General features: G+C 33.3%; 39 protein-coding genes. 26 read left to right on the top strand and 13 right to left on the bottom strand.

The genetic code is table 11. The annotated features are described in order from the left end of the window. The 15 genes from ABI657_RS09165 to ABI657_RS09235 all read left to right on the top strand — a co-directional run. A partial coding sequence (locus ABI657_RS09165) for an NADP-dependent malic enzyme (protein ID WP_348096951.1) occupies nucleotides 1–2,256 on the top strand: 2,256 nt, incomplete at its 5' end. 56 nt (nucleotides 2,257–2,312) lie between these two features. Next, nucleotides 2,313–2,894 carry a Holliday junction branch migration protein RuvA gene (gene ruvA, locus ABI657_RS09170; protein WP_348096952.1) on the top strand — a complete coding sequence of 194 codons (582 nt, stop codon included), beginning with the start codon at nucleotides 2,313–2,315 and terminating at the stop codon, nucleotides 2,892–2,894. Between the two features lie 24 nt (nucleotides 2,895–2,918). Beyond that, the gene (gene sprA, locus ABI657_RS09175) at nucleotides 2,919–10,160 is read left to right on the top strand and encodes a cell surface protein SprA (protein WP_348096953.1); all 7,242 of its coding nucleotides are present in this window, start codon (nucleotides 2,919–2,921) and stop codon (nucleotides 10,158–10,160) included. A gap of 85 nt (nucleotides 10,161–10,245) precedes the next feature. Then, on the top strand, nucleotides 10,246–10,626 hold the full coding sequence (gcvH, locus tag ABI657_RS09180) for a glycine cleavage system protein GcvH (protein WP_230703671.1): 381 nt from the start codon (nucleotides 10,246–10,248) through the stop codon (nucleotides 10,624–10,626). Then, nucleotides 10,619–11,002 (top strand): VanZ family protein, encoded by a 384-nt coding sequence (locus ABI657_RS09185; protein WP_348096954.1) that lies wholly within the window; start codon nucleotides 10,619–10,621, stop codon nucleotides 11,000–11,002. Before gcvH ends, ABI657_RS09185 begins: the two co-directional genes overlap by 8 nt. A gap of 111 nt (nucleotides 11,003–11,113) precedes the next feature. Next, on the top strand, nucleotides 11,114–11,857 hold the full coding sequence (gene deoC / locus ABI657_RS09190) for a deoxyribose-phosphate aldolase (protein WP_348096955.1): 744 nt from the start codon (nucleotides 11,114–11,116) through the stop codon (nucleotides 11,855–11,857). After that, nucleotides 11,858–13,999, top strand: coding sequence for a gliding motility protein RemB (locus tag ABI657_RS09195; protein ID WP_348096956.1), 2,142 nt, complete (start codon nucleotides 11,858–11,860; stop codon nucleotides 13,997–13,999). It abuts the gene before it with no gap. 158 nt (nucleotides 14,000–14,157) lie between these two features. Next, nucleotides 14,158–15,060, top strand: coding sequence for a heme o synthase (gene cyoE / locus ABI657_RS09200; RefSeq protein ID WP_348096957.1), 903 nt, complete (start codon nucleotides 14,158–14,160; stop codon nucleotides 15,058–15,060). Nucleotides 15,061–15,062: 2 nt separating this feature from the next. Beyond that, a complete protein-coding gene (locus tag ABI657_RS09205; RefSeq protein ID WP_348096958.1) occupies nucleotides 15,063–15,650 on the top strand; it encodes a cytochrome c oxidase subunit 3 in 588 nt (195 codons plus the stop codon). A gap of 42 nt (nucleotides 15,651–15,692) precedes the next feature. Beyond that, the gene (locus ABI657_RS09210) at nucleotides 15,693–16,673 is read left to right on the top strand and encodes a cytochrome c oxidase subunit 3 (protein ID WP_348096959.1); all 981 of its coding nucleotides are present in this window, start codon (nucleotides 15,693–15,695) and stop codon (nucleotides 16,671–16,673) included. Nucleotides 16,674–16,691: 18 nt separating this feature from the next. Next, a complete protein-coding gene (locus tag ABI657_RS09215) occupies nucleotides 16,692–17,042 on the top strand; it encodes a cytochrome C oxidase subunit IV family protein (protein WP_348096960.1) in 351 nt (116 codons plus the stop codon). A 78-nt stretch (nucleotides 17,043–17,120) separates the two neighbouring features. Beyond that, entirely contained in the window at nucleotides 17,121–17,777 is a 657-nt protein-coding gene (locus ABI657_RS09220; RefSeq protein WP_348096961.1) for a hypothetical protein, read from the top strand. A gap of 11 nt (nucleotides 17,778–17,788) precedes the next feature. Then, nucleotides 17,789–18,478 carry an SCO family protein gene (locus ABI657_RS09225; RefSeq protein ID WP_348096962.1) on the top strand — a complete coding sequence of 230 codons (690 nt, stop codon included), beginning with the start codon at nucleotides 17,789–17,791 and terminating at the stop codon, nucleotides 18,476–18,478. A gap of 1 nt (nucleotide 18,479) precedes the next feature. Then, nucleotides 18,480–19,061: a DUF420 domain-containing protein gene (locus tag ABI657_RS09230; protein WP_348096963.1), complete on the top strand. Its 582-nt coding sequence runs from the start codon at nucleotides 18,480–18,482 to the stop codon at nucleotides 19,059–19,061. Between the two features lies 1 nt (nucleotide 19,062). Further along, entirely contained in the window at nucleotides 19,063–19,347 is a 285-nt protein-coding gene (locus ABI657_RS09235) for a hypothetical protein (protein WP_348096964.1), read from the top strand. 22 nt (nucleotides 19,348–19,369) lie between these two features. Here ABI657_RS09235 and ABI657_RS09240 read toward each other — a convergent pair whose 3' ends face one another. Next, complete coding sequence (locus ABI657_RS09240; protein WP_348096965.1) at nucleotides 19,370–20,776, bottom strand: DUF4403 family protein; 1,407 nt, start codon at nucleotides 20,774–20,776, stop codon at nucleotides 19,370–19,372. 173 nt (nucleotides 20,777–20,949) lie between these two features. Here ABI657_RS09240 and ABI657_RS09245 point away from each other — a divergent pair, with 173 nt between their 5' ends. The 7 genes from ABI657_RS09245 (at nucleotide 20,950) to tsaB (ending at nucleotide 28,788) form a co-directional block, all read left to right on the top strand. After that, on the top strand, nucleotides 20,950–21,651 hold the full coding sequence (locus tag ABI657_RS09245; protein WP_348096966.1) for an ABC transporter ATP-binding protein: 702 nt from the start codon (nucleotides 20,950–20,952) through the stop codon (nucleotides 21,649–21,651). Next, entirely contained in the window at nucleotides 21,644–22,885 is a 1,242-nt protein-coding gene (locus tag ABI657_RS09250; RefSeq protein ID WP_348096967.1) for an ABC transporter permease, read from the top strand. The genes ABI657_RS09245 and ABI657_RS09250 overlap by 8 nt, the downstream gene beginning before the upstream one ends. Nucleotide 22,886: 1 nt before the next feature. Beyond that, nucleotides 22,887–24,152, top strand: a complete 1,266-nt coding sequence (locus ABI657_RS09255; protein WP_348096968.1) for an ABC transporter permease — start codon at nucleotides 22,887–22,889, stop codon at nucleotides 24,150–24,152. Nucleotides 24,153–24,190: 38 nt separating this feature from the next. Then, complete coding sequence (locus ABI657_RS09260; RefSeq protein ID WP_348096969.1) at nucleotides 24,191–25,306, top strand: efflux RND transporter periplasmic adaptor subunit; 1,116 nt, start codon at nucleotides 24,191–24,193, stop codon at nucleotides 25,304–25,306. A gap of 80 nt (nucleotides 25,307–25,386) precedes the next feature. Continuing rightward, entirely contained in the window at nucleotides 25,387–26,775 is a 1,389-nt protein-coding gene (locus ABI657_RS09265; protein ID WP_348096970.1) for a TolC family protein, read from the top strand. A gap of 6 nt (nucleotides 26,776–26,781) precedes the next feature. After that, on the top strand, nucleotides 26,782–28,074 hold the full coding sequence (locus ABI657_RS09270) for an efflux RND transporter periplasmic adaptor subunit (protein ID WP_348096971.1): 1,293 nt from the start codon (nucleotides 26,782–26,784) through the stop codon (nucleotides 28,072–28,074). Nucleotides 28,075–28,116: 42 nt separating this feature from the next. Next, the gene (gene tsaB, locus ABI657_RS09275) at nucleotides 28,117–28,788 is read left to right on the top strand and encodes a tRNA (adenosine(37)-N6)-threonylcarbamoyltransferase complex dimerization subunit type 1 TsaB (protein WP_348096972.1); all 672 of its coding nucleotides are present in this window, start codon (nucleotides 28,117–28,119) and stop codon (nucleotides 28,786–28,788) included. A gap of 5 nt (nucleotides 28,789–28,793) precedes the next feature. Here the strand turns inward: tsaB and ABI657_RS09280 are convergent, their stop codons facing one another. From ABI657_RS09280 to ABI657_RS09290, 3 genes are all read right to left on the bottom strand, one after another. Then, nucleotides 28,794–29,606: a mechanosensitive ion channel domain-containing protein gene (locus ABI657_RS09280; RefSeq protein WP_348096973.1), complete on the bottom strand. Its 813-nt coding sequence runs from the start codon at nucleotides 29,604–29,606 to the stop codon at nucleotides 28,794–28,796. Nucleotides 29,607–29,711: 105 nt separating this feature from the next. Then, on the bottom strand, nucleotides 29,712–30,077 hold the full coding sequence (locus ABI657_RS09285; RefSeq protein ID WP_348096974.1) for a YtxH domain-containing protein: 366 nt from the start codon (nucleotides 30,075–30,077) through the stop codon (nucleotides 29,712–29,714). Between the two features lie 136 nt (nucleotides 30,078–30,213). Next, the gene (locus tag ABI657_RS09290; RefSeq protein ID WP_348096975.1) at nucleotides 30,214–31,113 is read right to left on the bottom strand and encodes a NifU N-terminal domain-containing protein; all 900 of its coding nucleotides are present in this window, start codon (nucleotides 31,111–31,113) and stop codon (nucleotides 30,214–30,216) included. 142 nt (nucleotides 31,114–31,255) lie between these two features. Between ABI657_RS09290 and ABI657_RS09295 the strand changes: the two genes are divergently transcribed. Together ABI657_RS09295 and ABI657_RS09300 are read left to right on the top strand one after the other, a co-directional pair. After that, a complete protein-coding gene (locus tag ABI657_RS09295; protein WP_348096976.1) occupies nucleotides 31,256–32,245 on the top strand; it encodes a type IX secretion system membrane protein PorP/SprF in 990 nt (329 codons plus the stop codon). 10 nt (nucleotides 32,246–32,255) lie between these two features. Then, the gene (locus tag ABI657_RS09300) at nucleotides 32,256–32,774 is read left to right on the top strand and encodes a gamma carbonic anhydrase family protein (RefSeq protein ID WP_348096977.1); all 519 of its coding nucleotides are present in this window, start codon (nucleotides 32,256–32,258) and stop codon (nucleotides 32,772–32,774) included. A 1-nt stretch (nucleotide 32,775) separates the two neighbouring features. On the opposite strand, the gene ABI657_RS09305 is transcribed toward ABI657_RS09300, so the two are convergent. From ABI657_RS09305 to ABI657_RS09320, 4 genes are all read right to left on the bottom strand, one after another. After that, complete coding sequence (locus ABI657_RS09305) at nucleotides 32,776–33,492, bottom strand: LytTR family DNA-binding domain-containing protein (protein ID WP_348096978.1); 717 nt, start codon at nucleotides 33,490–33,492, stop codon at nucleotides 32,776–32,778. A gap of 92 nt (nucleotides 33,493–33,584) precedes the next feature. Next, nucleotides 33,585–34,700 carry a histidine kinase gene (locus tag ABI657_RS09310; RefSeq protein WP_348096979.1) on the bottom strand — a complete coding sequence of 372 codons (1,116 nt, stop codon included), beginning with the start codon at nucleotides 34,698–34,700 and terminating at the stop codon, nucleotides 33,585–33,587. Further along, nucleotides 34,701–35,078, bottom strand: a complete 378-nt coding sequence (locus ABI657_RS09315) for a DUF4907 domain-containing protein (RefSeq protein WP_348096980.1) — start codon at nucleotides 35,076–35,078, stop codon at nucleotides 34,701–34,703. Beyond that, nucleotides 35,026–36,033, bottom strand: coding sequence for a kelch repeat-containing protein (locus ABI657_RS09320; RefSeq protein WP_348096981.1), 1,008 nt, complete (start codon nucleotides 36,031–36,033; stop codon nucleotides 35,026–35,028). Before ABI657_RS09320 ends, ABI657_RS09315 begins: the two co-directional genes overlap by 53 nt. Before the next feature lie 268 nt (nucleotides 36,034–36,301). On the opposite strand from ABI657_RS09320, the gene ABI657_RS09325 reads away from it, so the two are divergent. Beyond that, nucleotides 36,302–37,624 carry a DUF4270 family protein gene (locus ABI657_RS09325; protein ID WP_348096982.1) on the top strand — a complete coding sequence of 441 codons (1,323 nt, stop codon included), beginning with the start codon at nucleotides 36,302–36,304 and terminating at the stop codon, nucleotides 37,622–37,624. After that, a complete protein-coding gene (locus tag ABI657_RS09330; protein ID WP_348096983.1) occupies nucleotides 37,624–38,859 on the top strand; it encodes an aromatic hydrocarbon degradation protein in 1,236 nt (411 codons plus the stop codon). The genes ABI657_RS09325 and ABI657_RS09330 overlap by 1 nt, the downstream gene beginning before the upstream one ends. 1 nt (nucleotide 38,860) lies before the next feature. On the opposite strand, the gene murI is transcribed toward ABI657_RS09330, so the two are convergent. The 5 genes from murI to uppS all read right to left on the bottom strand — a co-directional run. Then, nucleotides 38,861–39,637 carry a glutamate racemase gene (gene murI, locus ABI657_RS09335; protein ID WP_348096984.1) on the bottom strand — a complete coding sequence of 259 codons (777 nt, stop codon included), beginning with the start codon at nucleotides 39,635–39,637 and terminating at the stop codon, nucleotides 38,861–38,863. Between the two features lie 106 nt (nucleotides 39,638–39,743). Beyond that, a complete protein-coding gene (locus ABI657_RS09340) occupies nucleotides 39,744–40,247 on the bottom strand; it encodes an OmpH family outer membrane protein (RefSeq protein ID WP_348096985.1) in 504 nt (167 codons plus the stop codon). A 13-nt stretch (nucleotides 40,248–40,260) separates the two neighbouring features. Then, nucleotides 40,261–41,247 carry an OmpH family outer membrane protein gene (locus tag ABI657_RS09345; protein WP_348096986.1) on the bottom strand — a complete coding sequence of 329 codons (987 nt, stop codon included), beginning with the start codon at nucleotides 41,245–41,247 and terminating at the stop codon, nucleotides 40,261–40,263. Between the two features lie 39 nt (nucleotides 41,248–41,286). Next, nucleotides 41,287–44,013, bottom strand: a complete 2,727-nt coding sequence (locus ABI657_RS09350) for a POTRA domain-containing protein (RefSeq protein WP_348096987.1) — start codon at nucleotides 44,011–44,013, stop codon at nucleotides 41,287–41,289. Further along, on the bottom strand, nucleotides 43,946–44,450 hold a 505-nt coding region (gene uppS, locus ABI657_RS09355), incomplete at its 5' end, for a polyprenyl diphosphate synthase (RefSeq protein ID WP_348096988.1). The genes uppS and ABI657_RS09350, both read right to left, overlap by 68 nt.

A 44,450-nucleotide genomic window follows, 5' to 3' on the forward strand; every position in this document is an offset into this window, starting at 1 on the left:
GCAGAACCAACTCCAGGGAAAATTCAAGTAGTTCCAACTAAAAAATATGCAACCCAAAGAGACTTGTCTTTGGCTTATTCACCAGGCGTAGCCGAGCCTTGTTTAGAAATTGCAGCAAATATAGATGACGTTTACAAATACACAGCAAAAGGAAATTTGGTTGCCGTAATCTCAAATGGGACGGCAGTTTTAGGACTTGGCGACATTGGTCCTGAAGCCTCAAAACCAGTAATGGAAGGAAAAGGGCTTTTGTTTAAAATTTTTTCTGATATTGATGTTTTTGATATTGAAATAGGAACAAAAGACATTGAAGAATTCATTCAGACCGTAAAAAATATTGCCCCAACTTTTGGTGGGATCAATCTGGAAGATATTAAAGCACCTGAGTCTTTCGAAATAGAAAGAAGACTGGTAGCAGAATTAGATATTCCTGTTATGCACGATGACCAGCATGGTACTGCTATCATCTCTTCGGCAGCTTTAATTAATGCACTTGAATTAGCGGGGAAAAAGGCAGAAGATGTAAAAGTTGTAGTTTCCGGTGCAGGTTCAGCAGCAATAGCTTGTACCGATTTATATGTTTTGTTAGGTGTAAAAGTCGAAAATATTTTAATGTTCAATAGTAAAGGACTTTTAACAAAAGATAATCCTGCGCTATCAGAATTACAATTAAAATATGCTGTAGACGGTGCTAAAATAGATTTGGCAGAAGCTATAAACGGTGCAGATGTATTTATCGGCTTATCTTCAGGAAATATTCTGTCACCTGAAATGTTATTAACAATGAAAGATAATCCGATTGTTTTTGCAATGGCAAATCCAAATCCGGAAATCGATTATAATGTAGCTGTAGAGACTCGTAAAGATGTTATTATGGCGACAGGTCGTTCTGATTTTCCTAATCAGGTAAATAATGTTTTAGGATTTCCTTATATTTTTAGAGGAGCATTGGACGTACGAGCAACTAAAATAAACGAAGCGATGAAAATGGCAGCTGTAAAAGCACTGGCTTCGTTAGCAAAAGAGTCAGTTCCTGAGCAGGTAAATGTAGCTTATGGTGCAACTAAATTGGGTTTTGGTCAGGAATATATTATTCCAAAACCATTTGATCCGAGATTGATTACTGTTGTAGCTCCTGCGGTTGCCAGGGCAGCAATGGAATCTGGAGTAGCCAAAAATCCTATTACGGACTGGGTTGCTTATGAAGATGTTCTTCGTGAGCGGATGGGGAATGATAACAAAATGGTTCGTCTAATGACTAATCGCGCAAAAATGGATCCGAAACGAATTGTTTTTGCCGAAGCAGACCAGTTAAATGTATTAAAAGCGGCTCAGATTGTTTATGAGGATGGCATTGGTTTTCCTATTTTATTGGGAAATAAAGAATCTATCTTAGAACTTAAAACAGAATTAGGATTTGATGCTGAACTTGAAATCATTGATCCTAAAACAAATGAAGAAGAAGGAAGAAGAAACAGATTTGCAACTTCGTATTGGACAGCAAGAGAAAGAAGAGGAGTTTCTTTGCTGGATGCTCAGAAATTTATGCGCGAAAGAAATTATTTTGCTGCAATGATGGTAAACGAAGGAGAAGCTGATGCTTTGGTAACAGGATATTCAAGAAGTTATCCAAGTGTGGTAAAACCAATGCTGCAATTAATTGAAAAAGCACAAGGAGCATCATTAGTTGCAACAGCAAATATGATGTTAACCTCTCGCGGACCAATGTTTTTGTCAGATACAGCAATAAACATTGATCCATCTGCAGGAGATTTAATAAATATTGCTATTATGACAGGAAAAACGGCTAAAATGTTTGGAGTTGAGCCGGTTATCGCAATGGTTTCATTTTCAAACTTCGGATCATCAACAAGTAAAAGCGCATCAAAAGTTAGAGAAGCAGTAGCTTATTTACATAAAAATTATCCTGAAATGATTGTTGATGGAGAGATCCAAGCAGATTTTGCCTTGAATCCTGAAATGCTTCAGGAAAAATTCCCTTTCTCTAAATTGGCGGGTAAAAAAGTAAATACCTTAATTTTTCCTAATCTTGAATCGGCAAATATCACTTATAAGCTGCTGAAAGAATTATACAAAGTGAATTCTATTGGTCCAATTATGTTAGGAATGGGCAAGCCAGTACATATTTTTCAATTAGGCGCCAGTGTTGAAGAGATGGTCAATATGGCTGCAATTGCAGTTATTGACGCACAGGAAAAACAAAACAAGAAAAATAAATTGGTGACTAATGAGTAATAATTAGCTGTTAATATTGTCTTAAATTCGTTATATTTGGCACCATAAATTATACTATGATAGCACATTTGCAAGGCAAACTGGTTGAGAAAAATCCAACAGATGTTGTGATTGATTGTGGGGGAGTTGGGTATCAGGTTAATATCTCTTTGCATACTTTCTCATTGATTCCAAATACAGATTTTATAAAATTATATACGCATCTTCTTATCAAAGAAGATGCGCATACATTATATGGTTTTGCCGAAAAATCAGAAAGAGAAATATTTAGGATGCTATTATCTGTTTCCGGAATCGGAGCCAATATTGCAAGAACCATGTTATCTTCTATAGAACCAAGACAGATTATCAATGCAATTGCTTCGGGAGATGTAGGTGTTATTCAGTCAATTAAAGGCATTGGTAATAAAACGGCACAAAGGGTAATACTGGATTTAAAAGAAAAAGTATTAAAATTATATGATTTGGATGAAGTTTCTGTAGTTCAAAACAATACAAATCGAGATGAAGCGTTATCTGCTTTAGAAGTTTTAGGTTTTATTAGAAAAACTTCTGAAAAAGTAGTTGAAAAAATTGTAAAGGAAGATCCTGAAGCAAGTGTTGAAACTATTATTAAAAAAGCATTAAAAACTTTATAAACTACTATAAGATACTGAATTTGTATGCGTAAAATTTTACTTTTTTTACTTGTTTTATTTTGTGGCAACGCATTGCGTGGGCAAGTAAACCAAACAATTCAGGATACAACCAAAACAGGATTTTCTGTTGGTAAAATGGAGATAGAAAATCCGCCAAGCATATTGTCGGCTTATAAATATGATCCGGTTACAGACAGGTACATTTATACAAAATCCGTTGATGGCTTTTCCATCGATTATCCTGTTATTTTAACACCTAAAGAGTATGAGGATTTAGTTTTGAAAGAATCCAGGAGAGATTATTTCAAAGAAAAAATAAATGCGATTGAAGGAAAAAAATTGGGAAGCGAAGAAGCGAAAAAAAACTTACTTCCCAGATACTATATTAATTCGGGTTTTTTTGAATCTATTTTTGGAAGTAATACTATTGATGTAAAACCTACAGGTTCTGTTGAAATGGATTTAGGCCTGCGTTATTCAAAACAGGATAACCCGTCCTTTTCTCCAAGAAACAGATCGAGTCTGACTTTTGATTTCGATCAGAGAATCAGCATGAGTTTAATGGGTAAGGTAGGAACCAGATTAGAAGTAAATGCTAATTATGATACCCAATCTACATTTGCCTTTCAAAATTTATTCAAACTTGCTTATACGCCGACAGAAGATGATATAATTCAAAAAGTAGAGGTTGGTAATGTTAGTATGCCTTTAAATAGTACACTTATTCGGGGCGCACAAAGTTTATTTGGTGTAAAAACTCAATTACAGTTTGGAAAAACAACGGTTACAGGAGTTTTTTCTGAACAAAAATCGCAAACCAAAAGCGTAGTAGCAGAAGGGGGTGGAACTATTCAGAATTTTGATTTATATGCATTAGATTACGATAATGACAGGCACTTCTTTTTATCACAATATTTTCGAAATAAATATGATGCCTCACTAAGAAATTACCCTTTCATTGATAGCCGGGTTCAGATTACAAGGATTGAAGTTTGGGTAACTAATAAACAAAATCGCGTTAGCACTACAGGCAATAATTTAAGAAATATTATTGCTCTTCAGGATTTAGGAGAAGCCAGATTAACAGGACAGACAGATTCAGATATTGTAGTTGTTAATCCTTCCACGGCTTTTTTTAATAAACCTCAGGATTCACCTACCGATAACAGTAATAATCAATACGATCCTGATTTAATAGATAAAACCGGTTTTTTAAATTCTAATATTAGGGAAATTGTAACGGCTAAAGCTGGTTTTAATATTGCAAATGTTCCAAATGTAAATGAAGGAACAGATTATTCCGTACTTGAAAATGCCCGAAAACTAACGGCAAATGAGTTCACGTATAATCCGCAGTTAGGGTATATTTCCCTTCAGCAGCGTTTGGCAAATGATGAGATTTTAGCAGTTTCATATGAATATACTATTGGCGATCAGGTGTATCAGGTTGGTGAATTTGGTAGTGACGGTGTAGATGCAACTGTAGTAACAGGCAATAGTAATAGTAACAATCAGGCTATTATTACTCAAAGTTTGATTTTGAAAATGCTGAAAAGCAGTTTAACAAATATTCAAAATCCGGTTTGGAACCTGATGATGAAAAATATTTATCAGATACCGGGAGCCTACCAGATAAAGCAGGACGATTTCAGATTTAATATTCTTTATACAGACCCTTCGCCAATCAATTATATTACTCCCGTAGTTCCATTTCCTGCTAATCCAACGTTAGACAACAGAGTTGAGGAAACGCCTTTATTGAAGGTTTTTAATTTGGATAAATTAAATTACAACAATGATCCTCAGGCAGGAGGTGATGGCTTCTTTGATTACTTACAAGGCATCACTTTTGATGCCCAAAACGGAAGAATTATCTTTACCACAAAAGAACCTTTTGGAGAACTGTTATTCAACAAGTTAGATTCCGGAGCGGGAGAAAATTATAGCGATCCTGCAACCTATAATCCTAACCAAAGAAAATATGTGTTTAGAAACATGTATCGACTGACGCAGTCAGCAGCTTTACAGGACAGTGATAAAAATAAATTCTTATTAAGAGGAAAGTACAAATCTACAGGAAGCGATGGTATTCCTATTGGTGCTTTTAACGTCCCTCAGGGTTCTGTAGTGGTTACTGCTGCAGGAAGGGTTTTGGTTGAAGGTGTTGATTATAGTGTCGATTATCAATTAGGAAGAGTTCAGATTTTAGATCCTTCTCTTCAGGCTTCCAATACACCCATAGAGGTTTCATTAGAGAATAATTCAGTTTTTGGGCAGCAGACAAGAAGATTTGTAGGATTGAACGTAGAACATAAAATATCTGATAATTTCATTATCGGCGGAACATATTTGAAAATGACAGAAAAGCCATTTACTCAAAAATCAAGTTATGGCCAGGAATCTGTAAATAATACAATTTTTGGCTTTAATGGAAATTTTTCTACTGAAGTTCCTTTTTTTACAAGACTGGTAAATATGCTTCCCAATATGGATACTGATGTGCCCTCCAACCTTTCAATACGCGGGGAAGTTGCTTTTCTAAAGCCGGATGCGCCAAAAGCCAGCGATTTTCAGGGAGAAGCGACTATTTATGTAGATGACTTTGAGGGATCTCAATCTACTATCGATATGCGGTCAGCTTATGCATGGAGTCTGGCTTCAGTACCTTTTATTACTGCCGCTGGAGATCCTACTTTTAATGCGCATTTTGAAGATTTAAAATATGGTTACAAAAGGGCTAAGCTGGCATGGTATTCTATTGACCCGGTTTTTTATACCCAAAAACCCTCTGGAATTTCAAATAATGATTTGTCCTTAAATACTACCAGAAGGATTTACAGCAAGGAATTATATCCAAATACAGATATCGCACAAGGGCAATTACAAATTGTAAACACGTTAGATTTGAGTTATTATCCATCGGAAAGAGGTCCTTACAATGATAATCCTGACTTTAATACTCAGCCGGGAACTACTAATTTTGGTGGAATTATGCGTGCTTTAAATTCGACTAATTTTGAGCAAAGTAATGTAGAATATATTCAGTTTTGGGTACTTGACCCTTATGTAGGAAATGGTGAAGCGCAAGATTCAAATACAGGTAAAATTTATTTTAACTTAGGAGAAATTTCAGAAGATATTTTAAAAGATGGAAGAAAACAATATGAAAATGGCCTTGGTCAGGATCAAATACTAGTAACTCCCCAACCCATATGGGGAGATGTTCCTGCTTCGCAGTCGTTAATTTACGCATTTGACACTAATGCTGCTAACAGAGCCAATCAGGATGTTGGTTTAGATGGTTTGCCAAACTCAAAAGAAGCAACAGTTTATACTAATTATGCTTCAGAAGAAGATCCTGCGGCAGATGACTACACCTATTTTTTAAATACCACCGGAGGTGTTCAGGAACGTTATAAAAAATATAATGGTGTTGAAAGAAATTCAGCCGTGGATATAAACGATCCAAACAGGGCTTCTACAACTTTGCCAGATATAGAAGATATTAATCGTGATAACACGATGAATACTATTAATGCTTATTACGAATATAGTATTGATATTAAACCTGGAATGCAGATTGGACAAAATTATATTACTGACATTCGTGAGCCTGGAGATGTTGGTCCTGTTGAATTACCAAATGGAAGCACTACAACAGCAAGATGGATTCAGTTTAAAATACCGGTTTCGCAGCCACAGAATGTTATTGGAAATATTACTGACTTTAGGTCAATCCGCTTCATGCGAATGTTTATGACGGGATTTAATGAAGAAGTAACGTTACGTTTTGGCGCATTGGATTTAGTACGTGGTGAATGGAGAAGATACGAAAGCAGTCTCGATATAACAGATACGGATCCGAAAGATGACGGGACAGATTTTGATGTCGTAGCAGTTAATCTTCAGGAAAACAACACAAAATGCCCTGTAAACTATGTTGTTCCGCCCGGTGTGCAAAGAGAACAATTATATAACAACAACACAATAATTAATCAAAATGAGCAGTCATTGGCTTTACGTACTTCAGGAGCAGGATTAGAATATTTTGATTCAAGAGCTGTTTTTAAAAATGTAAGCCTTGATATGCGTCAGTATAAAAAACTTAAAATGTTTTTACATGCTGAATCATTAAAGGATGAAACAGAATTAGAAGATAATGAAATGATAGGGTTTATTCGTTTTGGAAATGATTTTACACAGAACTTTTATCAGGTCGAAATTCCGTTGAAGGTAACCCAGTCAGGAGGCGCTTGTAATATTAACCCAGATCTTGTATGGCCTGAGGATAACGAGATGAATCTGGTTCTGGATTTACTGACCAGAATGAAAATCAAGGCGATGCCAATTCCAATTGATTCAGATAAAAGAGATGATAATGGAATTTATTATCCGGATAATGACCCTGATGCTGATGGAGGAGATGGTGATAGTAAACTGACACTTGGTATTAAAGGAAATCCTAATTTTGGTATGGTCCGAAATTTAATGGTCGGTATTAAAAGCAATACCAATACTAAAAAAGTAAAAGGTGAAGTTTGGTTTAATGAACTTCGTTTAGCGGATATGGAAAATAAGGGCGGTATGGCTGCTATATTAAATGTAGATACCAATATGGCTGATTTTGCAACCATTTCTGCAACCGGACGAAAAAGCACTATTGGGTTTGGTGCACTTGAGCAAGGTGCAAACGAAAGGGACAGAGAGGATGTTCAACAATACAATATTGTGACCAATCTGAATTTAGGTAAACTATTACCTCCGAAATGGGGAATCAACTTGCCATTTAATTATGCAATTGGAGAAGAAATAATCACGCCTGAATATGATCCGTTTAATCAGGACATTAAATTGAAGCAGTTATTGGATGAAACTACAGACAAAGATGTAAAGGATAATTACAAAAACAGAGCTGTAGATTATACTAAACGTAAAAGTATTAATTTTATTGGTGTTCGAAAAGACAAGGCTCCGGAACAAAAGTCACATGTGTACGATGTTGAAAACTTTACTTTTTCACAATCGTATAATCAGGTAGAACGTCATGATTATGAAATTGAAGACTATGAAGACGAACAATCCAGTTCTACTGTAAATTATGCTTATACCTTTAAGGCAAAAGAAGTTATTCCGTTTAAGCAAACTAAATTCATGAAAAAAAGCGCGTATTGGAAGCTCTTGAGTGACTTTAACTTTAATTACCTGCCTTCTAATATTTCCTTTAATTCTAATATTTTAAGACAAAGTAATCGTCAGCAATTCAGACAAGTTCAGGATGTTCCGGGGATTGGCCTTGACGCGCTCTACAGAAGGAACTTTGCCTATAATTATCAATATGGTTTTGGATATAATTTGACAAAATCCTTAAAATTAAATTATACAGCGGCATCAAACAATATTGTAAAAAATTACCTGAATGATGACAATTCCCCTAAGGAAGATTTTAATATTTGGGACGATTATTTTGATATCGGAATACCAAATCAGCATACACAACAACTGGTTTTAAACTATGATATTCCGCTTGATAAATTACCTATTTTTAGTTTTGTAAAAGCAAATTACTCTTACACTGCTGATTATAACTGGCAACGTTCGTCATCTGCATTTGATAATATTTCTATTGGAGATGTACAATATGATCTGGGAAATACAATACAAAATGCTAATTCAAATACCTTAAGCACAACGTTTAATATGAATTTGCTATATAAATATTTAGGATTGACACCAGGTTCCAAAACGGCTGCTAAACCTAAACCATCTGGTCCTCCAAAACCCGGAGAAAAAATAGTGAATACCAATAATGCAGCACCAAAAAGCCGTCCGCTTTTTGATTCTATGATTGGTATTTTAACCAGCGTTAAAAATATTCAGATTAATTATACGGAAAATAGCGGAACTGTTTTACCTGGATATACCCCGGGTATTGGTTTCTTAGGCACATCAAGGCCTTCCTTAGGATTTGTTTTCGGTAGTCAGGACGATGTTCGTTATGAATCGGCCAAAAGGGGCTGGTTGACTACCTACGAAAACTTTAATCAAAATTATACTCAGGTAAATAGTAAAACACTGAAAATATCTGCCAATGTCGATTTATTACCTGATTTTAAAATAGATTTAACGATGGACAGGTCGTATTCTGAAAATTCTTCAGAGCAGTATAGTGTTGATCAGGCAACAGGAAAATATCAGCCTTTATCCCCTTATACTTACGGAATGTTTTCTATTTCCACAGTATTGATCAAAACCGCATTTTCGGCAAGTGATGAAAATGTGTCAGCAGCTTTTGATGATTTTAGAGAAAATAGATTGGTTATTGCCAATCGTCTGGCAGAAGAACGTTATGTTGGAGTAATTCCAAGGTACGATGCTTCTGCTCTTCCTGCAGAAAACCCTGCTGCAGATTTAGGGGATATAGCCAATCCAAATAGTGCTGAAAGAAAAAGAATTATTTCGAACGATGGTTACCCTATAGGATACGGAAAAAGCAATCAGGCGGTTTTGCTCCCTTCTTTTTTAGCGGCTTATTCAGGAAGTGATGCATCAGATGCCTCAACGGGTATTTTTAAAAATTTTCCTATTCCCAACTGGAGCGTGAAGTACAATGGACTTATGCGTTACAAGTTCTTTAAAGATAAATTCAAGCGTTTTTCATTGCAGCATAATTATCGTGCTTCCTACACTATAAACCAATTCAGGTCTAATTTTGATTATAATGAAAATCCGGCTGGACAGGATGTAAATAACAATTTTTATAACAAGACGATTATGTCAAATGTCAATCTGGTAGAACAGTTTAGCCCACTTATACGGATGGATTTTGAGTTAAAAGGTTCACTAAGGGTGCTGACAGAAGTTAAAAAAGACCGGGCACTGTCAATGAGTTTTGATAATAATCTATTAACTGAAGTAAAAGGACTAGAATATGTAGTTGGATTAGGTTACCGTTTTAAAGATGTTATTTTTTCATCTCGTCTTGCTGATAATCCAACCGGAATCATAAAAAGTGATATCAATATCAAAACAGATTTCTCTTACAGAAACAACCAGACATTAGTTCGTTACCTGGATTATGATAATAACCAGTTAGCTGCAGGACAAAACATATGGTCTGTAAAACTTACGGCTGATTATGCTTTCAGTAAAAACCTGACGGCTATATTTTATTATGATCATTCATTTTCAAAAGCGGTTATTTCTACATCATTTCCATTAACTAATATTAGATCAGGTTTTACACTCCGTTATAATTTCGGAAATTAATTTTTTAGATTCTAAACCAAATTTTATTAGAAGATTGTTACATTTGTGGCATAAAAATTCATTTTTCAATTTCAAACATAGTATTATGAGCATACCGGCAAATTTAAAGTACACAAAAGATCACGAATGGGTTAGCATCGAAGGAGATGTTGCAACTGTAGGAATTACTCATTTTGCACAAAAAGAGTTAGGAGATATCGTGTATGTTGAAGTAGAAACTTTAGATCAGACACTTGATAAAGATGAGGTTTTTGGAACAGTGGAAGCTGTAAAAACGGTTTCTGATTTGTTTTTGCCTTTAACGGGAGAAATAATTGCTTTTAATGACAGTCTGGAAAGTGCTCCTGAAACAGTAAATTCCGATCCTTACGGAGCCGGATGGATGATTAAAATAAAAATTGCTGATGCATCAGAAATAGATTCATTATTGTCTGACGAAGCGTATAAAGAACTAATCGGTGCCTAAACAGCTATTGCTTCTTTGGGCCATTATATGCTCTGGAATTATTACCTATTTCTGTCTTACAGATTCAAGTAATATACCGGCAATAAATTTCCCTAGTATTGACAAAATAGTACATTTTTGTTTTCATTTTGGATTTACAATTTCCTGGATTTTGTTTTTTAAAAAAGAATTAAAAGGAAAAGCGCCAGATGATTCTAAAGCCTATTTAATTTCGTTTATTTTTTCTGTTTTTTTTGGAATCACAATCGAAATCCTTCAAGGCGTTCTTACTTTAACAAGAGCATCGGATGTAACAGATGTCTTAGCTAACACAATCGGAGCTACAGTAGCAGTTTTTACTGCTATTGCTTTGAAAAAGCAAATAGACAGAATATAATAAATTCCCACTCCGGTGGGTTTTTTATTGCAATAAAATCAACAGTTTTAAGTTTCTTGTTTTTAGATTTTAAAATGTATTTTTGTCAAGATCAGATGTAATTTCATAACCATGAATATCAGACAATATTTAGATGCTACTTATTTAAAAACGGCTTCTCAGGCGGGTCTCTCTGAAGAAGAAAATAATATTATAGTAAAAAATGCTATTGAAGAAGCTATTGAAGAAGGCTTTAAACTGATTATGATTAGGCCTGAAAAAGTTGCTTTAGCAAAAGAAATGGTTTTAAAAGCCAATTCAATTTTGCGTATTGGTACTGTAATTGATTTTCCTGAAGGAAAGTCAGATATTGAAACCAAACTTAAAGAAGCAAATGAAGCAATAGAAAACGGAGCCGATGATTTGGATTTTGTCTGTAACTATGAGGCTTTTAAAAATGGAGAAATTGATTTAGTCAAACAAGAAATCCTAATAGCAACTCAAATAGGACTGGCCAATGATAAAACCGTAAAATGGATTATAGAAGTGGCAGCCTTAAATGATAAGGAAATTATTCAGCTTTCTGCCTTGATAAAAAATAGTGTTATATCCAATTTTAAAGAAGAGAATTATGCTTCCGTTTTTGTAAAATCATCAACCGGATTTTATGAAACACAAAACAATTTGCCAAATGGCGCAACAATTTCTGCTATTATAATGATGTTGGAAAATGCCTCACCTTTGCCCGTAAAAGCTGCAGGCGGAATTAAATCATATGATGAAGCAATTGAAATGATTCGTTTAGGTGTTAAACGAATTGGAACTTCGGCGGCTAAAAATATTGCAAACGAAGAAAATACTACAAATCAATATTAAATGAGAACCCAAATTATTTTTAATAAAAGTTTTTTAACTTTCAGCCTGGTATTATCTTCTTTATTTGTTTTTTCGCAGGAAACAAACAAAATTTCGGTAAAACCAGGATTTACTTCTGAGCAATTTCCTGTTTTTCCTGCCTGTGAAAATCTGGAATCTGAAAATTTGGAGGATTGTTTTTATAAAGAGGTTCAGGATTTTGTATATCATAATTTTGAAATTACTGAAAGTTTAAAACAAACGAACTATAAAGGAGAAATTAAGGTTCTTTTTGAAGTGGATGTAAAGGGAGAATTTAAAATCCTTTATATAAATACGGCTAATGATGAATTGTCTGAAGAAACGAAACGTGTTTTCAGCAAATTTCCTGTAATAAAACCATCAACTTATAATGGGAAACCGACTTATTCAAAATATACCATTTCCATTAATCTTCCCTTAAAAAGTTCAGAGCAAATAGCCTCAGAAGCTTTGGCTGCGGCAGAAATTTTAAAACCGGCAGAAAAGCCAATGACGGAACTGGATAGTATTATATATAAAAAATACAATAATCCTGAATTTGAAAGTCATTTGAATATTCCATTTTCACACAGTTATTATTCACAATTCGATGGCGCCTTAAATCAGGTTGGAAGTAATAATCATACTGCTTCAAAACCTTATACATATGCTGAGGTTTCCAAATATTATAATTTGAAAGCGATTAACGAGTCTCTTCAGAAAAAAACCTCCAGCTGGCTGGGAAGAAAATTTTGGAATGAAAATATGGTTCAGATCCAGGGAGAAGATTATTGGTTGGCATTAAATCCAATTGTTGATTTGCAGCTCGGTAAAGCATCTGATATTGATGCATCCTATACGTATGTGAATACGCGTGCAGTAAATTTTAGGGGAGGACTCGGGAAGCAGATTAACTTTACAACAACCATTTTTGAAAGTCAGGGAAGATTTGCAGGTTATTTTAATGATTATGCAGAATCGATAGCGCCTTCAGGAGGAAATCCGGCTATTATTCCGGGTATGGGAATAGCAAAACAATTTAAAATAGACTCCTATGATTTCCCTTTGGCGGAAGCCAATATTACCTATGCACCCAGTAAGTTTTTTGATCTGCAATTGGGTTATGGAAGAAATTTTATAGGAGATGGTTACCGTTCTCTTTTAGAAAGTGATGGCGCAAGCCCGTATCCTTATTTTAAAATCAATACCACTTTTTGGAAAATAAAATATACCAATACCTATATGTGGCTGAAGGATGTTCGTCCTGATGTTACAGTTGACAGAACATATGCTTCTAAATACATGGCCAATCATTATTTAAGCTGGAACGTTTCAAACAGGTTAAACCTTGGTTTTTTTGAATCTGTAGTTTGGACGGATACCAACAACAGAGGCTTTGATGTTAATTTTGTAAATCCTATCATTTTTTATCGCTCGGTTGAATTTGGATCTTCATCCCGAAGCGGAAATGCTCTTTTGGGAATGTCTTTCAAATATAAATGGGACAATCAGATCAATCTGTACGGACAGCTTTTGATTGATGAATTTTCTTTTGGAGATGTAAAAGGCGGTGATAATAGCTGGAAAAACAAATTTGGTTATCAGTTAGGAGTTAAATATTATAATGCTTTTAAAGTTGATAATTTATTATTGCAGATAGAATACAATCATGTAAGGCCATATGTATATTCACATAGTGCCGTTATTACCAATTACGGTCATAATAATCAAAGCTTAGGTCATCAGTGGGGAGGAAATTTTAAGGAACTTTTAGTAATTGGAAGATATCATAAAGGCAGATATTTTGCTGATGCAAAACTAACAGCCGGGACACGTGGTCTGGATTTTAGTAATTCAGGTGCCAATTCTAATTATGGAGGAAATATCTACAGGGATTATGATGAGGAACGTTTTGCCGATACAGGTGTGAAAGTTGGGCAGGGTAATAAAACCAATATTTTTATTGCCGATATTCAGGCAGGATATTTAGTTAATCCGGCGACTAACCTGAAATTGTACGGAAGTTTTATTTATAGAAATTTTGATCCGGCACAAAATACAGCAACTACTTTTAAACAAAATACAACTTGGTTTAGTCTAGGTTTTCGTGCCGATATTTTTAATTGGTATTTTGATTATTAGTCTGTTTAATAAGATTTTTCCAAATAATACTGGCTGGATTTGAAAAAGCCTTGTTTTATAAGGTATTATTTGAAAAAATCTAAATTTATAGGTTTAAATTCTACAATCTAATTTGTACATTTGCACCACCTAAAAAAAACAGACAAATAATAATCGTATTGAACGCTACACAAAATACATTTTCATTAAAATCTATATTTCTTGACTTTAAAGAGATTACTAAGGCTGGTCTTGCTATTAGTGTTTTGTTTTCTTCAATTGCGGGGTATTTATTGGGCGTTAATGAAGAACATCCTTTTAAGTGGAGTGTTTTGGTTATTTTGTCAATTGGCGGTTATTGTATGGTTGGCGCTTCAAATGCTTTTAATCAGGTAATCGAAAAAGATATTGATTCTTTAATGGATCGTACCAAAAACCGTCCGGTTCCTTCAGGGCGGATGTCGCAAAAAACGGCATTGTTCGTAGCCAGTTTACTGACAATTGTTGGTCTTGTTTTGCTTTATGCAATTAATCCCAAGTCGGCCATGTTTGCTGCCATTTCAATATTTTTATATACTAGTGTTTATACGCCTTTAAAAACAGTAACTTCGTTGTCAGTGTTCGTGGGTGCTTTTCCGGGCGCTATTCCTTTTATGTTAGGATGGGTTGCCGCCACAGGAGATTTTGGTATAGAAGCCGGAACCTTGTTTTTGATTCAGTTTTTCTGGCAGTTTCCACATTTTTGGGCCATTGGGTGGTTTTTGTTTGATGATTACAAAAAGGCAGGTATTTTTATGCTTCCAACAGGAAAAAAAGATAATGGTACGGCATTGCAGATTATTCTGTACACAATTTGGCTTATTGTAGCGTCTTTATTGCCGGCATTAGGATATACAGGACAATTATATATTACGCCAATTGCTGCTGTTTTGGTTTTTTTATTAGGACTATGGATGTTGTTTTATGCGGTAAAACTGTATCGTCTGAGATCGCCTAAAGCTGCAAGAACCTTGATGCTGGTAAGTGTTTCCTATATTTCATTATTGCAATTGGTTTTTATAATAGATAAATTTTTAAGATAGTTATGGAAATGACAATGACAAAAGGGGAGGAACAATTAAGAAAAGCAAAATCCGCAAAGCTGATTTTGTTATTCGCCATGGTAAGTATGACCATGATGTTTGCCGGACTTACAAGTGCATTTGTAGTAAGTAAATCAAGAGCTGACTGGTTGAAGAATTTTGAATTGCCAACAGCTTTTTATTTTAGTACAATAATTATAATTGGCTGTAGTGTTACTTTTTATTTAGCTAAAAAAGCGATTCAAAAAGATAATAGAAGCGCAACAACAGGTTTTCTTTTTGCAACTTTGGCATTAGGCATTTTGTTTATTATTTTGCAGTTTGCGGGATTTGGACAAATTGTCGAAAAAGGGTATTATTTTACCGGAGAAGGGAGTTCTATAACCACTACTTTTCTTTATGTTGTAACGGTTACTCACTTATTGCATCTGGCCGGCGGTGTAATTTCACTTTTAATTGTAATTTATAATCATTTTAAACAAAAATACAATTCGACTCAAACTCTTGGTATAGAACTAGGTGCGATGTATTGGCACTTTTTGGATTTATTATGGGTATATTTATTTTTATTTTTATATTTCTTTAAATAAGAAAAAAACGTAAATTTGGGAACTTTTTAACGAATATCTTTTATGGAAGCGACAGTTACTACTGCAAATAACGAAGAAAAAACTTGGGGAGGCGGCAATGAGCCATTAAAAGCAAGTTATGGTAAAATGATGATGTGGTTTTTTATCGTATCAGATGCCTTAACTTTCTCAGGGTTTTTGGCAGCTTATGGTTTTTCTAGATTTAAATTTATTGAAACATGGCCTTTGGCTGATGAAGTGTTTACCCACTTTCCTTTTATGCATGGTGTTTCGGCACCTATGTATTATGTAGCCTTAATGACTTTTATATTGATCTTTTCATCTGTAACAATGGTTTTGGCTGTTGATGCAGGTCATCATTTGAAAAAAACAAAAGTTGCCATTTACATGTTCTTAACCATTATCGGAGGTTTGATTTTCGTTGGTTCTCAAGCCTGGGAATGGAAAAATTTCATTAAAGGTGAATATGGTGCTGTAGAAACAGTGGGTGGTAGTTTGTTGCAATTTGTAGATAAAGAAGGTCATCGTGTTGCTATTGCAGATTTTGCTGTGAAATTACCCGAACAGAGAGAAGCTTTAACAAGAAGCAGATCAAGATGGTTTCTCGAAGATGCTCAGGCTTTGCCAACTTATACTGTTGCTGAAGTTCAGGCGGGCTTTAAAGCTCATCCAGATTTATTGATTAGAACAGAGGTTCTAACGGCTAAAAAGAAAAAAACAGTATTGTCAAGACAAGATTCTGAAACGCGTCTTGCACAGGCTAAATATGTAGTAGAAGGCGCAAATCTTGTTAGAAATGAATACGGAAGCAAGTTATTTGCTGACTTCTTTTTCTTTATTACAGGATTTCACGGATTCCACGTTTTTTCAGGTGTTATCATCAATATCATTATATTCTTTAATGTGTTGTTAGGAACTTATGAAAAAAGAAAAAGTTACGAAATGGTAGAAAAAGTTGGTTTATACTGGCACTTCGTCGATTTGGTTTGGGTATTTGTATTTACAGTTTTCTACTTAGTTTAATTTTTAGATTTATTTATTATGTCACACGAACACGTATCAAATACAAAAAGAATCTGGTTTGTTTTTGGATTGCTATCAGTTGTAACTACTATAGAAGTTATATTGGGTATTGTTAAACCGGAATTATTAGAATTTAATCATTTTTTAGGTTTAAATTTACTGAACTGGATATTTTATATCCTGACAATATTTAAGGCATATTATATTATATGGGCATTTATGCACATGGAAGGTGAAACAAGCAGTTTGAGATGGGCTGTTGTATCTCCGGTTATCTTCCTGGTTTTGTATTTATTATTTATTCTTCTAACAGAAGGTCATTATATTTATGGGGTTTTTAAAGATTCTACTATCAAATGGAATTTTTAACATGATATTAATTCGAAAAGAGGCTCCGTTTAACGGAGCTTTTTTTATTTTTGTACCTCAATAACCTCCCATATTATAATGAAAAAAAATATAGTTCTCTTTGTACTTTTTGTTCTGCCAATTGTAGCGTATTTGTTTTTTGCATCAGGAGTTAATAGTTTTACCACATTGCCTGTAATTACACCTAAAATTCGGGATTTTGGAAACTGGAAATCACTCAATGGACAAAAAGTCACTCTTAGTAAAAAGATAACTATATTAGGTTTTTCAGGTTCTGAAATTTTAAAGAACCGGGGTAATTATTTTAATTTAAATGAAAAGATTTACAAGCGCTACTACGGATTTGAGGATCTTCAGTTTGTAATTCTTTCTCCAACAGGAACAGAAAAAGAAGCTCAAAAAGTAATTGATGCCTTAGCGCCATTTACGGATGTTTCGGGATGGAATTTTGTTTTTGCTCCGCCTCAGGAAATCGAAACATTTTATAACCAATTAAAGTTAAAAGGAAAGCTTGATGAAAATTTAGGTACATCCTATGTTTATATTGTTGATAAAAATCGCAATCTGCGTGGCCGAAAAGGACAAAACAAAGAGCAAAAAGAAGAATACAAAGAAGGCTATGATACTTTTCATCCATCAGAATTAAGCAACGAAATGTTAGATGATTTTAAAATTATTTTATATGAATATCGAGCAGCTCTTAAAAAAAATCATAATGCTTCAAAACAACTTTAAATTTCATTACAATGTTTAAAAACAAATCATATATCGGAATTTCATTTATTGTTTTAATTTTTGGAATTTATGCTATTCCAAAAATTGTGGACAGAATAAAAAATGATGAGGTTGTTAAAGGAAATCGTCTGGATAATATCGACTTAAAAGGATCAGCTTCAACAGCTAAACTTGAAACTATTGGCCCAGCTCCTAAATTTGAATTGACCAATCAGGACAATATCAAAATTTCTAATCAAAATTATAAAGGGAAAGTATATGTATTAGAGTTTTTCTTCACAACTTGTCCTTCTATTTGCCCAAAGATGAATTTGAGTATGCTGGAAATTGAAAAAACTTTTTTTGGAAATCCTAATTTTGGAATCGTATCCATAACGATAGATCCTGCTCATGATACTCCAGAGGTTTTAAAACAACATGCTAAGGCATTAGGTGTTAAATCAACAAATTGGAATTTTTTGACAGGTGATAAATCGACTATTCTGGACTTATCAAATAAAGGTTTTAACTTATATGCTGGCGAGAATGCAAAAGTAAATGGAGGTTTTGAGCATTCCGGATTATTTGCGTTGATAGATAAAGACGGAAATATTCGTTGTAGAAAAGATGATTTTGGAAACCCGATTTTATATTACGATGGTTTGGATAAAAAAGGTGTAAGAGATATTCAACAAGACATAAAAATATTATTAGACGAATAAGATGGAAGATCATTCATTAGAGAAAAAATACAATAAATATATTATAGCAGTTTCAATTGTAATTCCTACGCTAGTTGGTATTTTGTTTGCAGTCAAATTAAAAGATTTTGGAATCAATGTCGAACCCTTATCGTTTTTGCCGCCTATATACGCTACAATAAACGGTATTACGGCCATTGTTTTAATTTCAGCGGTAGTGGCCATTAAAAACGGAAAGCGTAAAGCACATGAAAGATTAATGACTTTTGCTATTTCTTTGTCACTGGCTTTTTTAGTTATGTATGTAGCCTACCATATGACGGCTGAATCTGTCAAATTGGGTGATTTAAATCATGACGGAATTCTTGATGCAATTGAAAAGGCAAAGATTGGAGCTGTGAGATATTTGTATTACTTTATTTTAGCAACCCATATAATATTATCGATTGTTATTATACCGTTGGTCTTAATTAGTTATGTAAGAGCGATTGGCCAACAATTTGACAGACATAGAAAAATGGCCAGAATAACATTCCCTCTTTGGTTGTACGTTGCTGTAACCGGAGTAGTGGTTTACTTAATGATTTCTCCTTATTATATATAAAATGGAACAAAGAACTAAGAATGGAAAACAAAAAGCAGTTGGAAAAAAGAAAGATTTTATTCAGATAAGACATGTCTTTATTCTTTTCTTTATATTTTCTTCTCTTATCGCTAATGCCCAATGTGCCATGTGCCGTGCTGCGCTTGCAGGAGAATCTAATATTAAGAAAGCTGAAGCAGTAAATGACGGAATTGTTTATTTAATGGTGGTTCCCTATTTGCTTGTAGTTATTATTGGGATTCTTATTTATAAAATGTACCAATCTAAAAAGAAAAGAGCAGCATAATAATGATTCTGCTCTTTTCTTTTTATTTCAATCCGTCAACCGAAACATTTACGGTTCCGTTTATTTTTATAAAAGCAATAATCGCCTGATTCGTCAGTTGAATTTTATCAAACTGTATATCTTCCATTTTCCCGTTTATGAAAACTCCTGGCATTGGTGAATAATTTTTAAGGTAGGAAGCCATAGTTTTTTTTCCTTCTTCTAAATTAGGCTGTATCGAATAACGACAACTTTCCTGCATTTTTTTTAAGATTAATCCTTGAGCTAACCAACTTGCTGTGCGCATCAGTTTGCTTTTGGTGTCTAATACATAATCAAGTTTGTCAAAATATATTTCCTTTGTTTGGGGGTTGTATTGAGGAAATCCGTTTAAATAAATTGTACCGTTTACTGATCCTAATACATCAAGTGCTATAACCATTTTTGCATCTTTATGCCAGATTTCAACATTTTGTACCGTAACTTTTTTACTTCCTGAACCAAATTCCTGTCCTGAGAAATTTTTGGTCATAATTTTTGAAGCATCAATATAACTAGAAATTGCTGCAATATTTGTGGTAATCTGATTCGGAATTTTTGCTACAGGTTTCAAAATAATTTTGCTTGAATTGAATTTAGATTCAGGTTTTTTGCCAATTATAGTTTCCATATTGCATTTCATTCCCATATCTAAAACAAACTGATCGTTTTTGAGTTTTGCAGTAGTAGAGTACACTTCTATCGGAACAATTCTTAGCCAGCTTTCATAAGTATCGCTCATTTGAAATGGCGTGCATATTTTCTCTAAAGCAGACAGGACATTTGGCTTAAAATCCATTGATTTTTCAATAGCTTCATCTATTTTTTTTTCAATTTTAGATTTAAAAATAGAAATGGCAGGATTTATTAAATAGGTGATTGGCATATTTTTTCCAAAAACGGTCATGGTTGGACTTTCACTCCAGTCTAAAGATTTAAATTCTGTTTTGGTATTTAATTTCCAATTTGTGAGAGCAGCCTCACTGGATAATGTTATTATTCCGTTTAAATTAAATTCCCGGGTATCATAAAGTTCAACGCCGAGTTTTTTTATGCCAATTCTATATTTTACAAATGCTTTTAGAGGCAGAATAGTTTTTACTTTGTTCTCAGTAATTGAACCACCATTTTGTATTTTTATGGGTGCCTCTTTCCATATTTTAATTTCAATATCATCATCTTCAATAGTACTATCCTCATAAATTAAGCCGTTTAGAAGAGTATTGGTCTGGTTTTCAATATCTTTAAGTTTTACTGTAATGGGAAGATTGATAAAGGATGGACTGCTTTCATAAATCAAAGGACTGGCATCATCAGGTTCAGGTTTTAAAGTTACCAGCTTTTGAGAAGTTGAACAACTTACCAAGAATATTAATGTTATGAAAAGAAATGTAAAAGAAGAAAATTTCATCTGTAGATTATTAAAGTACGTAAAATTAAGAAAACAATTATATTCTTTTTAAAAACTGTAACAAATAGTTAATAATGTAGTCTTATTCAATGAGTAAAATCAAAACTATTAACTTTTTTTTACACAAAATAAGTAATAAAAATGTTATTATTGTTTTAAAATTTAACAGTATCATGATCGAAATCAAAGATTTACACAAGTCATACAAAATGGGAAGTTCTCAATTGCATGTGTTAAAAGGAATTAATTTTGATATAAAAGAAGGTGAGTTGGTTGCAATAATGGGATCATCCGGTTCAGGAAAATCGACATTACTAAATATTTTAGGAATTTTGGACGAAGCAGATTCAGGAAGTTACATTTTAGATAATACTCCAATAAAAAATCTTAATGAAACAATTGCTTCCCGATATAGAAATAAGTTTTTAGGATTTGTTTTTCAGTCTTTTAATTTGATAAACTACAAAACTGCTCTTGATAATGTGGCAATGCCCTTGTATTATCAAGGAGTTAAAAGAAAAGAGAGATATGAGATTGCGATGAAATATCTGGAGAAGGTTGGTTTAGGTTCACATTCACACCATTTGCCAAATGAACTTTCAGGAGGGCAAAAACAGCGTGTTGCCATTGCAAGAGCTTTGGCTTCAAATCCCAAAGTGCTTTTGGCAGATGAACCAACCGGAGCTTTAGATACCAAAACCTCTTACGAAGTTATGGAGCTAATTCAGGGAATCAATGATGAAGGCAAAACCATTTTAATCGTTACCCATGAACCTGATATTGCTGCAATGTGCAAAAGAAATGTAGTCCTAAAGGACGGATTAATTATAGATGATAAAATGGTAGAACAGGTTAGAGCATCTTCTTATGTTTAATATTGAACGCTGGCAGGAAATATTTGAGGCCATTGCCAAAAATAAGCTTAGAACTTTTCTAACAGGAATTTCTGTGGCTTCAGGGATTTTTATCTTAGTGATTCTTTTAGGTGCCGGAAAAGGACTTCAGAACGGAATTGAGAAACAATTCGAGAATGATGCAGAAGGAATAATTGAAGTCTGGGCAAATACTACCACCAAAGAATATAAAGGCCTTAACGCGGGACGTCAAATTCAGCTAAGGAACAGTGATTATGAACTTTCGGTAAAAAAATACAGTGAGGAGATTGATAAAAAATCATCTTCCAGAAATACCTGGGGAGGAATTGTAACTTACGGAAAGGAATCTGGCAATTATCAATTTAGGGGTGTTAGCCCTGATTATTTAGATATTGAAAATGCTACTATTAAAGAGGGCCGGTTTTTAAATAATAATGATTTGGAAAAAAATGAAAAGGTAGCGGTTATTGGTTTAAAAGTGAAACAGGATTTATTTAAGGAGACAGAAGCAATAGGAAAATATATTTTAGTAAATAATGTTAATTTTAAAGTGATAGGAGTTTTTACTGATCCATCTGGTGAAAGAGAAGAATCAAGGGTTTATATGCCTGTGACCACCAACCAACGCGCTTTTGGAGCTGGTGATAAAATTTCCGGAATGCTGTTTGTTCTGAACAAAAAAAACAATTATGATGAGGCTTTAGCACAATCCAGAAAGTTTACCCAGGAAGTCAAAACATTATTAAAAAGTAAAAATATTATTGCTCCGGACGATAATGCTATTGACGGTTATAATTCAGTTGAAGAAGCAAAACAATTTTATGATTTGAATCTTTATATAAGACTGTTCTTTTGGTGGGTTGGTATTTGCACCATAATTGCCGGCGTTGTTGGTGTAAGTAATATCATGCTTATTATTGTAAAAGAAAGAACAAAAGAAATTGGAATTAGAAAAGCTTTGGGAGCATCACCATTTTCAATTATTTCAATGATACTTCACGAATCTATTTTTATTACTACTATTGCAGGTTTTGTTGGTTTGTTGGCAAGTTTGTTGTTATTGGAAATTGTTGGGCCAATGGTACAAAGCGAATATTTTAGAAACCCTGAAGTCGATTTCAGTGTAGCTTTAACGACACTCGTTCTTCTTGTATTTGCAGGAGCTATGGCAGGTTTCTTTCCGGCATACAGAGCAGCAAAAATAAAACCTATTGTAGCACTTAGAGACGAATAATATGTTTAAAAAAGATAATTGGGATGAAATTTTACAGGCTTTAACAGCTAATGTTTTCAGAACAGTCCTAACTGCTTTTGGTGTGTTTTGGGGAATATTTATTTTGGTAATATTACTTGCAGCAGGAAATGGTTTGGAAAACGGTGTAAAAAAAGGTTTTGACGGAATAGCTACAAACACGATGTTTATGTGGAGTCAGACTACTTCAAAGGCTTATAAAGGGTTGCCAAAAGTAAGGCGGTATGACTTTAGAAATAGTGATGTAATGGCTTTAAAAGAAGCATTTCCGGATTTACTATATGTTTCGCCCCGAAATCAATTAGGGGATTTTAATGGCACTAACAATGTGGTACGCGGAACAAAAACTTCTGCTTTTACAATTTACGGAGATTATCCTGAACTGATCAAGCAGCAACCAATGGATATCATAAAAGGACGGTTTTTAAACCAACAGGATATACAGGAGAGAAGAAAAATAACTGTAATTGGAAAAGGGGTTATTGCTGAACTTTACGGGAAAGAAGAGGAAGCTGTTGGTACTTATATTAAAGTCAACGGAATTAATTTTATGGTAGTGGGAATTTATAATTCAAAACAAACGGGCGGGAATGCGGAGCAGGAACAAAAAAATATCTTTATTCCGTTTACCACTTTTCAGCAATCGTTTAATTATGGGGACAAAGTAGGGTGGATGGCATTAACCGCAAGGGATGGTGCTTCAATAAGTGAACTAAAGCCTAAAATCTTAGAGAAGATCAAAGCACTTCATTCTGTAAACCCCAACGATGATCGTGCTGTAGGGAATTTTGATTTATACGAACAATATAATAAAGTGCAAAGTCTTTTCAATATTTTAAAAATCATTGCTTATTTTGTAGGAACACTGGTGCTGATTTCTGGAGTTATTGGAATTTCAAATATTATGCTAATAGTCGTTAAAGAGCGTACAAAAGAAATAGGTATTCGAAGAGCATTAGGAGCTACTCCGGGAGCAATTCGCAGCCAAATACTATCTGAATCAATATTTTTAACCATTATTTCGGGAATGCTGGGTATTGCTGTTGCTACAGGGATTATTGCAATTTTAAATATGGCTCTGGATTCAATGCCGGCAGATAGTAATACCATGTTTGCAAATCCAAGTGTTGATTTGGGAGTAGTTTTCGTGGCTTTATTAATATTAGTTGGCTCAGGTTTACTGGCGGGATTTATACCTGCTCAGACCGCAATCAATGTAAAACCGGTAGACGCACTACGAACAGAGTAAATTATCAATCAAAAATAATCGATTAAACCAGAATCAAAATGAAAAAAGGAGTTACTGTAACCATTTTAATATTTATCGCTTTAGTTTTTTTTGGCGCACTATATTATTTATATTCCAAAAACCAGGAGTCGCCAATTGTTTTTAAAACGGAAAAACCGGAAGTTAAAACGATTGTAAAAAATACTATTGCTACGGGAAACATTCAGCCTGATGAAGAAGTTCTCATCAAACCTAATATTTCGGGTATTATTGAAGCAGTTTATATTAAGGCAGGAGAAAAAATTAAAGCTGGCGATATGATTGCCAAGATTAAGGTTGTTGCTAATGTATCAAATGTGAGCAGTACACAAAATCAGGTCCAAACTGCCAAAATTGCATTAGACAATCAGGAAAAATTATATCAGAGACAAAAAACCTTATTTGAAAAAGATGTGATTTCTGCGAATGATTTTGATGCAGCACAGTTGGCTTACAAGCAGGCAAAACAGAACTATCTTTCTGCAAAACAAAGTTTGGATATTGTAAAGACAGGTACTACATCATCTTTGGGAAGTTATGCTAATACTTTAATCCGGTCGACAGTTAACGGAATGGTATTGGATGTTCCGGTAAAAGTAGGGAATCAGGTTATTGAAAGCAATAATTTCAATGAGGGTACTACTATTGCCAGTGTTGCAGATGTTGGAAGAATGATTTTTGTTGGAAAAATCGATGAATCGGAAGTAGGCAAAATCAAAGAAAGAATGCCAATTGAAATTACAGTTGGTGCTATAGAAAACAAAAAATTTGACGCGGTATTAACATACATAGCCCCAAAAGGAGTAACAGAAAATGGTGCTATTCAGTTCGAAATTAAAGCTTCTTTACAAAATAAGGATGCCACATTTATCAGAGCCGGATTAAGTGCCAATGCTTCTATCATTTTAGAAAAAGCAGATAAAGTCTTAGCCATTAAGGAATCTCTTGTTCAATTTGATAAGAAAACACAAAAGCCTTATGTAGAAATTGAAACTGCTCCTCAGAAATTCAAAAGAAAAGATTTGATTTTAGGTGTTAGTGACGGAATTTATGTTCAGGTTAAAAGCGGAATTAAAGCTTCAGATAAAATCAAAATCTGGAATCAGGGTCTGATAAATGAAGAGGAGAAAAAATAATTCCTGGTAAAATGAGTTTTTTTGCTTTTAAAAAATGTTAAATTTGTATAGTATTGCTGCTATACGCTGATTCAAAATATATGAAAATAAATAAATATAATACTCTTGTTTTTGCAATATTACTGGTATTTGGATTGTCTGGCTACTCGCAAACAAAACAATGGACGCTGGAAGAATGTGTACGATATGCATTAGATAATAATATCTCAATTAAACTAACTGAGTTAGATGTAAAAAATGCAGCTATAGACAAAAAAGATGCTTTTGGAAGTTATCTGCCTAGTGTAAATGGAAACGTCAACCATTCCTGGAATATTGGCCGAAATGTTAATCCAATAACAAATGTTGCAAGTACAGAAACTTCAGAGTTTACAAGATTAGGACTTAGTTCAAGTATTGATATCTACAAAGGTTTGCAAAATCAAAATATCTACAGAAGAACAAAACTATCTATTTTAGCTTCCCAATATCAATTGGTTAAGATGCAGGAAGATGTTTCACTGAATGTAGCCAATGCATTTTTAGAAATTCTTTTTAATAAGGAGAATTTAAAAGTAAAAAAAGAGCAATTAGCCATCGATGAAAAACGGTTTACACGCTCAGAAGAAATGGTCAACGCAGGAACAATACCGCGAGGAGACTTATTTGATTTAAAGGCAACTGTTGCAACAGACAAGCAAAATATAATTATTGCTGAAAACTCTCTATTAATTTCTAAATTAAGTTTAGCCCAATTATTGCAGCTGAAAGATTTTACAGATTTTGATGTAATTGATGATACAAATGTGAAAGATGAGAATGGAATTTTATTGCAAAATCCAGTTGATATTTATAATAAAGCTAAAGAGATAAGAACAGATTTAAAAATAGCCCAAACTAATCTGGAGATTGCTGAAAAAAATGTAGTTGTTGCTAAAGAGGCATTTCAGCCGTCACTCAGAGGATTTTACTCTTTTGGCACAAGCGCAAGATATAATGATATACCTACCGGACAATTGGATGGAAATGGCAATCAAATTTATATATCTCCTGATCCTGTTTTTAATCAGTTTAGTGATAATAAAGGTCATAACTTTGGTTTAGAATTAAATATACCCATTTTAAACGGATTTTCGGTAAGAAATAATGTCGAACGTAATAAAGTAAATTTAGAAAAATCTAAAATTGATTTAGAACAAAAAAGTTTAGATTTGCAGCGTAATGTTTACACAGCATTTACTGATGCAAAAGGTGCTTTAAATGCTTACGAATCTTCAGTCATAGCTTTAGAGGCCAGACAACAATCTTACAATTATGCAAAAGAAAAGTATGATGTGGGCTTAATGAATTCATTTGATTTCACACAGGCTCAAACTTTATTGACTACAGCACAATCTGATATCATAAGAGCCAAATATGATTATATCTTCAAAATTAAAATACTTGAATTCTACTTTGGAATTCCAATTATTCCACTTATAAAAAACTAGATTATTATGTCAAAAAAAACAATTTATTTCTTAATTGGCGGGGCAATTGTAATTATTGCAGCTTTAATTGGACTTTCAAAATCGGGAGTTATAGGGAATAAGGATGAAGGAAAAGAAGTGGAGATTTCAAAAGTTGTGGCTTCTACAATTGTCGAAACAGTCTCGGCTACAGGTAAAATACAGCCTGAAATTGAGGTTAAGATCTCGCCGGAAGTTTCAGGGGAAATTACCTTATTAAATGTAAAAGAAGGCCAGGTCGTAAAAAAAGGAGATTTATTAGTTAAGATAAATCCGGATTTATATACTTCAAGCTATAATCGTTCAGTTTCTAATTTATCCGGAACAAAAGCTGGTTTAAGCCAGTCTGAAGCCTCGTTTAAGGAAGCAAAGGCAAATTACGACAGAAGTAAGACTTTGTATGATAAAGGTGTGATTTCTAAATCTGATTGGGATAAGGCAATAGCTTCTTTTGAAGTTGCCAAGGCATCTAAGCAAAACGCTTATTATACAGTTCAGAGCGCTTCTGCATCAGTTAATGAAGCAAAGGACAATTTAGGACGTACAACAATTTATGCACCTGCAGACGGAACTATTTCTGTATTGAATGTAGAGTTAGGAGAACGTGTTTTAGGTACACAACAAATGGCAGGAACGGAGCTTTTACGAGTGGCAAACCTCAATAATATGGAGGTTGAAGTCGATGTGAATGAAAATGATATCGTAAAAATAAAAATTGGAGATGAAGCCAATGTTGAAGTTGATGCCTATCTGAAAAAACAATTCAAAGGTGTGGTAACCAGCATTTCAAATTCGGCAAGCAGCACTTTAACGTCTGATCAGGTTACTAATTTTAAAGTAAAAATCCGAATTGTAAAAGAGTCATACCAAGATTTATTAGAGGGAAAACCAAATACTTATTCACCATTCAGGCCAGGTATGACTGCTACTGTTGATATTATTACCACAACTAAAACAAATGTTTTGGCAGTGCCAATAAGTGCTGTTGTAGTAAAGTCAGACACTACAGCTGTAAAAGAATTTAAAGTAGAAGATCCAAACGAGGATAAAAAACAAGCACCAAAAAGTGATAAAAAATTTGAGTGTGTTTTTGTTAAAGTGGGAGATAAAGCAAAAATAAGAATTATTAAAACAGGAATTCAGGATGACACCAATATTGAAGTCATGTCAGGATTAAAACCTGGTGATGTAGTAATTACTGGCCCTTATACTACAGTTTCCAAAGAATTAAATTCAGGTGACAAAGTAAAACTTAAAAAAGCGGATACCCCTAAGAAATAAATAAAGGAGTATTTAACAACATAACTTTTTAAAATAAATAAATTGTCTTTTATTCTCAATATCGAAACAGCAACAAAAAATTGTTCAGTTGCAATTGCTAAAAATGGCGAAACAATTTTATGTAAAGAAATTGCAGAAGAAGGTTATTCGCATGCTGAAAAATTACATGTCTTTATTGAAGAAGTAATTGCTGAAGCTAAAATTAATGTTCATGATTTGGTTGCTGTCGCCGTAAGTCAGGGGCCTGGCTCTTATACAGGTCTCCGAATTGGGGTTTCGGCAGCAAAAGGTTTGTGTTATGCATTAGGCATTCCATTAATTGCTGTTGATACGCTGCAAACTTTAGCTTCACAGGTCAGTTTTAATGATGGATTAATTGTTCCAATGCTGGATGCAAGACGTATGGAAGTATATAGTGCAATTTTAAATTCTAAACTTGAAACTATAAGAGAAATTCAGTCCCAAATTATTACAGAAGATTCTTTTAATGAATATGCGGAGACTATTTATTTTGTAGGTGATTGTACAGATAAATGCAAGCCGGTATTAACCAAAGAAAATTTTATATTTTTAGAACAAATAAAATATCCTTCAGCCAGGGATATGGGTAAAATCAGTTATGATAAGTATCAAATAAAAGACATTGTAGATGTAGCTTATTTTGAACCGTATTATTTAAAAGATTTTATGATTACTACCTCAAAAAAACAATAGATGTTTTATTTTTGAAGGGTATAAGGCTGAATCGCAATACCTGCTTCATCTAAGGCTGTTTTGCAATTCTCTAAAGTTTCAGAAAAAACAGCTCCATAGTTTTCGTTTTTAGCCCACGGACGAACCGCAAATTCTACAGAACTTGCCGTTAAATTTTTTACAAAAACTTCTGGTGCAGGATTTACAAGCACTTTTGGGTTCTTTATTAAAACATCCAGGAGTATGTCTTTCGTTTTTTTTATGTCTGAATCATATGAAACTGCAAAAGTCAAATCGGCTTTGCGCTCTCCCTGCATCGAATAATTGATGATGTTTCCATTGGATAATGCTCCATTCGGAATAAAAACAGTTTGATTGTTTCCTGTAATTAATTTTGTAACAAAAATTTGAATTTCGATGACAGTTGCAATCACACCCTGAGCTTCAATTGTATCTCCTACTTTAAAGGGTTTGAAAAGGATGATAAGCATTCCGCCGGCGAAATTAGAAAGTGAGCCTTGTAATGATAAACCTACCGCTAATCCCATTGCTCCTAATATGGCTACAAAGGATGAGGTCTCAATTCCTAATTTTGAAATAAAAGTTACAAACAATAAAACCCGTAATGCCCACAACAAAATATCAGCAAGAAATTTAGTTAAAGTAGGATCCAGATTTCTTTTAATCATTATTTTTCTAATGATCCTGTTGGTTAACCGAACGGCATATAAACCGATAAATAAAATTAAGAATGCAGAAATTAATTTGGGTGAATAATCAAGTAATACATTCACAAATCTATTAGCGTAATTACTGAGTTGGTCCGGATTGACATTCATGGTTTTAATAATAAAAAAACCTTCCCAATGAGAAGGTGTATTAGTTGGGCAAATATAAAAATATTATCCTCATAAGAAAAGAGATGTTTTTTATTGTAAAGACAATTACTCATCTGAGGTTATCGCTTTTTCGCTATCATCTACTACCGTATCATAGATTGGTTTTGATTCCTCTTCTGCACTCATTTCTTTTACAGAATCAATAATGACGTTTATTGAGTGTGTCGCTTTTTCAACATATTCGCTTACGATATCCTTGGCCTGACTGGCATACTCAACCGCATCTTCCAATATAGGTTCAGAAGCTTCCTTTACCTTACTAAAAGTTTCCTCAGCGAATGTTTCCACTTTTTCAATATATGAAACTTCAGTTTGTTGAGTTTGCTCATCCGTTTTTTCAATGTGAGCCTCCGCATTAGTTGAAACCTCAGCTTTTACAAAAAAATTTTTAAAAAATGATGATATTCCCATGATTCAATGTTGATTAAGTTAGAATACAATATTAACTATTTTAACTAACTTATTATGTTATATGTGACAAATATTGAAGATATAATACATGAAAAAAGCGTCTTAAAGACGCTTTATATAATTATCGTATTGATATTTATGCATTTAATGCTTCAACAGTAATTTGCTCATCGTTTAACATACTTTTCAGCATATTTTCGATGCCGCTTTTTAAGGTAAAGGTTGATGAAGGACATCCACTGCAGGCACCTTGTAAAATTACTTTCACAACTTTATTTTCTTCATTATAGGAATCAAAAGCAATATTTCCACCATCAGCAGCAACGGCTGGTTTTACATACTCCTCAAGGATATTAATAATTTGCTGTGAAGTAACATCCAGTTTGTCAAAAGCCTCATCTTTTGTAACGTCATTTTTTGTAGCTACTTCAATTAAGTTTTCATCCAGAACAGTGCCTCCATTTTCAATAAACTGCTTGATGAATGTTCTGATTTCTAATGTAATCTCCTGCCAGTCGTTAATATCATATTTAGTTACCGAAATATAGTTTTCATCGATAAAAACTTCTTTTACATAAGGAAATTTAAATAATTCCTTGGCTAATGGAGAGGAAGTGGTCTGATCAATGTTTTTGTATTCAACTGCATTTTTTGTCAGCATCCTGCTCACAACAAATTTTAAGGCAGAAGGATTAGGAGTTGTCTCACCATAAACGGTAATAGGTTGCTTTTTTGATTTAGTTTCGTCAATATTAATAATAATCCCGCCCTTTTCTATAAAAGCTTCAATTTGTTCCGCGACAGCGTCTTTTACATCATCCCATTCCACAATACTGTATCTTTCCAGGGCTATAAAATTTCCTGATATGTAAACAGTTTTGACAAACGGTAAGTAAAATAATTGTTGTGCTAATGGAGATGATTGTGCTTCATCAATATTCTTAAATTCAAAACTTTGATTTGTAGTAATAAAATCTTCAAATTCAAACTTTAGTATGGTAGGATTTTGAGTTTCTTTTATTGTGATCTTTGTCATGGCATATTATTTTTTGCAAATTTACTAAAGTTATTTTCTACTAATACCTATATTTGGTTTTTTAATAAAATAATTAAGTTTGTTTTGGCAGTTTTAAAACTGTTTACGATAAGAATCTTAATAGTCATACAATCAACCTTACATGGAATTTAGAATCAGGACTTTATTAATTTTTATAATTACTTCATTTTATTCCTATTCCCAAGAAGGTATTCCAGTATATTCTGATTATTTATCTGATAATTATTATTTGATTCATCCTTCTATGGCTGGTGCGGCTAATTGTGCCAAGATTAGGCTGACCGCAAGAAAACAATGGTTTGGACAAGATGATGCACCTGCTTTGCAAACTTTAAGTTTTAATGGAAGGCTGGGCGAAAGATCTGGAGGCGGTATTATAGTTTTTAATGATAAAAACGGATATCATTCGCAAAAAGGGGTCAAACTTACTTATGCACACCATATTATGTTTTCCAGGGATGAGATTGATTTGAATCAGCTTTCTTTTGGAATAAGTGCAGGAATGATTCAAAATCAGTTGGATGAGACCAAATTTGGAGAAACTTATGATCCGCTTAATTCTCGTTCAATTCAAAATGATTCTTATTTTAATGTTGATTTTGGTGCTTCCTATAATTATTTGAATTTTTATGCCCATGCAACTGTTCAGGGTATTTTGGAAACCAGAAGACAATTATATACAGATTATGAGACTGATAACCTGAGAAAGTTTTTATTGAGTGCGGGATATGTTTTTGGAAAACACGAAAATATCACCTGGGAGCCTTCCGTTTTATTCCAATTGTTCGATCAGACAAAAGAAAAATCAATTGATGTAAATTTAAAAGCGTATAAAAATATGGATTTTGGAAGCCTTTGGGCCGGATTATCTTATCGAAGAAGTTTTGATGAAGCAGAATATAGTTCTGGAAGCGGAATGGAATCTCAAAAATTGCAATATATTACACCTTTGGTAGGTGTAAACTTTAAAAACTTTATGTTTGCTTACACATATTCTAACGTAACAGGAGATGTAAAATTTGATACTGGCGGTTATCACCAAATTACTTTAGGAATCAATTTGTTTTGTAAAAAAGAACGTTACGATTGTAATTGCCCTGCAATTAATTAAAATTTTTATTATGCTCATTAAATCTGTAAACGGAAAATCACCTATAATCCCGGGTGATTGCTATGTAGCCGAAAATGCTACTATTGTAGGAGATGTTTCTTTTGGACATTCCTGCAGTGTTTGGTTTAACGCCGTTATTCGTGGTGATGTACATTTTATTAAAATCGGGAATAAGGTAAATATACAGGATGGAGCAGTTATACATTGCACTTATCAAAAACATCCTACTATTATAGGAAACAATGTGTCAATTGGGCATAATGCAATTGTTCACGGCTGTACAGTACATGATAATGTTTTAATAGGAATGGGTGCGATTGTAATGGATAATTGCATAATAGAGAGTAATTCTATTGTTGCTGCAGGTGCTGTTTTAACGCAAAATACAGTTGTGACTTCCGGTAGTATTTATGCCGGCGTTCCAGCGAGAAAGGTAAAAGATATTGATCAATCTGATTTTGCAGGCGAAATTGAACGTATTTCAAATAATTATGTAATGTATTCAGGCTGGTTTAAAAAAGAAGAATAAATTATAAATTGATTCTTTCAAAAAAAGCATTTTTGTAGCTTTCACTAATAGGAATTCGTTTGCCATTTATCAAAACCTTATTTTTCTGTATTGATTTTACATGTTTAATATTGATGATATAAGATCTGTGAATTCTCGAAAATCCCTTACTTGAAAGTAAATTTTCAAGTTTTATTAAACTGATTAAGGTAAGCGTAAATTTATTATCAATAGTGTAAATTTTGACATAATCCTTTAAACCTTCAATAAAAAGGATTTCCGAAAAATTCATTTTTACATTTTCATATTCTGCCCTTACAAACATAAAATCCTTATCTATTTCCGGTGTAGTTGTAGTTTCGGAAATTGCCTGAACAGATAAACCCGAATTAAAAATTTGCTGTGCCCTTACAACCGATTTTAAGAACCTATGAAATGGAATGGGTTTTACCAGGTAATCAACAGCGCCAAGATTAAATCCCTCAACGGCATAATCAGAATAAGCAGTTGTAAAAATGATTAAAGGCTTTTTTTCGATAGTATCTAAAAATTCAATTCCTGAAAAATGCGGCATCTGAATGTCAAGAAAGATTAAATCAACGTTAGTTTGATTGATGAATGAAATAGCATCAATAGCGTTATTAAATGTACGCAACAATTCTAAAGAATCTATCTTATTGACAAAATCTTCTAATAATTCAACTGCTAAAGGCTCATCGTCTATAATTACACATTTCATTTGTTGAAAAATTAGATTTTAAAGTTTTGTTTCGGCAATAAAAATAACTTGAAAGCGGTGAATTAAGTTTAAAATTTTCATAAAAAGCGAATTTAATTTATTGCCGTCTGAATCTTATCTAATTCCAAATTTAAATCTACACGATAATATTGGTTATCCTGTGTAATAATAAGTTCATGCGCATTAGAATATAGTAAATCAAGTCTGTTTTGAATGTTGGCTAAGCCAATTCCGGAATTGTCGGGATCTTTCACATAATTTTCGATCGTATTTTCAATCTGAAAATCCAAATTATTATCTAATATGAAAATCCTGATTTTAACGTGGGCTGCACCTTTATAATCTGTACCATATTTAAAAGCATTTTCTACAAATGAAATGAGAAGCAAAGGTTCAATAAACTTGTTTTTAGTATCACCGTGAACATTTATAACAATGTCCTCAATATTATTGAGTCTGAGTTTTTGTAATTCAATGTAGTTTTGAATGTAATTTATTTCTTTTTCTAAAGCCACCGTTTTATTATCAGTTTCATACAGCATATAGCGCATTAATTCAGATAACGTGACTATTGCATCAGGCACCAAATCAGATTTTTTGTGCGCGAGGGAATAAATACTATTCAAAGAATTGAATAAAAAATGTGGATTTGTTTGCTTACGGAGATAAATCAATTCAGTATTCGTTCTATGGCTTTCCGCTATTAGTTTATTCTGCTGATTGTTGTAAAATTCTGAAAGTGTTCTAATAATAGCACTTATGGTAATAATTAAAAAATAAAACAAGGAAGGGCCAATCTTAAAAAAAAGGGGTTGTCTGGCTCTTATTATTTTTATATTTCTCCCTTCTTTAATGAAATCTGAAACATCCGGGGGTAACATTTTGGGAGATAGCATACTTATAGGTCGTAGATGGTTGAATTCAGGAATGAAATAATTAATCCTGATCACCATAAAAAGTAATATCAAAGCAAGCACAAATGAAAAATACAGCCAGTATTTTTTTTCTAAAAGCAAAGCAGGAACCATATAAAAATAGTTCAGATAAAATAATACAATTCCTGTTACCCATTGTACATAAAAATCATTATTGATCCTGAATGGACTTTCATAAAACTGTATCAATGAAGTCAGGATAAAGAAGGTCCATATAATACTATGGAACAAAACTTTATTTGAATTTGTATTTTTAATAACACCTATATTCATTTAGATTTTAATTTTTAATAAAATTAAATCTTTTTTTGTCATAGATGGTGATATGTTTTGATTAAGCTTTTTTACTACTAAATCCCCTGCTTTCAGTGCGTCCTCCTCCGAATAAAAACTTTTGTTTTTGCTAATCACTGGAATGATAGTTTGTTTTATTATAACCTTATCACCCTTTGCAATAGTATAACCCCAGCCTAAATTTGTTTTTATAGATTTTACCTGGAATTTTTCGTTTTTTAAACAGGCTGTAAATTGCAGAAGAAATAAAATTAAAAGTAAATTCCTCCAGAGATTGTTCCGGAAGAATTTAGAGTTCAAGGAATTAATTGTCATCATCATTTTGCTCTTCCAGAGGTTTAAATTCCCAGGCATCATCAAAATAAGTAGATCCTGTTCTTCCTAACATATAGAAACCGCGATTATTTATGGCATACGCTACTGCATCAGTTCTTGCTGACCCCTCCATTAACGTTCTTTCTTCCCAGAGATCAGTTGTTGGATTGTATTCCCAAACAGTTTTGATATTTTCGCCACCAACGACATAACCCAATCCGTTCATGCTGAAACTGGAAGCATTAGAGCGTGTTATAGCGTAGTCATCATTGTAGCTGTAATCATCATCATCGTCTTGGTCAATGTCGCGTTTTCTTGTCCAGACATCAGTCAATGGGTCAAATTCCCAAAAATCCTCCTGATTAATACCGTTATTTGCGCCTGTACCTAAATAGGCTTTTTTATTGATAACAAAAACCGTGGCATTACGTCTTTTATTACCACTAAATCCGCTCACAATTGACCAGGAATTCAAAATATCATCATATCGGTAAAAATCTTTTAAATAATTTCCATCATAACCAGTACCGAAAAAAGCTTTTCCGCCTACCTGAAAGCCTACTGCACCATAACGTGCTGTTCCTTTAAATTCAGCTTTTGATTCCCAGCTGTCACCAACAGGGTCATATTGATAAAAATCTTTTAGTTTATTTGTCCCATCATATCCAAGACCAATATAGCCTTTGCCGTTAAGTTCAAAACTTGATGCTGAACTTCTTCCTATTCCGGGAAAATCAGCTTTTTGTTCCCAATAATCTTCATTTGAGTTGTAAGCCCATAAATCGTTTAAATACTCGTCTCCTGTGTAACCAGTAGTAACATAAGCATAATCACCAATGACAAAGCTGGTAGCGCTTGATCTGGCTGGTCCGTCAAAAGCTGATTTTTTAATCCAGTTTCCAATTAAATCATCGTCGTCGTCGTCGTTATTGCAGCCTATAAAAAATAGACTAGAAAATAGTGCCGCGAATAATATTCCTTTTTTTAAAGTATTCATATATGTAATGTTATGTGGATTTGTTCTATAGTTTTTTTTAATTATTTAATGATGTCAAATGTAGTAGCAGAACAGTTTTAAAAAAAAGAAGATATATGTATACCCCTTTTTTATAGACTAAACTGTGTTTCTGCCAGTCGAATGGAATAATTGATTTTAAAAACCAATTATAGATTGTTTTGTTCCGTTTATAGTATAAAAGTGGCGGGCTGTATATGTTATGGTAATGTTCAGAATCGGGCTTTTATATTTGTTCAAAAATAGTATTATGTATAAGTATTTATTGATGTCGTTGTTCCTCATAACTATAATGTCGTGTGGAACTGATACCGATGCCGGAGAATTTGTTGTAGGATCTGATTATTTGTCAGTAAGCAATAAGGTGATTTTAATTGATACAGTAACAGTTGAGATGTCTACAATCAACTTTGATTCATTGGTTACTTCTGGTCAAAGCCGGATTTTAATTGGAAATTACGATGATGCTATTTTTGGAAAAATAAAATCGGAAAGTTATTTTCAACTCGCTTCAGATCATTATACTTTGCTGAGCGAAGGGTCAGATACGAATGCGCCTAATTACGTTTTTGACTCTATATCGATGATTTTAAAATATGATAATTATTATTATGGAGATACGACCAAAGTTCAGACTTTTAATATTCATCGGGTAACGCAAAAAATAAAACCGAATACCGACGATGATTCTTTTTATAATAATTCGGCATTGAATTATAGTAGTGAGGCTTTAGGCAGTATCTCGTATAAACCTCGTCCTAAGGAAAAGGATTCTGTCAATATTAAAATGAATGCGGTGTTTGGTGAAGCGCTTTTCCAAAAATTAAAAAAAAGGGAGATTACAGATTTTGAAACTTTTTCAGAATACTTAAAAGGTCTTGTTCTTGTTCCTTCAACATCAAATAACTCAAGTGTAATAGGATTTAATTTAACTAGTAAAGTAAGATTGTATTACTCGAAATATCAAGGAGATGCCGAGACTTCCATTGTAAAAGATTTTACGATTTTGGATGCTTCAAAACAGTTCAATTCTATTTCATTGGACAAAACCGGGACTTTAATTCAAAATTTACCTGTTTCAAGTAGTAATTTATCGAGTTCACTAACCAACCGTCAGGGATTTGTTCAGTCTGGGACAGGAGTTGCTTGCAGAATAGATTTCCCCAACATTAAACAGCTTAAATATATCTCTGATAAGGGTTCAATAGTCGATGCTGAATTGATTCTGAAACCGGTGAATAATTCCTATTCTGAAAAATTTCCTTTAAAGGATTCATTACAGATTTATGTCGCTGATAAGCTGAACAGGATTAGTGGTATGTTATTAAATTCTGCGGGAAGTTCTGTTTATGGGCTTTTAAATAAAAAAAGTGACGAGTTTAATGAAAATATTGGTTATTCCGTCTCAGTAGGCAGTTTTTTGCAAAAACAAATGTTAAGGCAGTCTGATTCTAAATCAGCATTGATATTAACATTGCCAGGGATTGCTAAAACTGTTGACAGGCTCATACTTGGAGACCAAAAAAATTCGAATAACAAAATTCAACTGAAAATTTATTACATCTCTTATTAATGGAAAATAAATACGCCTTTTTAAGCTGTCTTATTTTAATGTACCTGAACTCCTTTTCACAAAGTATCTCGAGTTCACCTTATTCCCTATATGGTTTGGGAAGTTTGTATGATTCAGATTTCGGATCAATCCCGGCAATTAGTTCATCAGGAATTGCTTTGCCATCTGATGATTTTATCAATAACCTTAATCCGGCTTCTTTAGGTTACCTGCCTCAAAATCATTTCATGTTTGATATAGGAGGAAAGGCTATTGGAACTACTTTTCAAAGTAGTTCTAAATCAGAAAAGCGTAATAATTTTCAATTCTCGCATATTGCTTTTGCTTTTCCTGTTACAAAAAAATCAGGATTTAGTGTTTCATTAAGGCCTTATTCGAGCGCTTCATTTAAAATATCAAATTTAAAACTACCGGTTGAAAACAGTTCAGAATATTACACTTTAGATGCAATAGGAGCAGGTGGACTTAATAATTTTGATTTTTCGTATGGATATAAAATAAATAAGAAACTGTCTGTTGGGGTTTCGGCAGTTTTGCTTTTTGGTACTACTACTGATGATAGAAATTATACAGTAGCAAATTCAATTACAGCTATCAGTAAAAAAACTAATTATAACGGGTTACGTGCAACTCTTGGAATACAATATAAAATAGATTCAACTTTTACCATAGCCACAACTTTTAAAGCACCAACCCGGATTAATGCCTCAAAAGTACAATCTGTTCAAACGGTTGCAAATGAAGTTATAACGACTGTAGAATCTGATATAGCTTCAGATACAGAGGATTATTACATGCCATTGGAAATTGGTTTTGGAATCAGTAAGCGATTTAAGAACAATTTAAACCTGTCATTCGATTATGAAAAAAGTTTTTGGAACAGTACAAATCAATCAGAATTATATGGTGATTTTGTAAACCAGGATAGATTCGCTCTTGGATTTACTTTTATGAACAAAAAAAATGTCAGAAATTATTGGGACAGGATTCAATTTGGGACAGGATTTAATTTTGATACAGGCTATCTGGAAGTGGATGGAAAAAGAGTAAATAATGGTGCTGTTTCTTTTGGTATTTCCTTACCAATAGAGAATACTTTTTCTGCTGTAAATATTGCCTATTCCTACGGGCAAAATGGCAAAATAGGGGATGGTTTGATAAAAGAAAATTACCATAAAGTATCACTCAATTTATCTTTGGACGGCATCTGGTTTGTCAGGCGAAAAATAGAATAGTTTAAAAATCTGCCTGGACAATAGGATATTTTTGATCTAAAATTGTATTTAAAACCATTGGATTTGTATTGGTATAAAAAACAGGGTTCATTTTTTCTGAATCACAAAACCCAACCTTTTCACGTAAAATAGCTTGAGTTTGTCTTGCGACAGCTTCTCCAGAATCGATAATATGAATGTGCTCAGGCAGTATTTTTTTAATCTGTGGAATTAAATAGGGGTAATGGCTACATCCCAAAACAAGATAATCAATATTGGCATCAATCATAGGTTTTAAATAGGATTCGAGCAATTGGGTCATTTCAGGCGAATTCAGATTTCCATCCTCAATTAACTGAACCAGTCCATAACCGACTTGTTCAATAATTTTGGTGTCATGAAACATTTCTGCAGTTTTATTAAACAGTTCACTGTTCAGTGTTCCTTTTGTAGCTAATATGCCAATAACCTGTGTTTTAGAGTTGTTTGCGGCGGGTTTAATAGCTGGTTCAATACCAATAAACGGAATGTCATATTCAGCTCTAAGCTCACTTATAGCGTTTGTAGTAGCCGTATTACAAGCAACAACAATCAATTTGCAGTTTTTAGCCAATAAAAAGTCAACGTTTTTTTTGCTTAAAGCAACAATTTCCTCTTTGGTTTTTTGACCATAAGGAGCATTTTTACTATCTGCCAAATAAATGGTTTTTTCATTAGGAAGCAGTTCATGAATTGCTTTCCAAATAGATGTTCCTCCAATTCCGGAATCAAAAATCCCAATAGGTTTGTTGTTTGTCATAAAACAAATTTACATATTTTTGATACAAATTTATTTTTCAAAATAATAAAAAAAACTGCTCAAACTTTAAAAAGTAGTGAGCAGTTTTTATAAAAAAAATATTTTTTTAAAACCCTAAGTCTTTTTTAACGTCAGCAGTCAAGTTTGGACCATCAGACAATAAAAGAGTAGAACCATCTAATACATATTGGAAACCTTTAGCTTTACCCACTTTTTGGATAGATGCTTTAACTTTTTCCATTAGAGGTTTTACGATGTCAGTTTCTTTTTGTTGTAGTTCTTTTTGTGCGTTGTCCCTGTAATCACCAATTCTTTTTTGCATGTCCTGAACTTCTTTTGAACGCTCACCATTTATTGCTTCAGTTGTAGTGGCAGCCTCGGCTTCGTACTTTTTGATTTTCGTTTGATATTCCTCAATCATTTTTTTGTATTCAGCATCATATGTACCACTTAATTTCTGTAATTGATTTTGAGCATCAAGCATTGCAGGCATCTTCGACATAATTTCGCTAACATCAACATGAGCTGTTTTAGCCTGCGCATTCATTGTATTGTTTGCAGTTAAAATAAGCACTGCAGCAATTAGTAAAGTTTTGATTTGTTTCATCATTTTAAAATATTAATTAATTATTGGTCGTATTTGTTTTCTCTGTCAAAGGATCTTTTGCTTTTTTAGCAGCTTCCCTTTCTTCTAAGATTTTCTTTTTTTTCTCTTCTAATTCTTTTTTACGTTGTTCGTAAAGTTTTTGTCTTTCTTCAGCTTTTTGTTCAGCAGGTGCACCTTTTAAAGTAGTCTCCGGTTTTGCAGTTTCTGTTTTTGTTCCTTCTGTTTTAACAGGTTCAGAAATCGTGCCATTTTTTTTCGCCTCTCTTTCAGCTGCTATACCATTTCGTCTGTCCTCATATTCTTTTTTCTTGGCTTCTTGTTCCAGTTTTCTATCACTCAGCAATTTTTCTCGTGCTGCTTTTCTTTCATCCAGGGCTTTTTGCCTGTCTGCCATAGCCGGATTTTCATCAATAGCATTCTCAAGATTTTCTTTCGTTTCCTGTTCTTTTAATTGTTTTTTGGTCAGCTGCTCTCTTTTGTCTGTCCTGTTTAGCACACGGATGACCTGATCGCTGATATCAAATCGTTTTGCTGAAAAAAGCATAGTCAAATCAGAAGATTTGTCGAAAATAAAATCATAATTTTTAGCCTCTGCAATATCCTGAACAGCTGTAAAAACCTGATCTTGTATTGGTTTTGCCAATGCTGCTTTTTGAAACATTAAATTCCCGTTAGAACCAAATTGTTTTTGCTGATAATCCAGCATTTCGGTTTCTAAAAATTTAATTTCAGTTTCTCTTTCATCAATAAGTTCTTTTGTAAGTAAAGCTTTTTCGGCTTTAAGATTTTCCTTTAACTTATTAATTTCAAGCTTTTTTGTTTCTGTTTCCTGTTTCCATTTCTGAGCTTTTATTTCAAGCTGAGCTTTGGCTTCTTTGTAATCAGAAACATTTTCTAATATATACTCCATGTCAATGTAGCCAATTCGCGTCGATCTTGTCTGAGCCTGACTTGTATGAGCTACAATCAAGGCTAAAAATATAAATAAAAATTGTTTTCTCATAACATTACTTTATTTCTGAATTTTTAACCAATTAACTTTTTAAAATTGTTGTCCAATAATAAAATGGATTTCCTTACCATGCGCTTTAGTTTCACCTGGCTGAGGATCAAATCCATAACCCCAGTCAACACCTAATAATCCAAAAGCCGGCATGAATACCCGTAAACCAACACCAGCTGAACGGTTCAAATCAAATGGATTATACTCATTAAACTTTGCATAAGAATTACCCGCTTCTAAAAATGCCAATGCATAAATAGAGGCAGATGCTTTCAATGTAATTGGATAACGTAATTCCATAGAGAATTTATTATAAACGGTTGCTCCAATTTGTTCTCCATTTGCATTTACGGGTGTCAGGGAGTTATTTTCGTAACCTCTTAATTGTATTGTTTCCCTGCCATCCATAGAGTAATTGGCCATTCCGTCCCCACCTAAATAAAATCGCTCAAAAGGTACAAGACCTCTGTCCTGATTATAGGCTCCTAAGAATCCAAATTCAGTTAATGTTCTTAAAACTAATTTACCATACAATTTAGTATACCAGTCTGCCTTAAATTTAACTTTATAATATTCTAACCAATTGTATTTCTTCTGGTCTACCTTAGCTGGGTCTGCACCTGCTTCATCAGCAGTTCCAACAGGGTTTCTGTTGGCATCAAGATAAGTTCCTTTTGGAGTAATAATATTGCCAAATGAATCTTTGATATCTTCAGTAGTTTTTAACTTGTATTCCTCTTTTTCTCCAAGCTTACCATAATCAATACCATTCCATAAAGAATAAGGAGGCGTAACTTTGGCAGAAATACTAAATTCAGAACCATAAGTAGGAAATATTGGGTTTACTCCTTTATTGCTTCTGGAAAGTCCAATAGTGTATGCTAAGTTTCTTGAAGCCCCATTTCCGAAAGTAAATAAACCGGTATTATAATTATTTAAATCATAATGCTGATAACTTACAGATTGTGACAATACAAAGAAGTCATCAGGAACAGTTAGTCTTTTAGCTAAACCAACCTGTAAAGTAAAAATATTAAAGCTTTGACTTTTATCTACTCTTCGTGTTTGGTAGTTGTTTAAGAACTGTTTACTGTATGAAATAGAGGTGCTGAATTGTACCGGTTTTTTCCCTCCAAACCATGGCTCTGAGAAAGAAACGCTGTAAGTTTGAAAATAGGTACTTCCCTGCAAACGAAGTGATACTTTTTGACCGTCTCCCATTGGCAATGGTTTATAGGCCTCTTTGTTAAATATATTTCTTGCTGAAAAGTTATTAAATGACAGTCCTAAAGTCCCTATAAAACCTCCTCCGCCATAACCACCCTGCAGTTCAACCTGACTAGATCCTTTTTCAACCAGATTATATTCAATGTCAACAGTTCCGGCAGCAGCATCAACATTTTTAAATTTAGGATCAATTGCCTCAGGATCAAAAAATCCTAATTGTCCAATTTCACGTATTGTTCTGACCAATTGTTCTTTGCTATATTTTTCCCCAGGTTTGGTTCTTAATTCACGATAAATAACATGATCATTCGTTTTATCATTTCCAACTACTGATATTTTATTAAAATAAGCAATTGGACCTTCAGTAATTCTGATTTCAAAATCGATAGTATCATTGACAGTTTTTACCTCTACGGCATTGATGTTAGAAAATAAATATCCATTGTTTTGGTATAAATTCGTAATATCTTCTGCATCAGGTTTGGTTTTGTCGGCAATTCTTTTTTCAAGTAAGACACCATTGTAAGTTTCTCCTTTTTTGATTCCCAAATAACGATTTAATAATTGATCCGAGTAAACGGTATTGCCTAAAAATTTAATATTTCCAAAGAAGTATTTGTTTCCTTCTTCCATATTAATTTTAATATCAAGCATGTTTTTTTCTTTGTTGTAAACAACAGAATCATAAATAATTCGGGCATCACGATATCCTTTTTCTTTATAGGCTGCAATAACCTTCTCCAGATCGGCTTTGTATTTTTCAGGAATAAATTTTGAAGATTTTAGAACACGAAATACATTCTTTTGTTTCGTGTCTTTCATTTTGCTTCTCAATTTGGTATCTGTCAGCTGTTTGTTTCCTTCGAAATCGATGCTTCTTATTTTAACTTTATCTCCTTTATCTACCCTTACAAGCATATTGACATTATGGCCTGAAACAGAATCGGTTGGAGTAGTTGTAATAGTAACTTTTGTATTATAAAAACCTTCTTTTTTATATTTGTTTTCGATATAGTTTTTTGTAGTTGTAATTAAGTTTTCGTTTACAATCTTACTTTTAGTTAGACTATTGTCCTTTATGAGTCCCTCAACTTTACTTTTCTTAATACCAACAAATTTTACTTCATTTAACTTAGGAAGTTCTATTATGTTTAAGTCCAGATAAATACTGTCATTTTCAACTCTGTTTACATAAAAACTAATTTCGTCAAAAAGACCAAGTTTACCTAATTTTTTAATTGCTCCGCTTATTTCTTCACCAGGAACGGTAATTTGCTGTCCTTTTTGAAGCCCTGAAAATGTTACAACAGTTTGTTCGTTAAAACTTATTTTACCAACAACAGAAACTTTGGCAAGAATGTATTGTTTTCCCTGGTCAAAAGGGATTCTGTCTTGTGCTTTTATTTGAGAAAAACTACCCAAGAGAACTAGAGTAAGGACTATTTTTATACTTTTTTGTAACACTAAAAAATTATTTAATTTGTTCACTGGTTTTTCCAAATCTGCGTTCTCTTTTTTGATAACTAATAATAGCCTCATATAAATCTTGTTCTTTAAAGTCTGGCCAGAGGACATTGGTGAAATATAATTCTGCATAGGCAATCTGCCAGAGCAAAAAATTACTTATTCTATGTTCTCCACTTGTTCGTATTAATAAATCTACGTCTGGTAAATTTTGCGTGTAAAGATGCTCATTTATAATTGAATCGTCAAGACTGTCTATTGAAATTATATTATTTTTAACTTTATCACAAATGGTTTTAATTGCACTTACCAATTCTTCTCTTGAGCCGTAACTTAAAGCTAAAGTCAGTGTTAGTCGCGTGTTGTTTTTTGTTTTTTCTATAACATCCAACAATTCTTTTTGTGCTGATTTTGGTAATTTTTCAAGATTGCCAATTGCGTTCAGCTTAATATTGTTTTTTTGCAGTGTAACCAATTCTTTTTTTAATGAATTGATAAGCAATTTCATTAAA

Origin of the sequence: Flavobacterium sp. (genome assembly GCF_039930565.1) — a bacterium.
Lineage (GTDB): Bacteria > Bacteroidota > Bacteroidia > Flavobacteriales > Flavobacteriaceae > Flavobacterium.

What these genes read in the sequence shown, in the direction of transcription:
- ABI657_RS09325 (WP_348096982.1), top strand. Translation starts at nt 36,302, where the DNA reads ATGTATAAGTATTTATTGATGTCGTTGTTCCTCATAACTATAATGTCG.
- ABI657_RS09220 (WP_348096961.1), top strand. Translation starts at nt 17,121, where the DNA reads ATGAAAAAAAATATAGTTCTCTTTGTACTTTTTGTTCTGCCAATTGTA.
- ABI657_RS09235 (WP_348096964.1), top strand. Translation starts at nt 19,063, where the DNA reads ATGGAACAAAGAACTAAGAATGGAAAACAAAAAGCAGTTGGAAAAAAG.
- ABI657_RS09300 (WP_348096977.1), top strand. Translation starts at nt 32,256, where the DNA reads ATGCTCATTAAATCTGTAAACGGAAAATCACCTATAATCCCGGGTGAT.
- ABI657_RS09345 (WP_348096986.1), bottom strand. Translation starts at nt 41,247, where the DNA reads ATGAGAAAACAATTTTTATTTATATTTTTAGCCTTGATTGTAGCTCAT.
- gcvH (WP_230703671.1), top strand. Translation starts at nt 10,246, where the DNA reads ATGAGCATACCGGCAAATTTAAAGTACACAAAAGATCACGAATGGGTT.
- ABI657_RS09240 (WP_348096965.1), bottom strand. Translation starts at nt 20,776, where the DNA reads ATGAAATTTTCTTCTTTTACATTTCTTTTCATAACATTAATATTCTTG.
- ABI657_RS09320 (WP_348096981.1), bottom strand. Translation starts at nt 36,033, where the DNA reads ATGAATACTTTAAAAAAAGGAATATTATTCGCGGCACTATTTTCTAGT.
- ABI657_RS09305 (WP_348096978.1), bottom strand. Translation starts at nt 33,492, where the DNA reads ATGAAATGTGTAATTATAGACGATGAGCCTTTAGCAGTTGAATTATTA.
- ABI657_RS09295 (WP_348096976.1), top strand. Translation starts at nt 31,256, where the DNA reads ATGGAATTTAGAATCAGGACTTTATTAATTTTTATAATTACTTCATTT.
- ABI657_RS09270 (WP_348096971.1), top strand. Translation starts at nt 26,782, where the DNA reads ATGTCAAAAAAAACAATTTATTTCTTAATTGGCGGGGCAATTGTAATT.
- ABI657_RS09265 (WP_348096970.1), top strand. Translation starts at nt 25,387, where the DNA reads ATGAAAATAAATAAATATAATACTCTTGTTTTTGCAATATTACTGGTA.
- ABI657_RS09285 (WP_348096974.1), bottom strand. Translation starts at nt 30,077, where the DNA reads ATGGGAATATCATCATTTTTTAAAAATTTTTTTGTAAAAGCTGAGGTT.
- ABI657_RS09310 (WP_348096979.1), bottom strand. Translation starts at nt 34,700, where the DNA reads ATGAATATAGGTGTTATTAAAAATACAAATTCAAATAAAGTTTTGTTC.
- ABI657_RS09230 (WP_348096963.1), top strand. Translation starts at nt 18,480, where the DNA reads ATGGAAGATCATTCATTAGAGAAAAAATACAATAAATATATTATAGCA.
- sprA (WP_348096953.1), top strand. Translation starts at nt 2,919, where the DNA reads ATGCGTAAAATTTTACTTTTTTTACTTGTTTTATTTTGTGGCAACGCA.
- ABI657_RS09225 (WP_348096962.1), top strand. Translation starts at nt 17,789, where the DNA reads ATGTTTAAAAACAAATCATATATCGGAATTTCATTTATTGTTTTAATT.
- ABI657_RS09195 (WP_348096956.1), top strand. Translation starts at nt 11,858, where the DNA reads ATGAGAACCCAAATTATTTTTAATAAAAGTTTTTTAACTTTCAGCCTG.
- ABI657_RS09350 (WP_348096987.1), bottom strand. Translation starts at nt 44,013, where the DNA reads ATGAGGCTATTATTAGTTATCAAAAAAGAGAACGCAGATTTGGAAAAA.
- ABI657_RS09330 (WP_348096983.1), top strand. Translation starts at nt 37,624, where the DNA reads ATGGAAAATAAATACGCCTTTTTAAGCTGTCTTATTTTAATGTACCTG.
- murI (WP_348096984.1), bottom strand. Translation starts at nt 39,637, where the DNA reads ATGACAAACAACAAACCTATTGGGATTTTTGATTCCGGAATTGGAGGA.
- ABI657_RS09340 (WP_348096985.1), bottom strand. Translation starts at nt 40,247, where the DNA reads ATGATGAAACAAATCAAAACTTTACTAATTGCTGCAGTGCTTATTTTA.
- ABI657_RS09315 (WP_348096980.1), bottom strand. Translation starts at nt 35,078, where the DNA reads ATGATGCCTGGGAATTTAAACCTCTGGAAGAGCAAAATGATGATGACA.
- ABI657_RS09215 (WP_348096960.1), top strand. Translation starts at nt 16,692, where the DNA reads ATGTCACACGAACACGTATCAAATACAAAAAGAATCTGGTTTGTTTTT.
- ABI657_RS09280 (WP_348096973.1), bottom strand. Translation starts at nt 29,606, where the DNA reads ATGAATGTCAATCCGGACCAACTCAGTAATTACGCTAATAGATTTGTG.
- ABI657_RS09260 (WP_348096969.1), top strand. Translation starts at nt 24,191, where the DNA reads ATGAAAAAAGGAGTTACTGTAACCATTTTAATATTTATCGCTTTAGTT.
- ABI657_RS09255 (WP_348096968.1), top strand. Translation starts at nt 22,887, where the DNA reads ATGTTTAAAAAAGATAATTGGGATGAAATTTTACAGGCTTTAACAGCT.
- ABI657_RS09205 (WP_348096958.1), top strand. Translation starts at nt 15,063, where the DNA reads ATGGAAATGACAATGACAAAAGGGGAGGAACAATTAAGAAAAGCAAAA.
- ABI657_RS09245 (WP_348096966.1), top strand. Translation starts at nt 20,950, where the DNA reads ATGATCGAAATCAAAGATTTACACAAGTCATACAAAATGGGAAGTTCT.
- ABI657_RS09290 (WP_348096975.1), bottom strand. Translation starts at nt 31,113, where the DNA reads ATGACAAAGATCACAATAAAAGAAACTCAAAATCCTACCATACTAAAG.
- deoC (WP_348096955.1), top strand. Translation starts at nt 11,114, where the DNA reads ATGAATATCAGACAATATTTAGATGCTACTTATTTAAAAACGGCTTCT.
- ABI657_RS09250 (WP_348096967.1), top strand. Translation starts at nt 21,644, where the DNA reads ATGTTTAATATTGAACGCTGGCAGGAAATATTTGAGGCCATTGCCAAA.
- ruvA (WP_348096952.1), top strand. Translation starts at nt 2,313, where the DNA reads ATGATAGCACATTTGCAAGGCAAACTGGTTGAGAAAAATCCAACAGAT.
- ABI657_RS09210 (WP_348096959.1), top strand. Translation starts at nt 15,693, where the DNA reads ATGGAAGCGACAGTTACTACTGCAAATAACGAAGAAAAAACTTGGGGA.